This window comes from Neotamlana sargassicola (assembly GCF_020523965.1).
In the GTDB taxonomy this organism is placed as follows: domain Bacteria; phylum Bacteroidota; class Bacteroidia; order Flavobacteriales; family Flavobacteriaceae; genus Neotamlana; species Neotamlana sargassicola.
This window is the reverse complement of sequence record NZ_JAJAPX010000007.1, coordinates 1-57,671: the sequence shown is the minus strand read 5'-3', so window position 1 is coordinate 57,671 and position 57,671 is coordinate 1. Positions and strand designations below refer to the sequence as shown.

The 57,671-nt window shown below is 33.8% G+C and carries 46 protein-coding genes (1 of these 46 running past the window's edge); 19 read left to right on the top strand and 27 right to left on the bottom strand.

What is annotated here, in order from left to right; all coding sequences use genetic code 11:
• A protein-coding gene (locus tag LG651_RS15225) for an outer membrane beta-barrel family protein (protein ID WP_226696967.1) crosses the window boundary here: on the top strand, window positions 1-1,911 show its 3' portion. The gene continues 462 nt to the left of window position 1, outside the view; the window shows 1,911 of its 2,373 coding nt (coding positions 463-2,373); its start codon lies beyond the left edge, outside the window; the stop codon is at window positions 1,909-1,911.
• 182 nt (window positions 1,912-2,093) lie between these two features.
• Here LG651_RS15225 and hemL read toward each other — a convergent pair whose 3' ends face one another.
• Genes hemL through LG651_RS15205 form a run of 4 tightly spaced genes read right to left on the bottom strand, consistent with a single transcriptional unit; the run spans window position 2,094 to window position 5,452 of the window.
• The gene (hemL, locus tag LG651_RS15220) at window positions 2,094-3,380 is read right to left on the bottom strand and encodes a glutamate-1-semialdehyde 2,1-aminomutase (protein ID WP_226696966.1); all 1,287 of its coding nucleotides are present in this window, start codon (window positions 3,378-3,380) and stop codon (window positions 2,094-2,096) included.
• 23 nt (window positions 3,381-3,403) lie between these two features.
• Window positions 3,404-4,204, bottom strand: coding sequence for a glucosaminidase domain-containing protein (locus LG651_RS15215; protein ID WP_226696965.1), 801 nt, complete (start codon window positions 4,202-4,204; stop codon window positions 3,404-3,406).
• 8 nt (window positions 4,205-4,212) lie between these two features.
• Window positions 4,213-5,124 (bottom strand): 1-aminocyclopropane-1-carboxylate deaminase/D-cysteine desulfhydrase, encoded by a 912-nt coding sequence (locus LG651_RS15210; protein WP_226696964.1) that lies wholly within the window; start codon window positions 5,122-5,124, stop codon window positions 4,213-4,215.
• Window positions 5,114-5,452, bottom strand: coding sequence for a hypothetical protein (locus tag LG651_RS15205; RefSeq protein WP_226696963.1), 339 nt, complete (start codon window positions 5,450-5,452; stop codon window positions 5,114-5,116). Before LG651_RS15205 ends, LG651_RS15210 begins: the two co-directional genes overlap by 11 nt.
• Window positions 5,453-5,502: 50 nt before the next feature.
• On the opposite strand from LG651_RS15205, the gene LG651_RS15200 reads away from it, so the two are divergent.
• The 3 genes from LG651_RS15200 to LG651_RS15190 all read left to right on the top strand — a co-directional run bounded on the left by LG651_RS15200 (window position 5,503) and on the right by LG651_RS15190 (window position 8,273).
• Entirely contained in the window at window positions 5,503-5,661 is a 159-nt protein-coding gene (locus tag LG651_RS15200; RefSeq protein WP_165586785.1) for a DUF5522 domain-containing protein, read from the top strand.
• Window positions 5,662-5,749: 88 nt separating this feature from the next.
• A complete protein-coding gene (locus LG651_RS15195) occupies window positions 5,750-6,301 on the top strand; it encodes a DUF4136 domain-containing protein (RefSeq protein WP_226696962.1) in 552 nt (183 codons plus the stop codon).
• Window positions 6,302-6,506: 205 nt separating this feature from the next.
• A complete protein-coding gene (locus LG651_RS15190; RefSeq protein WP_226696961.1) occupies window positions 6,507-8,273 on the top strand; it encodes an aromatic amino acid hydroxylase in 1,767 nt (588 codons plus the stop codon).
• Window positions 8,274-8,334: 61 nt separating this feature from the next.
• Here the strand turns inward: LG651_RS15190 and LG651_RS15185 are convergent, their stop codons facing one another.
• The 8 genes from LG651_RS15185 to alaS all read right to left on the bottom strand — a co-directional run bounded on the left by LG651_RS15185 (window position 8,335) and on the right by alaS (window position 19,291).
• Complete coding sequence (locus LG651_RS15185; protein WP_226696960.1) at window positions 8,335-9,084, bottom strand: enoyl-CoA hydratase/isomerase family protein; 750 nt, start codon at window positions 9,082-9,084, stop codon at window positions 8,335-8,337.
• A gap of 30 nt (window positions 9,085-9,114) precedes the next feature.
• On the bottom strand, window positions 9,115-9,729 hold the full coding sequence (locus tag LG651_RS15180; protein WP_226696959.1) for a DUF4230 domain-containing protein: 615 nt from the start codon (window positions 9,727-9,729) through the stop codon (window positions 9,115-9,117).
• 214 nt (window positions 9,730-9,943) lie between these two features.
• The gene (locus LG651_RS15175) at window positions 9,944-10,594 is read right to left on the bottom strand and encodes a response regulator (RefSeq protein ID WP_226696958.1); all 651 of its coding nucleotides are present in this window, start codon (window positions 10,592-10,594) and stop codon (window positions 9,944-9,946) included.
• A 7-nt stretch (window positions 10,595-10,601) separates the two neighbouring features.
• Entirely contained in the window at window positions 10,602-12,476 is a 1,875-nt protein-coding gene (locus LG651_RS15170; RefSeq protein WP_226696957.1) for a tetratricopeptide repeat-containing sensor histidine kinase, read from the bottom strand.
• Window positions 12,477-12,995: 519 nt separating this feature from the next.
• Window positions 12,996-14,888, bottom strand: coding sequence for an outer membrane protein assembly factor BamB family protein (locus LG651_RS15165; RefSeq protein ID WP_226696956.1), 1,893 nt, complete (start codon window positions 14,886-14,888; stop codon window positions 12,996-12,998).
• A gap of 62 nt (window positions 14,889-14,950) precedes the next feature.
• Window positions 14,951-15,487 (bottom strand): DUF6252 family protein, encoded by a 537-nt coding sequence (locus LG651_RS15160; RefSeq protein ID WP_226696955.1) that lies wholly within the window; start codon window positions 15,485-15,487, stop codon window positions 14,951-14,953.
• Window positions 15,488-15,620: 133 nt separating this feature from the next.
• Window positions 15,621-16,586: a GSCFA domain-containing protein gene (locus tag LG651_RS15155; RefSeq protein WP_226696954.1), complete on the bottom strand. Its 966-nt coding sequence runs from the start codon at window positions 16,584-16,586 to the stop codon at window positions 15,621-15,623.
• An 80-nt stretch (window positions 16,587-16,666) separates the two neighbouring features.
• Complete coding sequence (gene alaS, locus LG651_RS15150) at window positions 16,667-19,291, bottom strand: alanine--tRNA ligase (RefSeq protein ID WP_226696953.1); 2,625 nt, start codon at window positions 19,289-19,291, stop codon at window positions 16,667-16,669.
• A gap of 151 nt (window positions 19,292-19,442) precedes the next feature.
• On the opposite strand from alaS, the gene LG651_RS15145 reads away from it, so the two are divergent.
• The 6 genes from LG651_RS15145 to LG651_RS15120 all read left to right on the top strand — a co-directional run bounded on the left by LG651_RS15145 (window position 19,443) and on the right by LG651_RS15120 (window position 23,669).
• Entirely contained in the window at window positions 19,443-20,414 is a 972-nt protein-coding gene (locus LG651_RS15145) for a M23 family metallopeptidase (protein ID WP_226696952.1), read from the top strand.
• Window positions 20,414-20,743: a MerR family transcriptional regulator gene (locus tag LG651_RS15140; RefSeq protein ID WP_226696951.1), complete on the top strand. Its 330-nt coding sequence runs from the start codon at window positions 20,414-20,416 to the stop codon at window positions 20,741-20,743. Before LG651_RS15145 ends, LG651_RS15140 begins: the two co-directional genes overlap by 1 nt.
• 69 nt (window positions 20,744-20,812) lie before the next feature.
• On the top strand, window positions 20,813-21,400 hold the full coding sequence (locus LG651_RS15135; RefSeq protein ID WP_044626642.1) for a LemA family protein: 588 nt from the start codon (window positions 20,813-20,815) through the stop codon (window positions 21,398-21,400).
• Complete coding sequence (locus LG651_RS15130; RefSeq protein WP_226696950.1) at window positions 21,400-21,837, top strand: TPM domain-containing protein; 438 nt, start codon at window positions 21,400-21,402, stop codon at window positions 21,835-21,837. The genes LG651_RS15135 and LG651_RS15130 overlap by 1 nt, the downstream gene beginning before the upstream one ends.
• Window positions 21,838-21,883: 46 nt before the next feature.
• Window positions 21,884-22,708 carry a TPM domain-containing protein gene (locus LG651_RS15125; RefSeq protein ID WP_226696980.1) on the top strand — a complete coding sequence of 275 codons (825 nt, stop codon included), beginning with the start codon at window positions 21,884-21,886 and terminating at the stop codon, window positions 22,706-22,708.
• A 49-nt stretch (window positions 22,709-22,757) separates the two neighbouring features.
• Window positions 22,758-23,669, top strand: a complete 912-nt coding sequence (locus LG651_RS15120; protein ID WP_226696949.1) for a hypothetical protein — start codon at window positions 22,758-22,760, stop codon at window positions 23,667-23,669.
• Window positions 23,670-23,676: 7 nt separating this feature from the next.
• Here LG651_RS15120 and LG651_RS15115 read toward each other — a convergent pair whose 3' ends face one another.
• From LG651_RS15115 to LG651_RS15100, 4 genes are all read right to left on the bottom strand, one after another.
• A complete protein-coding gene (locus LG651_RS15115; RefSeq protein WP_226696948.1) occupies window positions 23,677-26,457 on the bottom strand; it encodes an outer membrane beta-barrel protein in 2,781 nt (926 codons plus the stop codon).
• A gap of 89 nt (window positions 26,458-26,546) precedes the next feature.
• On the bottom strand, window positions 26,547-27,854 hold the full coding sequence (der, locus tag LG651_RS15110) for a ribosome biogenesis GTPase Der (protein WP_226696947.1): 1,308 nt from the start codon (window positions 27,852-27,854) through the stop codon (window positions 26,547-26,549).
• 213 nt (window positions 27,855-28,067) lie between these two features.
• Window positions 28,068-28,826 (bottom strand): helix-turn-helix domain-containing protein, encoded by a 759-nt coding sequence (locus tag LG651_RS15105; RefSeq protein WP_226696946.1) that lies wholly within the window; start codon window positions 28,824-28,826, stop codon window positions 28,068-28,070.
• 49 nt (window positions 28,827-28,875) lie between these two features.
• A complete protein-coding gene (locus tag LG651_RS15100; protein ID WP_226696945.1) occupies window positions 28,876-30,018 on the bottom strand; it encodes an MFS transporter in 1,143 nt (380 codons plus the stop codon).
• Between the two features lie 186 nt (window positions 30,019-30,204).
• On the opposite strand from LG651_RS15100, the gene LG651_RS15095 reads away from it, so the two are divergent.
• Window positions 30,205-32,667 (top strand): outer membrane beta-barrel family protein, encoded by a 2,463-nt coding sequence (locus LG651_RS15095; protein WP_226696944.1) that lies wholly within the window; start codon window positions 30,205-30,207, stop codon window positions 32,665-32,667.
• Window positions 32,668-32,736: 69 nt separating this feature from the next.
• On the opposite strand, the gene LG651_RS15090 is transcribed toward LG651_RS15095, so the two are convergent.
• The 10 genes from LG651_RS15090 to LG651_RS15045 all read right to left on the bottom strand — a co-directional run bounded on the left by LG651_RS15090 (window position 32,737) and on the right by LG651_RS15045 (window position 45,675).
• Complete coding sequence (locus tag LG651_RS15090; protein ID WP_226696943.1) at window positions 32,737-33,822, bottom strand: protein bicaudal D homolog; 1,086 nt, start codon at window positions 33,820-33,822, stop codon at window positions 32,737-32,739.
• Between the two features lie 106 nt (window positions 33,823-33,928).
• Complete coding sequence (locus LG651_RS15085) at window positions 33,929-34,678, bottom strand: hypothetical protein (RefSeq protein ID WP_226696942.1); 750 nt, start codon at window positions 34,676-34,678, stop codon at window positions 33,929-33,931.
• Window positions 34,665-35,243 (bottom strand): RNA polymerase sigma factor, encoded by a 579-nt coding sequence (locus LG651_RS15080; RefSeq protein ID WP_226696941.1) that lies wholly within the window; start codon window positions 35,241-35,243, stop codon window positions 34,665-34,667. The genes LG651_RS15085 and LG651_RS15080 overlap by 14 nt, the downstream gene beginning before the upstream one ends.
• Window positions 35,244-35,581: 338 nt before the next feature.
• Complete coding sequence (gene secDF / locus LG651_RS15075) at window positions 35,582-38,578, bottom strand: protein translocase subunit SecDF (protein ID WP_226696940.1); 2,997 nt, start codon at window positions 38,576-38,578, stop codon at window positions 35,582-35,584.
• Between the two features lie 113 nt (window positions 38,579-38,691).
• Window positions 38,692-39,306, bottom strand: coding sequence for a hypothetical protein (locus LG651_RS15070; RefSeq protein WP_226696939.1), 615 nt, complete (start codon window positions 39,304-39,306; stop codon window positions 38,692-38,694).
• Window positions 39,307-39,381: 75 nt separating this feature from the next.
• Window positions 39,382-40,308 (bottom strand): malate dehydrogenase, encoded by a 927-nt coding sequence (gene mdh / locus LG651_RS15065; protein ID WP_226696938.1) that lies wholly within the window; start codon window positions 40,306-40,308, stop codon window positions 39,382-39,384.
• 177 nt (window positions 40,309-40,485) lie between these two features.
• The gene (locus tag LG651_RS15060) at window positions 40,486-41,520 is read right to left on the bottom strand and encodes a DUF6588 family protein (RefSeq protein WP_226696937.1); all 1,035 of its coding nucleotides are present in this window, start codon (window positions 41,518-41,520) and stop codon (window positions 40,486-40,488) included.
• A gap of 114 nt (window positions 41,521-41,634) precedes the next feature.
• The gene (locus LG651_RS15055; RefSeq protein ID WP_226696936.1) at window positions 41,635-44,184 is read right to left on the bottom strand and encodes a TonB-dependent receptor; all 2,550 of its coding nucleotides are present in this window, start codon (window positions 44,182-44,184) and stop codon (window positions 41,635-41,637) included.
• Window positions 44,171-45,085 (bottom strand): FecR family protein, encoded by a 915-nt coding sequence (locus LG651_RS15050; protein ID WP_226696935.1) that lies wholly within the window; start codon window positions 45,083-45,085, stop codon window positions 44,171-44,173. The genes LG651_RS15055 and LG651_RS15050 overlap by 14 nt, the downstream gene beginning before the upstream one ends.
• Before the next feature lie 68 nt (window positions 45,086-45,153).
• Window positions 45,154-45,675, bottom strand: coding sequence for an RNA polymerase sigma factor (locus tag LG651_RS15045; protein ID WP_044633926.1), 522 nt, complete (start codon window positions 45,673-45,675; stop codon window positions 45,154-45,156).
• Between the two features lie 202 nt (window positions 45,676-45,877).
• Here LG651_RS15045 and LG651_RS15040 point away from each other — a divergent pair, with 202 nt between their 5' ends.
• The 4 genes from LG651_RS15040 (at window position 45,878) to LG651_RS15025 (ending at window position 48,962) form a co-directional block, all read left to right on the top strand.
• Window positions 45,878-46,936 carry a hypothetical protein gene (locus tag LG651_RS15040; RefSeq protein ID WP_226696934.1) on the top strand — a complete coding sequence of 353 codons (1,059 nt, stop codon included), beginning with the start codon at window positions 45,878-45,880 and terminating at the stop codon, window positions 46,934-46,936.
• Window positions 46,937-47,002: 66 nt separating this feature from the next.
• A complete protein-coding gene (locus LG651_RS15035) occupies window positions 47,003-47,788 on the top strand; it encodes a zinc metalloprotease (RefSeq protein ID WP_226696933.1) in 786 nt (261 codons plus the stop codon).
• Between the two features lie 33 nt (window positions 47,789-47,821).
• Entirely contained in the window at window positions 47,822-48,412 is a 591-nt protein-coding gene (locus LG651_RS15030) for a porin family protein (protein ID WP_226696932.1), read from the top strand.
• Window positions 48,413-48,509: 97 nt separating this feature from the next.
• A complete protein-coding gene (locus LG651_RS15025; protein ID WP_226696931.1) occupies window positions 48,510-48,962 on the top strand; it encodes a hypothetical protein in 453 nt (150 codons plus the stop codon).
• A gap of 123 nt (window positions 48,963-49,085) precedes the next feature.
• Here LG651_RS15025 and gyrB read toward each other — a convergent pair whose 3' ends face one another.
• Window positions 49,086-51,038, bottom strand: coding sequence for a DNA topoisomerase (ATP-hydrolyzing) subunit B (gyrB, locus tag LG651_RS15020; protein ID WP_226696930.1), 1,953 nt, complete (start codon window positions 51,036-51,038; stop codon window positions 49,086-49,088).
• 610 nt (window positions 51,039-51,648) lie between these two features.
• On the opposite strand from gyrB, the gene LG651_RS15015 reads away from it, so the two are divergent.
• From LG651_RS15015 to LG651_RS15000, 4 genes are all read left to right on the top strand, one after another.
• The gene (locus LG651_RS15015) at window positions 51,649-51,915 is read left to right on the top strand and encodes an Asp-tRNA(Asn)/Glu-tRNA(Gln) amidotransferase subunit GatC (protein ID WP_226696929.1); all 267 of its coding nucleotides are present in this window, start codon (window positions 51,649-51,651) and stop codon (window positions 51,913-51,915) included.
• A gap of 2 nt (window positions 51,916-51,917) precedes the next feature.
• A complete protein-coding gene (locus LG651_RS15010; RefSeq protein WP_226696928.1) occupies window positions 51,918-53,318 on the top strand; it encodes an amidase family protein in 1,401 nt (466 codons plus the stop codon).
• On the top strand, window positions 53,318-56,656 hold the full coding sequence (gatB/aspS, locus tag LG651_RS15005) for a bifunctional amidotransferase subunit GatB/aspartate--tRNA ligase AspS (RefSeq protein WP_226696927.1): 3,339 nt from the start codon (window positions 53,318-53,320) through the stop codon (window positions 56,654-56,656). The genes LG651_RS15010 and gatB/aspS overlap by 1 nt, the downstream gene beginning before the upstream one ends.
• A gap of 179 nt (window positions 56,657-56,835) precedes the next feature.
• Window positions 56,836-57,399, top strand: a complete 564-nt coding sequence (locus LG651_RS15000; RefSeq protein WP_226696926.1) for a hypothetical protein — start codon at window positions 56,836-56,838, stop codon at window positions 57,397-57,399.
• Window positions 57,400-57,671 lie beyond the last annotated feature (272 nt).

The following is a 57,671-nucleotide window of genomic DNA, read 5'->3' as shown; positions in this document are numbered from 1 at the left end:
AATGTGCCCAGTGTTAATGTAGATATTGAAGGTGCCATTAGCTTACGGGGAAATTCTGGAGTACAAGTTTTAATAAACGGAAAACCTTCTATTTTAACCGACGATGGCGGTGCTTTAGGAAGCATTACTGCCGATATGATTGAAAGTATTGAGGTAATTACAAATCCATCGGCAAAATACGATGCCGAAGGAACTTCAGGAATTATAAACATAATCATTAAAAAAGAAGAACGTAAAGGCGTAAATGGTTCGGTAAGTTTAAATACAGGAATTCCAGATAACCACAGTATTGGTGTGAGTTTAAATAGGCGTTCAGAAAAATTTAACTTATTCACGCAGTTTGGTTTAGGGCGCAGAAGTTACCCAAGAGATAGCGAAGGAATTAACATCGATTTAGATGATAACACAACCCTCATTAATACCGGAACCGAATACAGAAACGAGAAATTTTACAATATTACTTTAGGAACAGATTATTACATAACTCCAAACGATGTATTAACCCTTTCGGGGAATTTTGCCTACGAAATTGAAGATCAGCCTTCAAACTACAACTTTCAACTTTTTGATGAAAACGATGCTTTAGAATCGGAATGGAACAGAAACGAAACCACCGAAGCTACAAACCCGAAATGGCAATACGAACTAGTTTATAAAAAAGATTTTAAAGACCATGAAGATCACGATTTATTGTTTAGTGTAACTGGAAACTCTTTTTCAAAAGATCAAAACTCATTGTTTAACGATGTTACCGTTGCTGGTGAAGATTATAATGCGACACAAAAAATTAGAACCGATTTTGCCGAAGATAATTTTACATTTAAGCTAGATTACACCAAGCCATTTAACGAACAATGGAGTATGGAAGCTGGTAGCCAATATGTATTAAACGATGTAAACAACGATTATGAAGTACAAGATTTAGAAGATGATGTTTTTGTAACAGATACCGGATTAACCAATATTTTTAACTTTAACCAAAACGTTTTGGGTGTTTATGCTTCTGGCGCTTATCAAGGTAAAAAATGGGGATTAAAAGCAGGTGTACGTTTAGAGCATACCGATTTAGAGACTCTGTTAGAAACCACCAACGAATCTAATAATCAAAATTATTCAAATTGGTTTCCTAGTTTGCATTCTTCTTATAAGTTTTCAGATGTGGTTTCACTGCAAGCTGGATATTCAAAACGTATTTACCGACCAAGATTAAGGGATTTAAATCCGTTTTTTAATATTAGAAACAGTTATAGCATCCGCCAAGGAAATCCAGAATTACAACCCGAATTTACCGATTCGTATGAGGTTACAACCATTTTTGACATTGGTAAAACGGCGTTGAATTTTGGCGTGTATCATCGTTTTACAACCGATGTTATTGAAAGTATTACCACCGCAGAAGATAATGTAAGCACCTCAAGACCAGAAAATATTGGTACGAACAGCACTGTTGGCTTCGAATTCAATACCAAATATTCTCCTATAAACTGGCTTACTTTTAATGTCGATTTTAATTTTAATTATTTTAATAGAGTCGGGACTTTCGAAGATCAGGTTTTCGATTTTAACGGAGACCAATGGACCTCTAAATTAATGGCAAAATTTAAATTTCCAGCAGACATCGATTTTGAAGCTACAGGTAATTATCAGTCAGATTACGAAACTGTGCAAGGTAGCACGGAAGCTATTGCGTTTTTAGATCTGGGTCTTCGTAAAAAAATACTTAAAGGTAAAGGCGTTTTTAGTTTAGGTGTTCGCGATGCCTTTGCTTCTCGATACTTCGAAACTTTCACCAACCAAGATACGTTTACAAATTTCTCTAAAACCACACGCGGCCGATTTTTTACTTTAGGTTTTAGTTACGGCTTTGGAAAAGGTGAAGCTATGGAATACAGCGGAGGTAAAAGGAGATAACCCATTTTAAAATTAAGAACAATTATATAAATTAAAACAAGATAATTTTTGTTCAAAAATTATCTTGTTTAGTAGCTTATACCAAATAAGACCACTTTATCTTTTCTGAATCAATAAGTTTTATTGCCTAATTTAGTTAAAACAAGTAACGTATTGTACACAATACGCTACTTGTTTTTAACCTATAAACTCTTAGCTACCTTATTTACGGCATTAATTGTAAAATCTATATCTTCAAAAGTTAAAGCGTCTGTAATAAACCAAGTTTCGAAAGCACTTGGTGCTATGTAAACTCCTTCGTTTAACATGCCATGAAAGAATTTTTTAAAGGTATCGTTATTACCTTTTGCAGCTGTATTAAAATCGTAAACCTCAGCTTCATCAAAATGTACAGATATCATAGAACCTACACGGTTTATGGTATGCACCACTTTATTATCGTTCAATACTTTTGTAATACCTCTGTGTAAATATTCTGTTTTTTCGTTAATGCTATCAAAAATACTTCCGTTGTTATTTAACTCGGTTAACATCGCTAAACCTGCTGCCATAGCTAATGGGTTTCCACTTAAAGTTCCTGCTTGATAAACAGGACCAACTGGAGCTAAATAATCCATAATTTCATGACTAGCTGCAAAAGCACCAACAGGTAAACCACCACCAATAACTTTTCCAAAACAAACTATATCTGCTTTTATATCAAATAGTTCTTGTGCACCTCCTTTTGCTAAACGAAAGCCTGTCATAACCTCATCAAAAATCAGCAAAATATTATTTTGGTCGCAAACGGATCTTAACGCTTGTAAAAAACCTTCTTTTGGTGGTATGCAGCCCATATTTCCTGCAACTGGTTCAATAATTATACAAGCTATTTCGTTTTTATTAGCTTCAATTATTGCTTTTACGTTTTCAATATCATTGTAATTTGCTAACAAAGTATCCTTCGCTGTTCCTTGCGTAACACCTGGTGAGTTTGGTGTTCCAAAGGTACTGGCACCACTCCCCGCTTGAATTAAAAACGAATCGGAATGCCCATGATAGCAACCAGCAAATTTTATAATTTTGTCTTTTCCTGTAAAACCACGTGCTAACCTTACGGCACTCATACAAGCTTCGGTTCCTGAGTTTACAAAACGAATTTTATCTATATTAGGCACCATTGAAACTGCTAATTCTGCTATTTTAGTTTCAATTTCGGTTGGCATTCCAAACGATGTCCCTTTTTGTGCTTTTTCCACTACTGCATCTACCACAGGTTTAAAAGCATGACCTAAAATCATAGGTCCCCAAGAATTTATATAATCAATTAATCTATTATCATCTTCATCAAACAAATAGGCGCCCTTTGCTTCTTTTACAAAAATTGGAGTTCCTCCAACACCTTTAAATGCTCTTACTGGTGAGTTTACACCTCCTGGAATTACTTTTTCGGCTTCAGCAAATAAAGCACTACTTCTTTTATAAATCATTTATAATTTTTATGTTTTTAAAATTAAGGTTTTACAATTAAAACTTGGCCTATACTTAAGTTTGTACTACGTAAACCATTTAGTTTTTGCAATTCTGCAACCGTTAAATTATACTTTCTGGATATAGAATATAGCGTATCACCTTTCGATACGGTATAGGTTTCTTTATAAGTTGGCGCCTTGTAAGGCGTATAATTTTTACCAAGTACTTGCTTATCAAACTCATCTAAATTATAGCGTTCTATTAGGCTAATTAATTTATCTGGGTATTTTCTATCGGTAGCGTAACCAGCAGCTCGCAAGCCTTTTGCCCAACCTTTATAGTCTTCTTGTTTTAAATCGAAAAGCCCTGCGTAACGTTTTCGTTCCTTTAAAAACAAGGAATGATCTCGAAACGAATATTTTGCATCTTTATATTTCCTAAAGCATTCTTGCAATGCATCATCATCATGATAAATTCTGGCGCCTGTCCATTCATGGCATTTAATCCCGAAGTGATTATTAGCTTCAACCGATAATCTGCCATAACCCGAAGCCGATTCTAAAATACCTTGAGCCAAAGTTATACTTGCAGGAATGCCGTATAATTGCATTTCTTGCTGAGCAACTTCCTTGTATAAATCAATATATTCTTCGGTTTTACTTGCGTAAACTTTAGGACTGCTTGTAGTTGTTTTAGGAGTAGACTCTTCAGTTTTATTGTTGGTTGAAGTCTGTTTGGTTGTTTGTGTAGTTCGCGTTGGTCGTTTTGTTGTAGCTGTCTTTTTTGTTTTACAACTAAATACAATTAAACTTAAACAACAAATCAATAATATTTTTTTCATTTAAAAAGTTACTTTATTAAGGGTAAATTTTTCTTTTTTAACAATGTATTCATCCCGGAAATTCCTTGCAAACCACCTGTATGAATTGCTAGTATTTTTGAGCCTTTTGGGAAATAGCCGTTTTCAATTAAATTAAAAATTCCGAACATCATTTTTCCAGTATAAACCGGATCGAGCGGCACATTACTATCCGCTTTAAATCTATTTATAAAACCAATTAAATCTTCATTTATTTTAGCATAACCGCCAAAATGATAATCTGTAATTAATTTCCAATTGCTTTGAGTTGCAAATTTAATAATATCTTCTTTTAAAAAGTCACCTTTAAGCGCCGGAAAACCTAAAATTTGCTGATTTTGGTTCGATGCATTTATTAAACCAGAAATAGTTCCGCCTGTACCAACTGCAGTGCAGATAAAATTAAAATCTTTATCTGTTTTATTTAAAATTTCTTCACAGCCTTTTACTGCTAGGTCATTAGTGCCACCTTCAGGAATAACAAAAAAACTTCCAAATTGGTTTTCTAAATGATTTAAAAAAGATTCACTTGTTTTATTTCTGTAGGCTTCTCGGGTAACAAATTCAAACTGCATCCCTTCATTTTCAGCGAAACTTAACGTAGAATTTTGACTGATTTTATTTTGAAGCTCTTCACCTCTTACTACACCAATAGTTTTAAAATTAAAAGCCTGACCTGCAGCCGCAACAGCAGCAATATGATTGGAATAAGCGCCACCAAAAGTCAATAAAGTTTTAAAACCTAAATGTTGTGCTTGTTGAAGATTGTATTTTAATTTACGGTATTTATTCCCAGAAATAAACGAATGAATTCTATCCTCTCGCTTAATATAAAGTTCAACACCATATGTTTCTGGTAAATTTATGCGCTGGTTTATGCTATGTTCTAGCTTAAAAATCATGCCTGCGAAGATACTTTAAAAAAGCCCAAAACGGTCTATTTTTAAGATATTCTAGTTTTTTTTCTTGCAGATAAGCCTCGCGCTCGAAAGATATATTTCGGTAAGCTAAATGCCATTTTTTGTATTGAAATAAACGAAACACAAACTCAACAACATACCAAAAATAAAACGGTATAACCAACAACTCTAATTGTTGTTTTAAATGAATACGCTCATGATTAATAAAAACAGCATCTTGTTTTAACGCCTTCTTTTTTAAAAATACAAAAGGAAAAAAGGTTAAACCTAAATAACCTTTGGGCACTAAATATTTTGAAACAAAAATCATTAACAAAAGCTTTTCAAAAATCAATCCAAATTACATTATCTTTGATTAAGATGAAAAAAATAATTCCAGTTGAAGAAGGCGATTACTATTTAACGCCCGAAGGCTATCGTTGTTTTACCGAGCAATACCATTTAAAACGTGGTTATTGTTGCGAAAGTGGTTGCAGGCATTGCCCTTACGGTTATAATAAAAAAACCAACAGCTATTAGTTAAAATTTTATAATTAAATAGCTTGGTATAATTATTGATACCTAAATAAAATAGATTTTTCTTAAAAATTAACTAAAAAATATCGCTATGAATACGTTTTTAAAAACAGTACCACTTTTAGCTTTTTTTGTGGTTTTATCGTCTTGCTCCTCTGTTAAAGTTGCTGCCGATTATGATAAAAAAGCCGATTTTAATAATTACAAAACTTTCGCCTTTTTTAAAACAGGTATAGATAAAGCAGAAATAAGCGACTTAGATAAACGTCGTATTTTACGAGCCATTGAAGCGGAACTTTTAGCTAAAGGATTTACAAAATCTGAAAATCCAGATTTACTAGTTAGCCTATTTACAAAATCGAACCAACGTGTCGACGTATACAACAATGCTTGGGGCAACGGCGCTTGGGGTCCTTGGGGTGGTTTTGGTCCTGGTTGGGGCTGGGGTTGGAATCAGCCAACCACATCGGTTAGTACAGAAGGCACTTTGTTTATTGACCTTATTGATGCTAACAAAAAAGAACTTATATGGCAAGGCATGGGAACCGGTTACTTAAGCCGAAACGTCGAGAAAAAAGAAGAACGTATTAAAGAATTTGTTTCTGAAATTATGCAGAAATACCCGCCCGAAGCGTTACAATAATAATATCACATAAATTAGCTTAGAGCTGTTTAGAAGGTGTTGATTAGAATTGTCAACCTGAACTTGTTTCAGGTTCTCATAGGTTAAAGATTCTGAAACAAGTTCAGAATGACAAAATCAAACACCTACTAAACAGCTCTATCGTTTCCTTAAAACTAATTGATAAAAATATTTGTATTTTTAGTAACACTATTTTTACTAAACTATGCAAAGCAACATCGAAGAAAACGACGTTTTAAAACGCTTACCAGAACATTTAAAACAGTTTATAAAGCCTCAAAACTATCAAGATTATTCGGCAATAGATCAAGCGGTGTGGCGCTACGTAATGCGTAAAAATGTCGATTTTTTAAAAACCGTTGCTCATAAATCCTATTTAAACGGACTCACACAAACAGGCATTTCCATAAACAGCATCCCGAACATGTACGGCATGAATCGAATTTTAAAAGATATTGGTTGGGCCGCTGTGGCTGTTGATGGATTTATTCCTCCAAATGCCTTCATGGAATTTCAAGCGTACAATGTGCTAGTAATAGCGAGCGACATTAGGCAACTCGAACATATTGAATACACACCTGCACCCGATATTATTCATGAAGGTGCAGGACATGCACCCATTATTGCAAACCCTGAATACGCCGAATATCTGCGACGTTTTGGTGAAATTGGGTGTAAAGCTATTTCCTCGGCTAAAGATTACGAACTTTACGAAGCTGTGAGGCATTTATCTATTATTAAAGAAGCGCCAAACACCAATGAAGCCGATATCGCTTCTGCGGAAGAAACCGTTAATCACCTTCAAAAAAATATGGGTGAACCAAGTGAAATGGCGTTGATAAGAAATTTACATTGGTGGACTGTAGAATACGGCTTAATAGGAACCCCAGAAAACCCCAAAATTTATGGCGCTGGTTTATTGTCTTCTATTGGAGAAAGCGCTTGGTGTATGACCGATCGTGTTAAAAAGTTACCATACAACATACAAGCTATCTATCAAGATTTCGATATTACCAAACCTCAACCCCAACTTTTTGTAACACCCAATTTTGCTCACTTAAGCTTGGTGTTAGAAGAATTTGCCAACACCATGGCCTTACGAAAAGGCGGGCTTTCAGGAATAAAAAAACTAATTAACTCCAAGGCCTTAGGCAGTATCGAGTTAAGTACAGGTATTCAAATCTCTGGTGTTTTTAGTACTGTTATCGAACATGATGGGCGCCCTATTTATTTTCAAACCACAGGAAAAACAGCACTTGCCTATCGTGAAAAACAATTAGTGGGTCACGGCACAAAAACACACCAACATGGTTTTGGCTCACCAATTGGCAAATTAAAGGGCATCAACATTGCCATTGAAGATATGAGCCCTAGAGACTTGATCGCTTACAATATTTTTGAAGAAAAAGCGGTTACCCTCGATTTTGAAGGTGGTATTTCTATTTCTGGTGAAATTATAACCGGAAAACGTAATTTACAAGGTAAAATTATATTGATTAGTTTTAAAAATTGTACTATAACATACAACAATACTAAATTATTTAAGCCAGAACATGGTATTTACCATATGGCAGTTGGTAAAGCGATTATCTCTGCTTTTTCTGGGCCAGCAGATTTAAATAGCTTCGATTTAATAACCCATAAAATAAGCTCTAAAACTATAAAAATTGAAAAATCTAATTCGCAACTACAACTTGAAGGCTTGTACCAACAAGTGAGAGATTATCGTAATGGTAAAAACACAACTATTTCACGAACTAAGGTTTTACAAGTTTTAATTACCGAACACCCTAACGATTGGCTTTTACCAATTGAACTTTACGAATTAGCTTTTAAAGGCAACGAAAAAACTCTGTGTAAACGCATTTTACAACACCTTGAAACTATTAAACAAAACCGACCGCTAGTTGGTAAATTAATTGATGATGGATTAAAAATTATAAACAATACTGTAGTTACAAGAGCACATTGAAATATTTTTTCCCTTAGTTGTAAAGACTCTGAAACTAGTTAAAAATGACAAATAAAACCGCCTATTTAAACCGTTTTAATGTTTCTTTTGTAAAGTCACTCAACACTAATTTTCCACTAATTTCGGCACGTTCGCTAAGCAAAACATCCCAATCTTCGGTATTTTTCCAAATTACTTTTTTCATTTCTTGTAAAGCTTCTGGGTTGTAGCTTGCTAATTTTTCGGCTAAAGTTGTCACCGATTCATCTAACGCTTCAGCAGTTTCAAAAACCTCGGCGAATAAACCTTTGTTTTTTGCCCATTCGGCGGTATAAAATGTTTCAGCATTAAGCGTTAATTGAGACATATTGGAAACACCTATTTTACGCGTTACGGCAGGCTCGATTACAAACGGGCCAATTCCTATACTTAATTCGCTTAACTTAATTGAAGCGTATTTTGTAGCCAAACAATAATCGGTTGCTGCGGCTAAACCAACACCACCTCCAACAGCTTTTCCCTGCACGCGACCAATAATAAGTTTACCCGATTTTCGCATGGCATTAATAACATTGGCAAAACCAGAGAAAAAAGCTTTTCCGGTTGCTTCATTATCAATAGCAATTAATTCATTAAAACTAGCACCAGCGCAAAACGTTCTTTCTCCTCCACTTTTTAAAACTAGCACTTTAGCTTCGGTATTTTCGGCATCAACAATAATTTGTTCCAATTTTTGCAATACATCACTTGGCATTGCGTTGTGGTTAGGGTGAAAAAACTCGATGTACCCAACTTTATTTTTTATATCGAATGAAACGTATGGATCTTTCATTATGTAGTAGCGCGTTTTTTAATCTTAAAATTACAACTTTATTTGCTGTAATTCTTCATTTTTAAGAATTGGTGTTTCGTTGTATTTAAGTGTCCAACCCAGAGAATTGGTTAAAATATAAAATTTAGAAAGCTCGCTAATTAATCGGTTTTTGGCATTCTTTTTTAAATCGGATGCTTCAATTTTTTTACTTAACGATTTTTTTACGATTTTCTTAATCTCATTATAATCTTTAGCTTCAAAAGGGTTTAAAAAATCGGCTTGAATATCGTAGTACTCAAAATCTGGATTTATTTTAATTTCTTCTTCTGGAATATTTAAAATAGTGAGCGTTTTTGTAGTTTCATCTACCTCAAATTCAATTTTACTTAAATCGTAAGCTACCGTTACATCGGCGTTAACAACAACTAGTGCTTTTTTTTCAACCGACACTAAATCACCAAAAATATCTTTAGAATTTTTATAATTAAAAACCTCGCTAAAATGTCCTTCGGTAACCACTAGCTTGCCTACATTATTTATTTGTTCTTGTATAAGCGCCGAACTTTCTTGAAGCATTATTTTGTCTTCACGTTTATCGCCGCAAAATTTAAAGGTGAATAGTACAGCCAAGGTAATTATTACACCAAAAAGAGTGTTTCGCATACGCTAAGTTAAAGAAATATTTTTTTGGTTCTTATTTTTTTATGACTGAGGACTTGCTACATTAAAAAGAAAAGACCGACTTACTTAATTATAACTCAAAAAAAAAACATTAGTTTCCTTCGACATAAGAAGTCTAACTAATGTAAGGTTGTTACTTTCTAACACTACAAATATAAACCTATAAAACCCAATATTTGTTAGCAAATGGTTAATACTAGATTAAATTATTTTTTTGTGCTTTCTGTACCGCTTCTAGCTTATTATGCACTTGTAATTTTTTATATATATTTTCGATGTGCTTGCGCACCGTACCGCGAGATAAAAACAAGTTTTCGGCTATTAAATTATAGCTTAAACCTTTGCTTAACTGCTCTAAAACCTCAACTTCGCGCTTGGTAAGCTTGATATCTTCGGTCTGATTTTGGTTTTCAATTTCTAATGGATTTCTTAACAGTTTTAGGGTTTTCATGGCAATTGACGGATTCATGGCTGCGCCTCCATTTAGTGTTTCTAAAATACCGTCATGTAAATCTTTGGCATTTACTTCTTTAAGCAAATAACCATCTGCCCCAGCTTTAATGGCGTTAAAAATATGCTCGTCATTATCGAAAACTGTAAGCATAATTATTTTTATGTGCGGATATTTTTTCTTGACTGCTTCGGTAGCTTCAATACCGTTTAAAACTGGCATTTCTATATCCATTAAAATTAAATCGATGTTGCGATTTTCGTCTAATTTCTCTAATAAATCGGCACCATGTTTTGCCGAAAATTTAAATTCTAAATCATCAAAAAAAGAGAGTTTTTCTTTTATGGCAGCTATTAAAAAACTGTTATCGTCGGTAATGGCAATTTTAATTTTCATAGTAATATTACACATTTAAAATTATGGTTGTGCCTTTGTTTTCTTCGGAAATAATTTTAAAATCGGCTTTAATTTCGTCGGCGCGTTTTTTCATATTATTTAATCCATTTCCTTGTTCTACCTCGCTAATATTAAATCCTTTTCCGTTATCTTCAACTTTAATATTCACTAAATTATTCTCCTTATTTATAGCTACTAATACCTCTGAAGCTTCAGCATATTTTATGGCATTGTTAATAGCTTCTTGAATAATTCTGTAAATATTCATGCCCTTTACGGATGTAAATTTAAGTTCCTTCTCTAAGGTATCTTCTATTACAAACTTAAACTTGATGGCATGAGCCGAACTATCTGCTTTATCAATAAAGTTGGATATGCGCACTTGCAAATCTTCCCACAAAATTTCACTTTTATTCATAGCCCAAATGGTATCGCGTAGCTCGTAAATTGTTTCTTTGGTAAAGCCGCTAATGCTACTTAATTTATTGGTTAACTTTTCGTTTTTAAGATTAAAGCCGTACTGCAAATTATCGATGGAAGAAATAATAAAAGTGAGTTGTGCCCCAATATTATCGTGTAAATCTCTTGAAATACGCAAACGTTGATCTTGCAGTTTGTTTTGGGTTTCAATTTTAACCAAAGCTTCACGCAATTCGCCTTCCTTTTTAAGCTGAGTGTTTTTTAACTTTTGTTGATTATAAAGTAAGTACCCCAAAGCAGAAAGCACCAAAGCTAAAATAACCAAACCTATTATTTGCGTATTTTTTTGATTGATATTTAATTCCTTTTCAGCTAAATCGGCACGTTGCGCTAATATTTCTTTTTCTTTTTTTTCGGTTTCGTATTCTATTTCTAATTCGGCTATTTTACTTGTGGTTTCAACATTTAATATACTATCCTTAAATTTAGAATGCTCCTTAAAGTATTTTAGTGAATTTCCCAAGTCATTTTTCACTTCATAAAACTCAGAATAATTAAGTAATGCCGTTTCAATATCAACCGAGGTTTTCGATTTGGTAGCATAATAATAAGCGCTATCAATATACATTTTAGTACTTGCGACTTTTTTATTTTCTATTAAAACTTGAGCAATATTATTATAACTAGCTCCTAAGCCAGATTCATTACCAATTAATTTTTCAAATTTTAAAGATTTTCTAAAATATGCCAAAGCAGAATCTATTTCTTCCATGTAATAAAAAACCGCCCCAACGTTATTTAGCGATTCCGCTACACCTTTTTTACTTTTTAATTCCTCTTCGATATTTAAAGAATATTTAAAATAGCTTAAGGCCTTTTTTAAATCACCATCATTAGCGTATATAATGGCAATATTATTATACACGTTTGCAATTCCTTTTTTATTGTTTAATTTTTCAAAAACATTTTTAGCTTTTGTATGAAACTCTACTGCCTTATTATTAACCCCCAAATAACTATAAACCATTCCGATATTATTGTTTACCGTGGCTTGGTCTTCCAAATAGTTTTTTGCTTCATAAATTTTTAAGGCTTTTAAGTAATTATCTAGTGCAGCTTCATACATACCCAAACTTCTATTACAAGCTCCAATATTATTAAAGGCTGATGCCTGAATTATTGAATCGTGTACTTTAATGGCTTGTTCCGATAAGGCTTTAGCTTCCTCAAATTTCCCTAAATCTCTATAAATTATTCCTAAATTATTATTAGTTCGTGCCGTTTCTACAATATCATTTTTAGTTTGCAAAATCGTTAAAGCTTCTTCCAATAATTCTATGGCTTTATTAGGACTTTCCTTGTAGATTATCATTGCAGAATCGTTTAATTTTCGTGTAGTCACTTGCGAAAATGACATAGCATAAAACAAAACGAAAAGGATAAAAATAAGTTTATACTTCATTAGGAATACAAGGTTTAGTCTTTAAATTGAAATTAACATATTTAAAATTCTAAAATAACGATTAAATAAATGTTCATTATAAGAATCAACCATTAAAACTTTTTGGTTGTTTAACTTAAGTCTTTTCTTTTCTAAACTTATTTTATTTAGAAACTCTAAAATTTTTATGCTATTATTTTTGGCCATTTTATAGTTAAACACCAATACTTTAGCTATCAAAATCAAGAAAATTAAAATTAATGCGTACACTACTATTATAAAAATCAAATTAAATTCCATAATTCTAAATAATAATTTGAAAATCAACCAAAAGAACGCGCATAAAAAAACACCAACTACCCCTCATTCTTTTGAATTTGGCAATTGGTGCTTTAAATATGAACTGATTAATAGCATTCTAAAAATAAATTAAACTTGGTAACCACTCTTAATTTTTCGATTAAGTGTTATAAAAAAAGATTAAGCGCAATAATCTGATTATCACGCCTAACCAAATAAACCTCTCAACAACAAGATTTATTATTTTAAACTATAAGCGTATATAGTTTTATCGGTTGCTTTGTAAAACAAATAACCGCCAATATCATCAACTTGGTATTCTGGTTTTTTATTTTTTAAAAGTATTTCTTTCTCTACCTTACCTGAATCTTTATTAACCTTAACTAACCCTACACCACTTTCTAAATTTGTAAGTATAAATTGTGCATTTTCGGTAGCTGCAGTTGCTTTAAAACGTTGCGACATCATTTTAAACGAGGCATCTGCGATTGAGGCAAACATATCGGACGCTCGTTTAGCCTCTTTACCGTAATCGTTATAATTTCTTAGATTGTTAGAACTCCCAAACCCCGTTTTATTGGCCCCAGCCGCTAATGCCGTTGATGCTGTTGCTGCCAATGAGGCTGCCGCCAATACCCCTCCTGCTACTTTCATAAAAGTACTTTTACTTGGCGATTTGTAATATTCGTGATATACCTCTTTTCCATTAGCATCAAGCAACATCATGTTTTGCGAAGCACTTAAAAAGATGTTTCCGTTACGCATTTCCATAGCGTTTGCAAATTCTTTTTCATCAAATTTTGTATTTGCTAATTCAACTACATCGCCAGAACTAGCATCAATTGCATAAATAGTTCCATCGGCAGCAATTAAATATCTATTGTTATCAACATCAAAAGTAGAAGCAACCGCAGCAGAATTTTTATATTTTAATGGTTTTTTCCAAACTTGCTCGCCAGTTTTTAAATCTACTATATTTGCATCGCTTCCTGTAATATAAATTAGTCCTTGTGGCGATTGTGCCATAACCATAATGTTTTCGCCTGTTTTTAAAGGCTTTTTGAAAAGTGTTTGCCCGTCGAACGAAATTTTATTAATACCTCCTTGCTGAATACCGAACAAAATACCATCGTCTTGTACATAAAAATGCTGTACGTAACCCTTTGTTTTTGGTGCTTTCTCCCATAAATCTTCACCAGTTGATGCACTTAAAAATGCAATTTCCGATTCGTTTTTAGTAGCCAATACACTTGTGCTACCACCAGAACTTTTATCGCTAACCACTGCTAAACCTTGAGGCAAAATTTGAAAATTAGAAACATTACCTTGTACTTTTCTATCATCTTTCCATAATTCGGCTCCATTGCTGCCAATTTTATGAATTCTGGTGTTTTTACCGTTTGTAGTAGTTTCGAAACCATAAATTTCTTTTTCAGTTTCATCGGCTACCATCCAATTAACACCTTTTATTTTTGTGCTCCATAAATCTTGACCTGTATGCGATTTTGCCAATAAACCTTGTGCAGTTGGAATAATTAAAAAATCTTTTAAAAGTAATGGCACTCCTGTAACGCTAAAGTCTTTTGCTACACCAACTCGACCTGGTTTATCTAGAAAAAAGCTATAATCGAGCTTTTGTTTACCTAAATCGTAAACCGCTACTTTTGGCGTCATTTTTTCATGCTTGCTTCCTATTTTTTGAATACCACTAACAATAAGTTTATTTTGTGGCAAAACAATATTACAAGTGTAAATCTGGTTCCAACTATCATCTTCAGAATTAAAAATAACATCGCCTGTTATATAATTTAAAACGGCGCGTTTAGTTTTTGTTATACCCGCCAATTTCGAACCTGCACCTTGCGAAACTACAATGTATGGCGAATTTGGAACAAACTCCGTCTCTTCGGGTTTTAACTGACCAAAGTTGTTAAAAGTAAATATAGGATTAGCTTTATTAGGGTCTATCCCTACCAAACCGTTGTTGGTAGCCGCAATTAATACACCACCAACAGTTAAGCTCATTTCATTAATTTTCGCACCTAAATCGTAGCTATTTTGTGGGGTTTCGGCCTTTTGCGCGTGTAACAGTGTGGAGCACGTTAACAGACAAATAATTAGTTTAAATCTCATTGTTATATGTTTTAAAATGACTTAAGCACTATGCAAATTAGCGCTGCACTTGTTAATATTTTTTAGGAAGTTTGTTTATTTAAATTAAAAGAACCTTCGGTAACTGTAATCACAGAATCGTCGTCTGTATTTTTCGCAGTAAAAGAAAACGTTCCTTTAACATGTGTATCTGTTTCTTCGGATATTGAAACGGTGCCTGCCACCGCATCCTCGTAAGGCGCGCTCCAAATTTTAGTAGTTGAAGCCGTAGGGTTGCTTAAATTTACATCGGTTTGCGTGTAAGACACCGTGTTAAATGGCCCTAATGTTGTACCATCAAACTCATAGGTTTTACCAGCACCTTCGTAGCCAAAAATGCTAATAGAAAAGGCATTACCATCGCTATTTGTCGCAATAATAATAAGGTTATTACCGTTGTTTGCCACCGTTGCCGATGATGAAATTTCCCAAGACTTGTAACTCGTACCATCAACTTTTGCAACTAATATACCTTGTGGTGCATTACCGCCATCGCCACCATCGTCGCTGGTTGAACACGAATTAAACATTAATGATGCACTCACCATTACTAAAGCCATAAATTGTTTTAATTGTCTCATTGTTGAATTTTTAATTGTTAATAACAGGTCAAAATTGCAACTTTAGGTAAGTGAAATCAATACGACAAATTGCGTATTTTTAATAAATAAACTTGAGATTAAAAGAAAAAAATTAGAAGTTTTACACGGTAAACTAAAAGCTTACATGGGTAAATTGACTTTCAAGCATTTCTATTTTTTTTTGAAGATTTTTTAGAAATTTTTTATGCGCTTCCGCTTTAGGATTAAACGGTTTATGTAACAATCCTTTTTGAATACCATCAACTAAATCCATGGTTTTGTAAGACGACTCATCAATCCAAACCAACATAAATTTCTCCCAAATATAATTGATAGCAAGTTGGTTAGGGTGCAACATATCGTCGTTGTAAAATCGGTAATCACGAAGTTCGTCCATCATAATCTCAAAAGAAGGAAAATAGTTAGTTGATCCTATTTTATTTGCAGATTGCGCGTTAATAACTTGATGAATAGCTGAAATTAAATGCGACTTACTTCGAGTGTTTTCCATAAATCCATCTTTTAAATGACGCACCGGAGACACCGTAAATATAATTGAAGCATCTTTGTTTACCGTACGGATTTGATTTATTATGTTTTGAAGTGATTCTGAAACATTTTGAACAGACAAGAGTTCCTTTTTAAAATTTTTTTGCGGAATTTTATGGCAATTAGCTACTATTGAATTGTTTTCTATTAAACGATAAACCCAAGCTGTTCCCAAGGTAATAACAATATGAGATGCTGTTTGTAATTGGTTTTTTGTTTGTTGAAGCTTATGATTTAAATATCGAATTAATTCTTCTTTTGAAGTATTACTTAACTTAGAATGTACGTTAAAACAATGCCATTGCTCATTATGGAAAAACACATCATTATCGGTATATAGTTTATTGTTTAAAGCATCCGTAATTAAGACTTCAATCGCTTTAGGATGAAATAAAATACCAAATGGGTTTTGGAGGTTTTTAAATTTAAAATACTCTAGCTTATCTCCAACATTTTCTGAAAAACAAGATCCTAGCAACAAAATATTAGAATTATAGTCTATGAGGTTATTAGACTGTTTTTTAAATTGTATTTTGGTTTGTAGATTCATAATTAAAATGAAATCCCGAAACGCGTTCGGGATGACATTAATTCTTATTTAAAAACTCAGCTATTCTAAAAACATTGGTTTTAGCTAATATACTCCTTCGCCTTTTCAAGAGCTTCAACAATACCATCTGGTTTTCTTCCTCCTGCTGTTGCAAAAAACGGCTGGCCGCCGCCACCGCCTTGAATTAATTTACCTAATTCACGAACTACTTGACCTGCGTTTAAATCTTTTTCAGCAACAAGCTCTTTTGAGATATAACAAGTTAAAAATGCTTTTCCTTCTTTTTCGCTACCAAATAATAAAAATAAATTATTGGTTTCTCCACCCAACTCGAAAGCAACGTCTTTTAAACCTGCTGTATCTAAATCTAATTTTTTGGCTAAAAAGTTTACTCCATTAACTTGGGTAATTTCGCTTTTTAATTCGCCTTTTATGTTTTTAGCTTTATCTTTTAATAAACTTTCTATTTGCTTTTTTAAACTGGCGTTTTCTTCTTGTAATGTTTCAAGAGCTTTTACAGGTTCTTTGGTGTTATTCAACAAAGCTTTCATTTCTGAATACACCTTGCTATTTTCAATAAAATAAGTTTGAGCAGCTTCATTAGTAATGGCTTCTATACGACGAATACCAGATGCAACCGCACCTTCTGATACGATTTTAAAATGCCAAATATCGCTCGTGTTTTTTACGTGAGTTCCGCCACAAAGCTCAATAGATTGCCCAAAACGAATTGAACGAACGGTATCACCATATTTTTCGCCAAACAAACTCATAGCGCCATCGGCAATAGCTTCTTCCTTTGGCACATTTCGTTTTTCATCCAAACTTAATTTCTCCGAAATTCTTGCATTTACAAAGGCTTCAACATCGGTTAATTCTTCTTCGGTTAATTTAGAAAAATGTGAAAAATCGAATCGTAATTGTTTAGCATTTACAGCACTTCCTTTTTGCTCGACATGTGTTCCTAAAATTTCACGTAAAGCTTGGTGTAATAAGTGTGTTGCGGTATGGTTACATTCGGTTTTATAACGTTCGCTCTCGTTAACCACGGCCTTAAAACTTTCGTTTAAATGCTTTGGTAAATTCTTTGTGAAATGAACAATAACGTTGTTTTCTTTTTTAGTATTTAAAATATAAACCACATCGCCATGTGCATCTTCTAAATACCCTTTATCGCCTACTTGTCCGCCACCTTCTGCGTAAAAAGGTGTTAAATTAAATACCAATTGATACATATCACCATCTTTTTTAGATGTTGTTTTACGGTATTTAGTTATTTTAACATTAGCTTCGAGTGCATCGTAACCAATAAATTCTTCAGTAGTATCATCAATTAAAATTGTCCAATCGTCTGCACTAGTTTCGCTCGCTGCACGCGATCTATCTTTTTGTTTTTGTAATTCTGCTTCAAAACCTTTTTCATCTAGTTTTAAATCTTTTTCAGATAAAATTAGCGCGGTTAAATCGATTGGAAACCCGTAAGTATCATACAATTCGAAAGCTTTTTCACCAGAAACCGTACTTCCTTTAGTGTCTTCAACTATTTTGTTTAACAGTACTAAACCTTGATCTAAAGTTCGTAAAAATGATTGTTCTTCTTCTTTAATTACGTTTTCAACTAATTGTTTTTGAGCCACCATTTCTGGGAAAGCATCTCCCATTTTTTCACTTAAAACACTTACTAATTTGTAGATAAACGGTTCTTGTTTATTTAAAAATGTAAAACCGTAACGCACAGCACGACGTAAAATTCTACGAATTACGTAACCCGCTCCAGTATTACTTGGCAATTGACCATCGGCTATGGAAAATGCTACGGCGCGAACGTGATCTGAAATTACACGAATAGCAACATCAACCTCATTATTTTCAGTTTTTGTAGCGCCATATTTTGTATTTGTTATGGTTTCAATCTCTCTAATTAAAGGTATAAAAACATCGGTATCGTAGTTAGATTGTACGCCTTGTAACACCATACACAAACGCTCGAAGCCCATACCGGTATCAATATGTTTATTCGGCAACTCAACAAGCGTTCCGTTAGCTTTTCGGTTGTATTGCATGAAAACTAGGTTCCAAATTTCAACCACTTGCGGATGATCTTCGTTTACCAATTCTTTACCTGAGATTTTTGCTTTTTCTTCAGCAGAACGAATATCAACATGTATTTCGCTACACGGGCCACAAGGTCCTTGATCGCCCATTTCCCAGAAATTATCTTTTTTATTTCCTTTTAAAATGCGGTCTTCGGCAATATATTTTTTCCAAATATCGTATGCTTCAGTATCCATTTCTGTTCCATCTGCTTCATCACCTTCAAAAACCGTAACATATAAAATATCTTTATCTATTTTATAAACTTCGGTAAGTAATTCCCAAGCCCAAGCTATGGCTTCTTCTTTAAAATAATCGCCAAAGCTCCAGTTACCCAACATTTCAAATAATGTGTGATGATACGTATCGTAACCAACTTCTTCTAAATCGTTATGTTTTCCAGATACTCGCAAACATTTTTGCGTATCGGTTACTCTATTATTTTTGGCTTTAGTGTTTCCTAAAAAATATTCTTTAAACGGTACCATACCGGCATTTACAAACATTAAGGTTGGATCGTTTTTAACAACCATAGGTGCCGATGGTACAATGGCATGCTTTTTATCTTCAAAAAAACTTAAAAATTTGGCTCGAACGTCTTGAGATTTCATCAACTTAAAATAGTTACTGTTTTGTTAAATTATATTTATTAGAAAACAATTTTTATATTTACTCGTTTGTTACGACTAAACTAAGCGTAAATTTAATTTAGGCTTTTTAATTTCCAAATAAATAAAGTGCAAAAATAGCATAAATTGCGACATGAGTAAGGTAAAATATTATTACGATTCCGAATCACTTTCCTATAAAAAAATTGAACGCAAAAAAGCCACTGCTTTTAAATATACCTTTATATTTTTATTGGCATCGGCCTTTTTTGCCTTTATTATGGTTTTTATATCGAGCCAGTATGTAGAGTCGCCTAAAGAACGTGCCTTAAAACGCGAGTTGCAAAACATGCAATTACAGTATGGCTTACTTAACAAAAAAATGCAACAAGCTGAGGCCGTTTTAAATAATATTGCCGACAGAGACAACAACATTTACCGGGTTTATTTTGAGGCCAACCCAATACCAGACGAGCAACGAAAAGCGGGCTTTGGCGGTATTAACCGTTATAGTAATTTAGAAGGTTTTGACAACTCGAAACTTATCATAGAAAGCAACAAACGCTTAGATATTTTACAAAAACAAATAGTTGTACAATCGAGATCGCTTGATGAAATTGCTAAACTAGCCGAAGAAAAAGAAAAACTTTTGGCTGCAATTCCTGCCATACAACCTGTAAGTAATGAGGATTTAACACGAATGGCTTCGGGATACGGCATGCGATCGGACCCATTTACCAAGGTTAGAAAAATGCATTGGGGAATGGATTTTACCGCTCCTCGTGGCACGCCAATTTACGCTTCTGGCGATGGCGTTGTGGCTCGTGCCGATAGTAACTCGTCGGGGTATGGTAACCACATAAGAATAGATCATGGGTATGGCTACATAAGTTTGTATGCACATTTATATAAATACAACGTGCGTAAAAACCAAAAAGTAAAACGTGGCGATTTAATAGGTTTTGTGGGAAGTACAGGACGTTCGGAAGCACCGCATTTGCATTACGAAGTCTTTAAAGACGGACAACGTATTAACCCTATTAATTTTTATTACGGTAGTTTAACAGCCGAAGAATTTAATAAAATGCTTGAACACGCCTCATTAGAAAACCAATCGTTAGACTAATGCAAATTAATTTACCCGACAAACGTTATTACAGCATTGGTGAAGTTGCCAAAGCTTTTGGAGTAAACACCTCTTTAATTCGATTTTGGGAAAAAGAATTTGATGTTTTAAAACCTAAAAAAAACGCAAAAGGTAACCGTAAATTCACACCAGACGACATAAAAAACCTTAAGTTTATTTATCATTTGGTAAAAGAACGTGGCTTTACACTTGAAGGTGCAAAAACACATTTAAAAGAAGAAAAAAAGCAAGCGTTAAACACGTTCGAAATTGTTAGTAAATTAGAAAACATAAAAAGCCAGTTACTTAAGTTAAAAGAAAATTTGTAGAGATACATGTAACTTTTTTAAAACTTTTGTATCTAACTATTAAACACGCATAAAAACAACTATAACATTATGAAAAAATTTTTACCGTTAATTATTATTGCCATTGTTGTATTAGGTATTTACTCTTGGGCTAAAGGTTTTAACAATACTGCTGTAGAATATGAAGCTGATGCCAAAACAGCATGGTCTAACGTGGAGAGTGCTTACCAACGTCGTGCTGATTTAATTCCTAACCTAGTATCGACCGTAAAAGGATATGCTGCACACGAAAAAGAAACGTTAGAAGGTGTAATAAAAGCAAGAAGTGAAGCTACGAAAACAACTATTGATGCTAATAATTTAACACCAGAAACGGTAGCTCAATTTCAGCAAGCACAACAAGGCTTAACGGGCGCACTATCAAAATTATTATTAACCGTAGAGCGTTACCCAGAGTTAAAAGCCGATAAAAGCTTTTTAGAATTACAATCGCAATTAGAAGGCACAGAAAACCGCATTAATGTGGAGCGTAACCGTTACAATGCTGCTGTAAACGAATACGATAAATTCACTACAAAATTCCCTGGAAAGTTACTTGCCGGATTATTTGGTTTTGAAGAAATGGCGCGATTTAAAAGTGCTCCAGGAAGCGAAAACGCACCAAAAGTTGAATTTTAATGTCGAAAATTGAAGCTTTCCTTTCTGCTGATGAAGAACAAGACATTGTTGATGCCATTAGAACTGCCGAATTAAACACGTCGGGTGAAATTCGCGTACACATTGAAAAAACCGCAAATGGTGATGCTACCGAACGTGCTTTAACTGTTTTCCATGATTTAAAAATGGATAACACCAAACTGCAAAATGCGGTGCTAATTTATGTAGCTGTAAACGATAAAAACTTTGTTATTTACGGAGATAAAGGGATTAACGATGTGGTTGAAGCTAATTTTTGGGATAGCACGAAAAATGTAATCCAGTCGCATTTTAAACAAGGTCGATTTAAACAAGGTTTGATAGATGGTATATTAAAATCTGGCGAACAACTAAAAAAACATTTTCCTTATTCTGATGATGATATTAACGAACTTACTAACGAAATCTCTAAAGGATAGGTTTAGTATGCAGTATCCAAAAAGTAATAAGCAGTCGCAGTCTACAATGGTCACATGGTTTTCTAAATCGGTTTTAACTATAATTCTATTTTTAGCGAGCTTAAATTTTAGCTTTGCTCAATTTGATATTCCTGAAAAACCAAGTTTTCAAACCAGCGTTTACGATTACGAAAACCTGCTATCATCATCTCAAAAAAGCAGTTTAGAACAAAAGCTTATAAAATATTCCGACACGACTTCTACACAAATTGTAATTGCTATTATAAACTCAACCAATGGCGAAAACATTAATTTTCTTGGAGCTAATTGGTTAACAAAATGGGGTATTGGGCAAAAAGGAAAAGACAATGGCGTTTTAATAATTTTAGCAAATGCCGATAGACGCATTGCCATAAACACGGGTTACGGTGTAGAACATTTACTTACCGATGCCATGAGTAAACGCATTATTGAGCGCGACATAATCCCCTATTTTAAGCAAAATGATTTTTATGGTGGATTAAACCGTGGTGCCGATGCTATTTTTGAAGTGTTAAGTGGCGAATATCAAGGTACGCGACAAAGCAACTCTTCGGGTGGCATTCCTATTGGTGTTATTTTTATTCTCTTTTTCATCTTTATCATCATCATCATTTCCATTTCCAAAAATAAACGCGGAGGCGGTAATAACCGTGGCAACAGAAGCGCAGGAACCGATTTGCTTGAAGCCATAATTTTAAGCAATATGGGACGTGGTAATTACCGTCGTGGTTCTTCTGGCTGGGGTGGCTCAGGCGGAGGTTTTGGTGGCGGCGGCTTTGGTGGAGGCGGTTTTGGCGGCGGCTTCGGTGGCGGCATGGGCGGCGGTGGCGGTGCCTCTGGCGGATGGTAATTTAAATAGTACATATTTTAATATCTTTTCTGATAATTAAACCCAAATTATGAATCGCTATCTAACTTTATTTTTGTGTTTTGTTATTTATCAAATAAATGCTCAAACAGTAACTACATCAGAAAAGTGCATTTTAACCCAAGCTATTGAAGAAACGTCCGGCTTACTTTTTTACAACAATAAAGTTATTACCCATAACGATAGTGGTAATAATCCTGCCTTATATGAAATTGACACCTCCAATGGTAACATTGCCAGAACTGTAGTAATTAATAATGCCACAAATACCGACTGGGAAGATTTATCGCAAGACGAGAAATATATTTACATTGGCGATATAGGCAACAATTTTGGTAACAGAAGAAACTTAAAATTTTACCGAATACTCAAAACCGATTTTAATACAAACACGAGTGTTAACGCCGAAACCATAAACTACTCTTACGTAAACCAAACCGATTTCACTTCAAAATTAAATAACAATAACTGGGATGCTGAAGCTTTTGTAGTTTATAATGACTACTTATTAATTTTTACAAAAAACTGGGAAAATAATGAGGTAGACGTTTATGCGCTGCCTAAAACTATTGGCACTCACCAGGCACAAAAAGTAAGTAATTTCAAAGCGCAAGGGCTCATTACAGGCGCCGATTTAGTAAACTCGAATAAGCTATATTTATCGGGCTATAACAAAGACCAAATTATTCCTTTTTTATTAGAAATAACTAATCTAAATATTACAGCACCCACTAACCTCGATATTTTTAAAAATAGTACGGTTTCAAAAATTGAAAATTTTATTCCGTTTGGGAATCAAGTTGAAGGCATTTGTTTTGTAGAAAGCAACGGAAACAGCGACACACTTTATTTATCGAATGAAAAACTGGCTTACAATATTTTTACTTTCCCCTCAAAATTAAGAGTAATTACTATCGATAATACAACTTTAAAAATTGATTAAAACTTTATTAATCTATAAAATACGGCCCGTTACCACCCGTTTCTCCTTTTGAACCAAGACTATTAAATTTCCAACTAAAACTTAGCATAAAATACTGCCGCAATACCGTACTTTGGGCATCTTCAATATAATCTTGTGTTGCCGTTCGCACAGCATTCGTATTCTGATTAAGCAAATCGTACACTTTTAAACTTATTAAACCTTTATCTTTTAATACAGAATAACTCACGGTAGAATTAAAAAACCAAGCACTTTTTTGAAATTCATCGGACACATTAGGGTTATACGTATAAGTAACATCATTACGCCATTCGAGACCCTTTGGAAGAAAAAAGCCAGTGCGTAATAATAAATTGTGCGACGTAAATTTAACATCCTCGAAATCATCTAGATCATATTTTGTATTTGTTAAACCAATTCTATATCGTGGTTTAAACTCAAACACATCTTTAATGATAAAATCGATTCCTAAATTTGGTGTTAACGTTAAACTGTTGCTAGCATATTTTACGTCGTTATTAAAATTTATGTTTTTTCTTAAATTAGACCATGCTCCTAATTTAAATCGAACAGAACGTATGGAGTCTAGCTTTACGCTTTTGCTATAATCTAAACCAAAATACCCGTTTGTGTTACCATTAACATTTTCGTAAGTTGTGGTTCTGGTAAGTGTTTCAGCATCTATAGTAGATTTAGACACCACGGCATTGTTAAACGAGGTAACACTAGCATACAAATAAAACCCCGTACGTTCTTGCCAATTATAAGCATTGAAATTTATATAAAATCTATTTTCGTTAGTAGGTTTTAAATTTGGGTTACCCATTATGATATTTAACGGATTTGAAATATCGGTAAACGCCTGTAAAAAACGTATCGCAGGCGGCCTATTAGTTAAACGATAACTGGAGTACACTGAAGCTTTTTCGCTAAATTTATAGTTAAAATTTGTATTTAACTCTAAGGCTTTAAATTCGCGTTCAACATTAAACTGTGGTCTTAATTCGTCGAAATTTTTTAGGGTTCTAAACACATAATTCACACCCATTCGGGTAGATAATTTATCGGCTCTATAACTTAATTCCGCGCCTGGTGCACTTTTTATATCGGTATATTTAAAATTGGTACTTTGGTCTTCGTTAAAGCTTGTATAACCATTGGTTTCATCATCAAAATCGAAAGTACTTTTTAGGTTTTCATCCTTATTATATTGGTATTCGTAATCGAAATTTACAAATAGCTTTTTGGCTATTATTGGCCAACGGTAACGTACTTTACTCGAAAAATCGTTAGACTTATTATTATTGTTTGCCAATTGTTTTCTTTCAATAGTTTCTGGATTACTTCCAATTACTTCAGATAAAGAATTAATATAATCGTCGCCTTCAGTTTTAGATATTTTATTGTTAAAATTAAATCTTAAAAAGGCTCCTTTGCTTCCAAACTTTTTGGTTGCACTAATAGCATTTGAGAAGCTATTAAGATTGTTTTCTACAAAAGAACCAACATTAGATTGGTTTGTTAGATTTAAATCTTCGTCTAACGTTTTATCATTACTTGTATATTCGGTTTTAGTTTTTGTAAACGAAAAAGATGGTTTTATATTAATCATGAAAGTACTATCTATTTTAACCTCCAAATCGCTATTAAACGAATGGCTATCGGTTTCGCTTAACGAACTAGAATTGGAATTAACATAATACCGAGAATCGGATAAAATAACTTCTCGCTCTGATAATTTATCGTTCTCTGAACTACTTCCAGAGTAAAAATAATCGGAAGAAAACTCGGTTTTATCTCCAAATGAATCGGCGTAATTTGCACCGCCTAACCTTGAGGTTGTTAAACCTTCGCCACCGCCAAATTGCCTACCATTAATACTAAAACCTCCGTCACCATTAAACCATGAATTGCCACCGCCAAACATTTTTTCGATTTCGCCAAAACTAAATCCCGGAGAGTTTATATTATTGCCACCAACCAAAACACTTAATCGCTGGTCGTTGTCAAAATGATTAAACATGCCAGCAAACTCATAGCGTTTATCGGTACCAGCTCCTGCCGAAACTCGACCGAAAACACCTTTATTATTTTCTTCTTTTATGGTTAAATTAATGGTTTTATTTTCGGAGTCGCCTTCCTCTCCTGTAAAAGCTTCACTTTTAGTTTTAGTATCTACAACTTGAATTTTCTCAATGATATCTTTAGTTAAGTTTTTGGTGGTAATGGAAGGATCACTACCAAAAAAGGGCTTACCATTAACCAAAATTTCATTAACTTCTTTGCCATTTACTTTTATTTTGCCTTCGTCATCTATTTCTACACCAGGCAATTGTTTTAATAAATCTTCAACGGTAGCATCTTTTTTTGTTTTAAAGGAACTTACATTAAACTCCAAAGTGTCTTTTTTTATAGTAACCGGCGCCGATGTTTTTATAAGCACCTCATCTAAAGCATTCGAGCTTACAGCTAAATTAATTGTACCTAAATTTATTTCGGACTTATTTATAAGAATTTCTTTTTTATAAGTTTGATAACCTACATAAGACACAAACAAGTTTAACGATTTTTGATAGGTTTCGTCTTTTAAAATAAAGCTGCCATTATTATTGGAAATGGTATAGGTTACTAAACTACTGTCTTTAATCGTTTCTAAATGAACGGTTGCTGCCTCAAGAGGTACTTTTTCTTCTTCTGAAATTATTTTTCCTGAAATTTGAAAATGTCTAGATTGACTAAAAGATAAAAAGCAACACCAAAATGCTACTACAAATAATAATTTGTGCATAATTGTTTTTTGATTGATTGATTTAGAGTTGTAAGATACTCAAAACAAGCAACCTAAAAATGTTAGCAAACTGTTAAAAAGTAGGAAAATTACTTTTTGCGCATATAAACCGAAATTGGCACCCCGTTAAAATCGAAATGTTCGCGTAATTTATTTTCTAAAAATCGTCTGTAAGGATCTTTTACATACTGTGGTAAATTACAGAAAAATGCAAATTGCGGTTGTGGTGTTGGCAACTGCATAATGTACTTAATTTTAACAAATTTACCTTTGTACGCAGGTGGCGGATAATGCTCTATTATTGGCAGTAAAATTTCGTTTAATTTACTCGTTTTAATTTTTTTACTTCGGTTTTTATAAACCTCAACAGCCGTTTCTATCGCTTTAAAAATACGTTGTTTAGTAAGTGCTGAAATAAAAATAATTGGTACGTCGGTAAATGGTTCTATTTGCTTTCGAATGGCTTTTTCGTAATCTTTAACCGACTTATGATCTTTTTCTACTAAATCCCATTTATTAACCAGAATAACAATACCTTTTCGGTTACGCTCGGCTAACCAAAAAATGTTTTGCACTTGCCCGTCGAAACCTCTATTGGCATCTAAAACTACCAAACACACATCGGCATGTTCTATAGCACGAACACTGCGCATTACAGAGTAAAACTCTAAATCTTCTTTAACTTTAGCTTTACGGCGAATTCCGGCGGTATCCACTAAGTTAAACTCGAACCCGAAACGGTTGTATTTTGTATCTATGGAGTCTCTTGTAGTTCCAGCAATATCTGTAACAATATATCGATCTTCACCAATTAAAGCGTTTATAAATGACGATTTTCCAGCATTTGGGCGACCAACCACAGCAAAACGTGGCAATTCGTTTTCAATAACCTCTTCTTCTTTTTCTGGTAAAGCTTCAACTAAAGCATCTAATAAATCCCCTGTTCCGCTTCCATTTATACTGGCAATAGTGTAATAATCGCCTAAACCTAAAGCGTAAAATTCTACAGCATCTTCGGCGCGTTTACCGTTATCTACTTTATTTACAACTAAAAATACGGGCTTTTTTACCTTTCGAAGTAAGTTTGCTACATCTTCGTCCATTCCGGTAACACCATCTTCAACATCGACCATAAAAATAATCGCATCGGCTTCATCGATAGCTAATTCTACTTGCTTATCAATTTCAGCTTCAAAAATATCGTCGCTTCCAACAACATAACCACCTGTATCGATTAACGAAAACTCTTTTCCATTCCAATCACTTTTCCCGTAATGTCTGTCGCGCGTTACACCACTAACAGCATCAACAATAGCTTCTCGACGTTGTATTAAACGATTAAAAAACGTTGATTTCCCTACATTTGGTCTTCCTACAATGGCTACTATGTTACTCATATCTTTGTTATATAAAACAGCTTAATACTGATTAAGATACATTTCTTTATCTGAAATATTTTGCAAAAATAGAAAAAGTTAACGACGCATCGCTTATTTTATTAATTAATGAATACAATTATATTTACAGATGACTAATTATTTCCTATTACCAGCTTCATTTAAAAAATATAAAACCGAATAAGTGTATTTTAAAGTGTAATTGATAAATTATTAAGAACTACTTTTAAAACTTGAAGGACTTACACCCACATTTTGTTTAAAAAAACGAGAAAAGCTACTTAAAGAATCGAAACCTAGTTTAAAGGCCAACTCTTTAGTTGTAATATTGCTTTTTACCAACATACGTTTGGCTTCGGTAACCTGTCGTTGTTTTATGATTTGTACGGCGGTAAGATTTAATTTTTCTTTTAAAATTTGATTTAAACGCTTTACACTTACTCCTATTTGGTTGGCATAAAATTCGGCATTGGTTTCTTGTAAAAAATGCGTTTCCATAAGTTCAAGAAAAGTAAATACTCGATTCTGATTTAAATCTTGCTCTAAAAAATTGTTGTTTTGGTAACGTATTAAATGTAAAAGCAACACCTTTAACAATGTTTTTAGCATAACGTATGATGCTGTTTCGCTATAAAACTCCTGCTTCAAAAGAAAAACAACTTTATTTATTTGCTCAATTTTATCAGCTTCATTTATAATAAATTCTGGATATTTATTAAAAAGCGACATCACATCTAAAGCATATTCAATATCATCTTCATCAATTAAATCACGCTCAAAATTCAGTAAAAAACCTTTGTTAGCTTGAAATACTTCAGCTTTAAAAACTTCATTTAATGGCTTAAAATGAATAATTAATTGGCGGTCTTTAAACTCAAAATAAATACCCATAGAGTTTCCTGAGAGTAAATCGTTATTACTTTCAAAATTATCGGATAACAGAATTTTATTTTCCCAACCAGGTAATGGCATTTACTTTTAAGGCTTTAAAACCTCAAAAGTAAAAAGAATTTAATCAAGTTTATTTTTTGGTAACATTTATAAACATAAAGAGCATAGCACTTGCAATAATTAAAGCCAAACCAACGGCAACTGCATAAATGGCTTTATAATCGTGCGAAACATACTCGATAAACGTAGATAAAAATTGCCCACCAAAAACGCCCATTGAAAACAAACCTAAATTTTTGCCTTGTGTTTTCGCTGTGCTTGCCTCAACCATCATGTGGTTTAACAACGGAATGGTAAAACCGAAGCCAACACCTATAAAAATAACGGTTAAAACCAAAAACGGAATACTAGCAGTTGTTGCTAATACCAAGTAGCCTAGCATAAAAAATAGGAATCCAAAAACTAGTGTTTTTCCATCCCCTAAAAGTTTTACCATTCGCGGCATCTGGCTAGCTGTTATAATTGCAACTAGCGAAATTGAAGCCATAAAATAACCTGTTACAGACTCTGTAAACTCAAAGGTTTGTGGTAAATACAGTGGCAAGGTTACAAAACCAACAAAAAACAACATCATGGCTAAAAGCGATGCTATAAAAATTAGTTTAACTCTGTTTTTATTAGTTTTGGGTGTTTCAGTAGTGATTTTTTCTGTACTACTGGTTATTTCTGGCTTTGGTAAAGTCTTCAATACAAATACCAAACACAATAGCGCAATTAAGTATATATAAAATGGAAATTGCCAGTTTATTTCTCCTAAAATTCCGCCAATAGCTAAAAAAACGACGCCGCCTAATTCTATGGCCATACCTTGCCATGCAATCATTTTCATTCTGGTTTCTCCTGTAAAACAATCGGCTATATAACCGGTTATCGAAACTTGAACTGCCACTGTTGCGCCACCCAGTAAAATTCTATCTAAAATTAAAATATAATCGTTGCTAATAAACGCACCTATTACACCTAAAATAGCGTAAGGCACCAAACCTAAACTTAATAATTTTAAGCTGCCTAATTTGGGTAATAATCTACCAATTAAAGGTGCAAACAAAACCACACCTAACGATGGCAACGTAATTAACCAACTAGGTGAAAACCCTAAATTTCTATGTTCTACAATACCCGATAATGCTGGCGCAATTACTGTGCCTACCATTATGGTTAAACTACTTACTAATAGTATTGTAAATATTCCGAAGTTTGTTATCTTTTTCATACTGCAAAATTGCCATATTAAATACAGAAGCACTTTTCAAATTTTCTAAAATGCTTGACTAAAATGGAAATAATTTAAAATGCTTTTATTTATTCCACTATTCATTAAACAAAAAACAATTATTTACTAATCGTTAAGCATATGTAAATTGATGATTGTAAATTGCACCAATAACAATCACAACCAATGAAATTAAAACTAAACTTATTATTCGCAAGTCTATTATTTTATACTTATGCATTTTCCCAAATTACAGGCAAAATAGTAGACGAAAACAATGCGCCGTTAGAATACGCTACGGTAGCCCTTTACAACCATAACAATCAAGAATTAATAACTGGTGTTATTACCAATTTAAATGGTGCTTTTAAAATTGAAAACATAAAAAAAGGCAGCTATTACCTGGAAGCTTCATTTATTGGTTACCAAGTAAGAACCATAAAAAATATTGAAATTTCAAATGCAACTAAAAACTTAGGAACTATAAAACTAAGTTTAGGAAACAACCTTAACGAAGTTGTAGTTGAAGCCGAACGTGCTGCAGTTGTTAATAAAATAGACCGACAAGTTTTTGATGCTCAAAAGTTTAAAAACGCTCAAGGCGGAAGTGGTATCGATGTTATTAAAAACTTACCATCGGTTAGCATAGATGGACAAGGTGATATTAGCGTACGCGGAAGCTCTGGATTTGTGGTTTTACTAAACGGCAAACCCGTTCAAGGGAATGCCAGTTCGCTAATTGCTCAATTACCTGCAAATGCCATAGAACGTGTTGAAGTGATTACAGCACCATCAGCAAAATACGATCCTGAAGGTAAAGCAGGTATTTTAAATATAATTACTAAAAAAGGCGCAACAAATGGCGCTTATGGACAAATAAACCTTAAAGGTGGTTTTCCTTCTATTGAGACCTACGATAACGACAAATACCACCAACGCTATGGGTTAGACGCTACTTATAACATTCAAAATGAAAAATGGAACATTTCCTTAGGCGCTAGTTACCAGCGTAACGACCTTGGCGGAAGACGTGAAGGCGATGTTTTTACCATTATTGATAACATTAAAACGCAATTTCCATCGACTGGCGAGCGTAGTTTTGATGAAGAAAATTATAGCGGACGTTTTACGGTTGATTTTACTCCAGACAGCACAAACGTATTTTCATTAGGCTTTTTTGCCGGTAAACGCAACAAAGCACGTTTGGCAGATATTGTATATTTTGATAATCATGCCGTTGATTTAGATGATGAAACTAACCGACTGTACACCTTCCAATACTTTAATCACAACCTTCGAGAACGCAACAGCGATTTTGCTTTAGGAAGTTTCGATTACACGCATACGTTTAAAAACAGCGCCCAATTATCTACTTCATTTTTATATGAATACACCCTTTTAGGCGGACCAACTGTAAATCAGAATTTAGGGTTTCCAGATAATTCTATACTATATCAAGATGAATACAACACTAACGACAACCCGCTTAACGGTATGCGTTTTCAAGTTGATTACAGCTTTAAACCTTTTAAACTAGGTATTTTAGAAACAGGTTACCAATACCGAAATTTAGACCATACTGGCGATTTTGTTTACGAAAGAAGAACCGATTTTAATGATGATTTCATTTTAGTTCCTGAATTTTCGAGCGAAGTAAACTTACAACGTTCTATACATTCGGTTTATACTCAATTTACTGGACAACAAAACAAATGGAGTTATAGCGCTGGCGCCCGAGTTGAAGTTATGGACAGAACTTTAGAGCTAAAAGATAAAGCAGGAACCATTGATGAAACCTACAACTACGATTTCACAAAACTATATCCTTCGGCATCGTTGCAATACGAAATTAACGACAAAACCAATATTAAAGCAGCATATAGCAAGCGTGTAGAACGTACAACAACCTTTAAAATGAATCCGTTTCCTGAACGTGAACACTCTGAAACTTTAGAACAAGGTGACCCAGAACTTAAACCTGAATTTATAGATTTAGTAGAACTTGGTATTACTAAAAAAATAAAAGGTGGTAACTCTATTTTCGCGACAGGTTATTATCGCTCGGTAAAAAACTTGGTAAATCGTGTAAATACGGTTTATAACGATACCATTTTAAATAGAATTTATTCCAATGTTGGTAATGCAAAAGCCGTAGGCCTTGAAATTGGTGCACAATTAAAGCCCACAAAAAACTTTAACGCTTTTATAGGCGCAAACGTTTATAATTACAACATTGATGGTGAGTTTGATGCCATGCCTGTAGATAGCGATGCCACCATGTATTCTGTTAACTTGAATGCTAATTACAAATTCTGGCAGAACGCTTCGTTGCAATTTACTTTTAATTATTTATCTGAAAGAATAACAGCTCAAGGTGAAGATTCGCGTTATTATTCACCAAACTTAACATTTCAAAAATCATTTTTAAACGATAGATTAACCGCTACTTTACAATGGCAAAATATAGATATGGGCTTGCTCGACACAAACGAACAACGTATAACCACCTACAGAACGGGTGAATTTTACACCACCACAAATTACATTTACGAAGTCGATATGGTTTTACTAAACCTGTCGTACACCTTTAAAAATGGTAAAAACAAATCGAAATTTATAGATAGTGAATTTGGTAAACGCGAGTTTTAAATTCAATTAACATTAAAAAAGCTGTCTTAGCAAGTGCTGATTAAACACTTACAAGACAGCTTTTTTATTTTAATTAATATCGAACCTAACACCTAACGAAATGTTGTTTTGACTAATAACTTGATCGTTAAAAATTGGAGACAAATCGTATTTTGCATAAAACGCTAAATCATCAAAACCAATATAAGCGCTTAAACCGTAAACTAATTTGGTAGTATTAAAATTACCTTTTTGTTTCTCTTTTTTGTTGTCACCGTCAAGGTCGTACTTCAGTTTTTGTCGAGCACCTATATTAAATCCGCCATAACCACCAATTCCAAATTTTAATTTCTTGGTAGTAGAATATCTAAAATAATCGTCTTTTTCTATTTTTTTTGAAGGCCCAAATTCAAAATGTATTGGAGCAACAAAATTATAAACTGTTAGTTTAGATTTGTCAAGTTCATACGGAAATTCCTCTAGTACAATGTTATCGTTTTGATTTACAAAATATCGATTTCCTTCAGGTTTTAAGCCATTCATTTGTACAGAAAGCCCATATTTTAATCGTAAAAAATTAGTGTTTTTAAACACACGTGTTTTCCACGCCCAACCAATTTCGAAAAATCGTGAACCTCCTATTTTGTATGGTGAATCGTTAAGGCTTTCACCATCAATAAGTGCATTATTTTGCCCAAAAGCAATAACGAAATCGTTAGATGTTCGTTTGTCATAAATTCTAGGCTTATCATTACTTGGCTTTCCAACATAAACCAAATCGTCGCTAGTGTTTTCATCGGTGCCAATTCTAAGAATATTAATTTCATCGTCATGTATTTTTACGCCATAATCGTTGTCGTTTCTTGCCAGTAAATCTATTTTACTATCTACAATAGCCATTCTGCTTTCTATATTTAAAGCATGTTTTTTTGCAGCCTCTTTTTTTAAGGTTTCGGCCTCTGTACTTGTAATTTCTCCTTTTTCTAGTTTAGTATTTATAGCTTCAACTTTAGCTTTTAACAATGCTCGTTCTTGTTCTTGAACTTTCTTTTTCTCTAGTTTTAAAGCTTCAATTTTAATTTGATTTGACGACACCTGAGTACTGTCTTGCGCATTAATTAATTGCGTACTTAACCATAGCGCTAAAAACGCTAAACATTTTGTAATAGTTTGCATAACTGTTCGTTTTTTGAAAATACTGAAGTCATTTCAGTATCTAATTATTGATTTAATTTGATTGAATTTAACTTGTAATAATTATAATTTTCGCTTTCGCTGAAATTTATTCGTTACGTTGGGCAACTGCAGTTTTTACCGTAACGTAACTATCTTTTATAGCCTCAAAAACACGCATTCTAAACGTTTGATCTAATTCTGCTTCAACGTCTTGAAGCAAACTATTAGCATCTACAACTCCGGTTTCGCTATTTATTAATTTACTTAATTGTATATCTCGTTGTGCTTGTTTTAAAAGCGCATCAATATCGGCTTCTGTAACTTCCTGCGTCTCATTTAATATTTTTATTTGAGCAACAACAGTTTGTATTTTTTGTTCTTCAAAACTTAATAATGCCTTGGGTTGTATTGGCGTTATTGTTTTTATTTCATCAATAGAATCTACTTTCGCGATAGCTGTTTTTGGCACTTCAACTAAAATAGCCGGCTTTAGTTTTTTAATTTTAGGCGTATTAATTGAAGGTTTTACATTTACCGGTTCATCATTGTTTTCAACAGCTTCAGGAATTGTTGCATCATCTATTTTTTCGAGCTGTAATTCTTCTTGCTGTGTTACAATTTCTATTGTTTCATCATCAATTTTAACTCCTGTTTCGGTATTAAAAAACTGAGTTGCTATTAAAGCTACACCAACCAAACTAGCGGCAACACCCAACCACCAATACAGTTTTTTACTGGTTTGTTTTTCTTCTTTATCCAAACGATTTGAAAGCTTTTCCCAAGCATTTACCGATGGCTGTAAACTGCGCTTTTCAAGCTTGCTTTTAAACTCCTCTTCATATTTATATGGCGCCATAACTTGTAGTATTATTAATTTTTAAAATTTTGTCTTGAAGCATTTTTCGTGCTTTAAATAATTGTGATTTTGAAGTGCCCAACGAAATATTTAATAACTCTGCTATTTCTTGATGCTTATACCCTTCAATGGCATACATTACAAATACTATTTTGTAACCTTCTGGCAATTCGTCAATTAATTCTTGAATTTGACTGACTTCTATATTTGTATTTATATTATTTTCGGAATTATCATGAATTCCCATATCATCAACCGAAAATTCTAACTTTTTTTGCTGCCTTAAAAAGGAAATGGCTTGCCTAATCATTATTTTACGAATCCAACCTTCAAAACTACCTTGGTTTTTAAAGTTTGATAAATTGGTGAACACTTTAAAAAATCCGTCGAGCATAACACTTTCGGCATGCTGTAAATCTTTTACATAATAACGACAAACGCTTAACATTTTTGGCGCATACAATTCAAACAAAACATGCTGTGCCTCACGATTATTTTTAATCGCTCGCTTAATAAGCTGATTTTCGTTTTTATGTAATTGTATAACTTTCAAAAAAGGTTTCATTTCGCTTTCTATTTATACAGACGCTATTTTTTTTAAAAAGGTTGCTTAGTACTTAATTTTTTTTTGAATTTAATCATTATTTATTTTAAATGAGGAAATAAGAACTTGAAGATTGATTGGTTCTCGATACAATTCCTCGTACCTCGGAATCACTCGAACTGACGCTTTTACTTAAATCGAAGCTGACGTCACTTCAAGTGGATTTGCGCAAAGTAACGAAGCGAATTTGTAACGATAAGAAATTTATAATGCCTCAAAATCACTCCAAAAAACAAATATAACTCAATAAAAAAGCCCATCATTTTCATGACGGGCTTAGTCTTATAAAGAAAAATAAATTATTCTTTTTTCTTCTTTTTATCTTCTAGTTTTTGAACCGTATCGTACATTATTGGAGTTGCAATAAATAATGATGAATATGTACCAACAATAACACCTACTATTAATGCAAACATAAATCCTCTAATAGAATCTCCACCAAAAATAAAGATTGCCAATAACACCACTAAAGTTGTAAGCGATGTATTTAAAGTTCTGCTTAATGTACTGCTTAACGATGTGTTTACAACTTTTTCGAACTTCCAGTTTGTATGCTCGTTAAAGAATTCACGAATTCTATCGAACACAACCACGGTATCGTTTAACGAATAACCAATTACCGTTAATATAGCGGCAATAAAAGCTTGATCGATTTCCATACTAAATGGCATAAACTTATATGTTAACGAGAATACACCAAGTACAATTAATACATCGTGGAATACAGCAACTACCGCTCCTAATGAATATTGCCACTTTTTAAAACGGAATAAAATATATAAGAATACTACAATTAAAGACCCTAAAATAGCCCAGAATGATGCTTGTTTAATATCATCGGCAATGGTAGGACTAACTTTGTAGTACTTCATTAAACCAACGGTTTTTTCGCTCGCTTCGTTAATAAAATCTTCGTAAGTTACGCCTTCTAAATAAGGCTGTAATGCATTGTAAAGTGTTTGACGAATAGCTTCATCGGCCTCAGCACCAGTTTCGTTAACCTTAAATTTAGTTGTAATTTTTAACTGATTAGATTCACCAAATGTTTTGGCATCGGCACTGTTAAACACATCTGGTTGCGATAATAAATCGGTAATTTCTGAAGCGCTAACATCTTGAGCAAAACGCACTTGGTATGTTCTACCACCAACAAAGTCAACACCTTGATCTAAGCTATTAGTAAATAAAGAAATTAAACTTACCAAAATAAATGCAGCAGAAATGATGTAAGCGACTTTACGCTTCTTTAAGAATTCAATATTAATGTTTCTGAAAAGATTTTTAGTAACACCCGTTGCAAACAATAATTTACCACCTTTATTAGAGTACCAATCGATAGATAATCTGGTAATAAAAATAGCAGTAAATAACGATGTTCCGATACCAATTAATAAGGTTGTTGCGAAACCTTTAATTGGGCCTGTACCAAAAATAAACAGAATTAATGCAGTAAGACCAGTAGTAATGTTAGCATCTAAAATTGAAGATAAAGCATTACTAAATCCATCATCGACAGCTTCTTTTTGCCCTTTCCCTTTAGTTAATTCTTCACGAATACGCTCGAAAATAAGTACGTTCGCATCAACCGACATACCAATTGTTAATACGATACCTGCAATACCAGGAAGCGTTAAAACTGCTCCTAAACCAGATAAAATTCCGAAGATTAATAAAATGTTTAACAACATTGCAATATCGGCAAAACCACCGGCTTTTCCGTAGTATAAAATCATCCAAACTAACACTAAAACAAGGGCTATCATAAATGAAGTTGTTCCACTCTCGATAGCTTCTTTACCTAATGATGGCCCAACAACTTCACTTTGAATAATATCGGCCGATGCAGGTAATTTACCAGCACGTAAAACATTTGCTAAATCTATCGCTTCGTTTAGTGTAAAACTACCAGAAATTGAAGAATTTCCACCAGCAATTGGCCCAGTAGTAACACCAGGAGCAGAATACACCACGTTATCTAAAACAATGGCAATTTGGCTTTGGTTAGCATAAGCATTACCCGTCATTTCTTCCCAGATTTTAGCACCCTTTGCATTCATTTGCATAGATACTTCTGGTTTACCTGTTGGTCCAAACTCATTACGAGCATCAACCACAACAGCCCCACTTAATTGTGGCGTATTTTCGCGGTTACCCGCTAAAGCATAAAGCCCAACAACTTCGCTACCTTTTTCTGGTTTCCCAAAGGCAAACTTAGTATAACGACGCTCTGCAGGAAGTAACGCACGTACCTCTGGCATGTTTAAATATTCAAGTACTTTATCTTTATCTTGAATAGAAAATTGTGCTAATATTGGTCCGCCAGGATATCCTAAACCTTTAATTAAGTTTCCTAAAGGATTATTTTGTGTTGCCACAGCCGTAGAATCGGTTTCGGCATCACCTAATAAATCGTCAATTTGAGCATCGGTAGCGTCTTCTTCATCTTGTGGCTCAACTTCTGCAACAGCAGTTTCATCTTCAACAAGATCTTTTAAAACATTGTTTGCTTGATCGATAAATTGGTAAAATGACTCACCTTTATAAGCATCCCAAAACTCTAATTGCGCTGTACTTTGTAAAAGAGATGTTGCTCTTTCTACATCTTTTACACCAGGTAATTCTACAAGAATTCTCCCTGAAGTTCCTAAACGTTGAATATTTGGAGAGGTTACTCCAAACTCATCAATACGTTTACGTAATACTTCGAATGCAGAAACAATAGACTCATCGATTTTAGTTTCGATAATGCTTTTTACCTCATCGTCACTCATACTTCCATCGATTTCACCATCTAATTGTTTGGTGTAAAAAATATCTGGAGAGGCTAATTTTGTATCGCCTTTAATGGCATCAAAAGCTACAAAGAAATCTTCTAAATAGGTGTTCTGACTATTTTTTTGAAGTTCGGTTGCATCTTCTAAAGCTTTATTAAAAACAGGGTCGTTAGTATTGTTAGACAATCCTTTTAAGATGTCTTTTACACTAACTTGAAGAATCACGTTAATACCACCTTTTAGGTCTAAACCTAAATTCATGGCCTTCGATTTTACTTCGTTATAAGTAAACTTGGCAACGCCTAAGTTAAATACGGTATCGGTAGCAATTTCTTGTAAATAATTTGCTTCTTCTTGACTACGTTTTGCACGGTAATCATCTTCGGTATCCGAAATTTTATTAATGGCTATTTCTTCGGCTTCATTTTCTATTTGGTTGGCTTTAAATGTGAAAGACAACTGATAAATACTTACCAAACCAAATAAAATAGCAAACAACCTTACTAGTCCTTTATTTTGCATGTTTTATAATTTTTGGGTGTTAATTATCCACTTAAAATGGATATGATTGTAATAATTTAATTTAGATTTTTAGCTTTTTAATTGATGAAAGCTTTGTGTTTTTTTAGGAAGATTTACACACAAAAAGGGCCTGCTCTAACTTCGGGAATTTTATGTGAAATATGTTGTACAGCGAGTGCTATATATTGACTTGCCTTTATGCGTTTTTGAGCAATCGGGTTTTCGTTTTTTAGAGTAAAAACAATGGCAAAACCATTGGTATTTGTATAAATATCGCTTTTTGTATCGAAAGCTGAAATATTTACAGCATTAAAATCCCAACCTGAATGCTTTGATTTTTGAATTTCGTAAACATCAAAATCGTACGCTAAATCATAAGTTTTTAAAGGACCTTTATCTGGATTTGATTTTGAAGTGCTGTTGAAATTTATTTCTAAATCTCCATTGGTTTGTAAACTAGCCTTTATTTGAGAAACGGCAGCTTTACTAAAATAAGAAATACGTAAAGCCCCTGAAGCTTCTTTTTTTACCTCAACCTCTTGAACTCCTAAAGTAATTAACTGTTGTTTAATAGCCGAAACAACCTGATCGACAGCAACACTTTCTAAAGTATGGTTAGAAAATTGCACCAATATCTCTTGGTTTGGCTGTAGGTTTTGCTTTTGCGAAACCATACCCAAAACAGACAGAACAACAACTAATATACTTATGTAGTGTTTTTTAAACATCGGGCAAATATAAAAAAATAAAGACTGTATTTCTACAGTCTTTATTAAATATATAAAAATGTGTTAAATTAAAGGTTACACATCTAATAAACCATTGGTTTTCTTAACACCTTCTGCACTAGCTTGCATATGTGCTTTTTCGGCATCACTTAACGGAACGTCAACTATTTTTTCAATTCCGTTTTTACCTAAAATTACCGGCACACCAATACAAATATCGCTTAATCCGTATTCTCCTTCTAAGTAAGTAGAACATGGGAACATTTTCTTTTGGTCGCAAGCAATGGCTTGAACTAAACCACTTACTGCAGCACCTGGAGCATACCAAGCCGAAGTTCCTAATAAACCAGTTAAAGTTGCACCACCTACTTTAGTATCGGCAGCAACTTGCTCTAAACGCTCTTCGCTTAAGAACTCAGAAACTTTAATACTGTTTCTTGTAGCATGACTTGTTAATGGCACCATACCTTTATCGCTATGTCCACCGATTACCATACCATCAACATCGCTAATTGGCGATTCTAATGCTTCGGCTAATCTGTATTTAAAACGTGCAGAATCTAAAGCGCCTCCCATACCAATAATTTTATGCTTTGGCATGTTTAAAGATTTATGAGCTAAATATGTCATGGTATCCATTGGGTTACTAACCACAATAAGAATCATGTTTGGAGAATGCTCTAATAAACTTGTAGATACGGCTTTTACTATACCTGCATTAATACCAATTAACTCTTCACGAGTCATCCCTGGTTTACGAGGAATACCAGAAGTAATTACACAAATATCACTATTTGCAGTTTTAGAATAATCGTTAGTTACACCTGTAATTTTGGTATCGAATCCATTTAAAGAAGCCGTTTGCATTAAATCCATAGCTTTACCTTCGGCAAAACCTTCTTTAATGTCTAATAATACAACTTCTGAGGCAAAATCTTTAATTGCGATATACTCTGCACAACTTGCACCTACTGCTCCAGCACCAACAACTGTTACTTTCATTTTTTAGTTTGTTTAAATTTATTATTAATTAGTTTATTACTTAAAACAAGCGAGGCAATTTACGAATTAAAACCCTGTTTATAAAAAAAGTGCAAGATTAAATCTCGCACTTTCTGGAAAACTAAATAAAACTAACTAAAAAATAAATAATCATTTCACAATGAAAAAAACTATATCTTATCTAAAGCCAAAGTTAACACCTAAGGCAAAAGCGTTGTATTCTGATAGGTGATACTCACCGTTTAATCTAAAAAAACCTAATTTCAATTTAAACCCTAAGGTTCCACGAACCGCTGCCACGTCGCTACTTACCGAGAACGGATCGGTTTCTGTTCTTGAAATTAACGGACCACTAGTTACTGTATATGTTCCTAAAACATCAGACTGGGAATTTCCTTTTATATACCCTAAACCACCGTAAAAATTTATTACTGGCAATTTGGTTGATCCTATTAATTGAAACAGCCATGTACTAGTACTATTTTCAATTTTTTGATTTTCTCCATCTATTCCAGACGATTCTGTAATATCGTAAGAACCATTCATGTGTGTATAGGCTACCAACCCAGACAAAGCAACTGGTAATATTTTATTTCCTGGTAACCATTTGGTAAACTCCATTTGTAAACCAGCACCGTATAAACTTAACTCTAACTCGTCTGTTTCTATTTTTGGTACAAACCTAGCTTTTACTTCTATGCCTTTACTTAAACCTAGAGCCGCTTGTAAAAAAGCTGTTGGCAACAAGTTTTTTGTGGACTCACCAATACCTGAAGGCAATGTAATCGTCTCAGGATTTACATTAGGAAACTGTTTTGACCGTACTATTAATTGTACATCTGGGTCGTTTTCCCCTAAGGCTGTCGCTACATCTTTAGATGCTAGCGTTTCATCATCGGCAAAAGCCACTGTAAAATCGTAATCGTCGCTGTTATAATCGGCAATATTTAAAGTAAATGATTTATGCTCGTCATTAATTACAACTGCATTGGTAACAATCGAAATTTCAAATCCTCCTAAAGGTTTTGCATCTGCAGTATTAAACCAGTTACCGTTCATGCTATGCATTAAGCCGTTAGTTCCTGGCATTAAATAATCGTTAGTGAATTGTTCTGCATTTTCTACACCCGCAGCAAATAAAGCGTCAACATCTTGCGCTTGAGAAGCCACTGATAATAAACTAATTAGAATTAAAAACCTTAAATTTTTCATTTATAATAGATCTGATAGATTGGTGGTACAAACATAAATCAAAAAAACTTACAAAACAACATTTTGTCGAAAAAAAATGCTTTTTAACGATTTTTTAATATTGGATTTTGATAATTAAAAATTAATCCTAATGCTCACATTAGGCGTTATTCCTAGAGACTGATTATCAACACGTAATACTTCATCGCTATTTTCTGAGCTTAATTCAAAATAGCGATTTATAGTATTTTTCTTATTCAAAAGATTTAAAACGCCCAATCTCAATTGCCCTTTTACCTTTTTTGAAAGCGTAAATTTCGAATTCAGCGAAGCATCAACTCGCATAAAGTCTTCCACATTTTCATGATTTGGCTCATCGTAATTTACAACTGTAGCATTTCCATCTTGAACAGTTTCATTTCCTTCAACAGGCTGAGTGTAAGGTTGACCAGAACGCCAGATGCCTCCAACAGATGCTTCTAAGTTTTTTAAAATATTATAATTGAAGGCCAAAGACACAGAATGCCTGATATCTAAATTATTAGGAAATACCGATGGCGTTATCGTTTCAAATTCATAATCATTCTTACTAAATGTATAACTAAGCCATGTGCTATATTTTGTTGCTGTTTTATTAACTAAAAACTCCAAACCTCTGGCATTATAATTTCCGTTTGCATTTACATATTGAAAATTATTGTAAAATCCTTGGTTGGATGCCGTAATACCATCTACTATTTTGTAAAAACTTTCAACATCGAACAACCAGTTATTTTTATTAAACTCGAAACCAAAGGAAACCTGTTTACTTGTAGATATTTTTATAAGTTGTTCGTTGGCAAGTGTCCAGCGCCTGTTTTCAACTCCTAAAAAATCATCTTGAAAATCTATTTTTTGTTTTGTTGTTTGATTTTTAAACTCGCCTTGAAGCTTTAATGCAAACTGGTTTGATATTTTTTGCCTTAGGTTTAATCTTGGCTCTACTAGAAAGCTATTAAATTTCTGAAAATAATTACCACGAACCCCTAACCGTAGGTAGGTATTGTTTTTATTATACTCTATTTCGGTAAAGGCCGCATGATTCAATAATACATCTTTGGTAATTCTATCGTAAGATGGTGCACTAACAGTAGTTTTATACAACACACCTATTTCGTTAAACGCATAACCCGCCAAAACATTTAAGCTCTCATTTATTTTAAGCCTGCTTTTTAATTTAATTCCTGTTTCTAAAACTTCGTTGGCTTGTGTTAAACTTTGGTCGGTTTCTACACGATAATTTAAGGCATCTACGTTGTATTTTGAATAAAACCCTGAAATTTCGGTTGAAAAACGATTCGTCCAATCGGCATTCCAGCTCCCACCAAAACCTAAATTTTCTTGTTTTAAATTACTTGTTTTCGATTCGGTTTCTCCTTCCGAATTTTCGAAACTTTCGGTATAGTCCAGATTATTATAAATACCAATAACATTAGCTCTAAACTTATGTTGTTCATTTAAATTGAATAATAATTTCCCCGAATAATCATAAAAGAAAAAGTCTGAAGATTGCTGAGCATCATTTACATTTTCACTATTAGTAGTTAACTCGCTATCTTGAAAACTTTTTTCGAAATACTGACTATAAGTTGGCGAACTAAAAGCATCGGTAAACGCACGTCGACCAGATACATGAACGGCTAATTTTTTGTTTAACGGAATTTGTAAATATCCATCGGCATGCAACAAATTTGCACCAAAACCTCCAGAAACAGTTTCATCTATATTATTTTTGGTAAACATATTTATGGTGCTCGACACACCATCGCTAAACTCGCTCGACGTTCCGTTTTTTGTAACCTCAACTTTCTCGGTTAAATAAGGATTGTAAGCCGAAATTAATCCAAAAAAATGTCCCGAATGGTACATTTTAATACCATCCCAAATCATAAGGTTTTGGTCGTTGGTTCCGCCACGAACATTTATATTCGCAATACTTTCGTTAACACTTTCAACTCCTGGAAGCGCTTGTATAGACTGCAAAACATCTGGTTCTGTTAAACCTGGAAGTGTACCAAATTTTTCGGTGTTTAACACCGTGCTACCATCTACTCGTTTTTGCAAACCTGTGGTTAAAAATTTCGAGATTAATATTTTATTGAGTGTTTCTAATCTTTCAGCTAATAAAACATTGGAGCAAATTGATTGATTTGTTTTACGTAAATCGATGGCATTAATTTGAACCGTTTCAAAACCTAAATATGAAATTTTAACTGTTGAATTTACAGGCACATCATCTAACTTAAAATCTCCATTAGAATTTGTTATCACTCCTTTTTGAGTATTTGCAACCTGAACCGTTGCTCCCATTAATGGAAAACTATCCGTTTCAGAAAGTACAATACCGCAGATGTTTATGGTTTTATTTATTGAAGAAATTGTAATGTAACGTTCATCAAGAATTTGAAAATTTAGCAGTGTTTCATCATTTAAACCATCAATAACATGTTGCAATGAAGCTTCAAGATTTGGTGTTTCAACAAAAACAGCATCAATATCGTTTTCAGAATACGAAAACTTAACACTAAACTTTTCTTCAAGTTGATTTAACACCTTTATAAGCGGCAGCCTTTCTTGTGCAAAAGCACTAAAAGAAAGTAAACTCGCAATAAGAACAATATTAAAACACTGTTTATTTAGCTTCATAATTATAAAACTCCACGTTATTATCGTTTATTTTATAACTAAGCTTTAACGGAATAGTTACCGACTGCAATGCAATATTTAAGTTGTTATGTGTAAAACTTCCCGAAAACAACGCGTTTGCATTTATTGTTTTTGTAGAAACACTAATATTATATTGATTCTCTAGCTCGTTAACAACTTGCCAAAGCGGTACATTTTTAAAACTAGATTCTTGCTGCAACCACGACGGCGCATTTTCATTTGCATTAGCCACAGCAACTACTTTGTTATCAACAATTCTAAACGTTTCTCCAGGTTTTAAAACTACTTTATTTTGGTTTGACGTTACACTTACAGAACCTTCGTAACAAGTAACCTCAAAATAATTAGCACGTTGTTTTACATTAAATTGCGTACCTAAAACCTGCACATTTCCTGCTGCAGTTTTTACCGTAAATTTTTGCCCCTTGGTTACTTTAAAATAGGCCTCGCCACTTAAATTTAAATTGCGTTCGGTTTTCCAAGTTTTTTTATTGTAATCGAGTGTTGATTTTGCATTTAAAACCACCTCACTTTCATCGGGTAAATTAAATGTTTTTGTTTCGGCAATTTCGGTGTTAACACTTTTGGTATTGTTAAAAAACAAGAAATAAGACGATGTTAAAAGCACCACTAAAATAGCAGCAACTCTTAAAAATTGTTTTATTTGTAATGGTATTACTTTAGGGGCATCCTTTTTAAAACTTCTCGTTTTAAAATCGGCTAAAGCAGCTTGGGCATCAACTTTTGGCGCTTCAATTTGTTTTGCATAAAACCCTGCTTTTTCTAAAACCGAAAAATCTTCATTTGGATATCGTTTTTTTATATCGGCCGTAGATATTTCACCTTCAAACCATTTTAATATGTCTTGTTCTTTATTCATCTTTTTAAGGCTTTCATCTTTTAGACACTCTAATAATTGTTTACCCTACCCTTTTTTGTAATTAATTTTTAAAAAGAAGCTCCATCCAAGTTCTGCCTTAACACTTTTAATGCTGCAGACATTCGTTTTTCAACCGTTTTTTGCGAAATATTTAATAATTCTGCTATTTCTCGGTACTTTTTTTCTTCAATTCTATTCAGTAAAAAAACTTCGCGCTGCTCGGGTGTTAAATTGGATATAACCCGTTCTAGTTTTGTTTTAAACTCTTCTTCTTCCAATAAATACTCCGGATTTTGATTTGTGATATCCTGATATGGTGCCGCTTTCGCGTAATTAAACACCACTTTTTGATGCCTAATAGTGTTTAAAAACAAATTATTAACGGTTGTAAACAGGTATGTTTTGGCTTTAGTAAATTCAATTTTAGAACAGTTTTCCCATATTTTAGAAAATGCATCTTGTACATAATCTAACGCAGCTGCCTTATCTCCACATTTATAAAAAGCAAAATTATTCACCGATTGTATGTGTTCTATATAAAAGGTATTAAATTGCGCCTCCTCGCATAAATTAGACTTAGGGTTGCTCATAAATTTTTAATAAATTAACGACCTCGCAAAAATATGACAAAAAACTTTATTAGCTAAATACTTAAAAATCAACACCAAAACAAAATTTTTACTTTTTTTTTCAAAAAAATGGTAGGGTAATTTTAAATGTAATTGTCTTAAATACAGAAACAGCAAAATTGCTATGAAAAAGATAATTTTAAAAACCCAAAAAAAGACAATCATGAAAAATTTAAAATTTTTAACTTTAATTATTTTAACCTCAATTTTTACCCTTACATCATGTCAAGATGAAATTGATGTTGAAAACGGAGATAACCCAAACACAAACTCATCAACATCTCCAACTGCTAGTAACCTAGAACGCTCATCGATGTACGATGGTAGTTTTGATGATTTTATTGATGGCGTATCATGTTCTTCAATATTATTCCCATTCACCGCAACTATAAACGACACTCAAGTTACTTTAGTTAGCGAGTCCGATTACAGTTTAGTACTAAATATTTTAGGTGAATTTATTGCAGACGACGACAGCATCGAGCTTCAATTTCCATTATCAGTAAAATTAAGTAACTATACCGAGGTTGTTGTAACAAACCAAACGGAATATGATGCTATAATTGACGCTTGCGAAACAGCCGAAGAAAACGCAGAAGACGCTATTTCTTGTATAAACATCGATTTTCCTGTTACGCTTTTAACTTACAACGTAAATATTGAGCAAACCGGAAGTGTAGTTCTAGAATCTGAACAAGAACTTTATACTTACATGAGTAACATTAATGATGACGAATTCTTTGCTGTAAACTACCCAATTACTGCAACTTTAAACGGCGATAGCGATACTGTTATTGAAATTTCTAGCGATGCCGATTTACAATCTAGTATTTCAGATTGTTTAGAAAATGAAGACATTGAAGATGAAGCTGAAGAAAACGCTGAAACCTTAGAAAATATTTTAGTAGATACTACGTTTAAAGTTGAATCGTTTATAGAAACAGGTATCGATAAAGCAAACGATTATATTGAATACACAATAGATTTTAGTAACGATTTATCTTGTACTGCAGAAAACACAGTTAACACATTAATTGCTGATATTGAAGGAACTTACGAAGTTACATCAAGCACAGAAGTATATTTAAACTTAACATTTTCGGCAAACGCTTCTTTCGAGTTGTTAAACCATACTTGGGAAGTAACAAGTTTTTCAGAAAGTTCAATTGCATTACAAAGCACAACTAATGCAGCTATAACGTTAGTTTTAGAAAAAATTTAAGACTTAAACTAAATATAATTCATGCAGCTACTTTAACTAAGTAGCTGCATTTTAAATAAAATAAAAATGAAACATAACATAATTTTTGCATTAGCCGTGTTAGCTGTATTGTTTTCTTGCCAAAACGATAATTCTTCAAATATTAACGAAGAAGAAACCGTAATAAACGTGGCTACAAACAGGCAAGCAACAGGAAGTTCTGCTAACGATTTACTATCAGACAACACCTTTAAAAGCTTAATTGTAGAAATTGTTTACGTTGATGGCTTCGAGCCAACCGATAATGGTATTAACAACTTTGTTTCATTTTTAGAAAGTAGAATTAACAAACCCGATGGCATAACTGTAGAAAAACGATCGATATCCTCTCCAGGACAAGATGTTTATAGCATTGATGATATTGCCGACATAGAACGCGAAAATCGCAAATATTATAACACAGACGACGAAATAGCCGTTTGGGCTTATTTTTCTGACGGAAGCTCTGATGCCGACTCAGAAGAAGACAATACTGTGGTTCTTGGTTCTGCCTATTGGAACACATCTTTTGTTATTTTTGAAGAAACTGTACAAGATTTAAGCGGTGGTGCTTTTCAACCAGACACTTGGTTTTTAGAAGCTACTGTAATTAATCATGAGTTTGGGCATATTTTTGGATTAACCGATTTAGGTTCGCCTTTACAAAGCGATCATGAAGACAAAGACCACCCGAACCATTGCGATGTAGAAAGCTGTTTAATGTACTGGTCTACAGAATCATCAGTTAGAGTTTCAAGCATGACAAATATGAATTCTGTACCAGAGTTAGATTCGCAATGTATTGCCGATTTACAAGCTAATGGCGGTAAATAATTTTATAATATCAACCCTAAATTTATATAAAAAATGAAAACAATTCTATTAAGTATTTTACTAACCGTTTCTCTTATATTTCATGTTAACGCTCAAGATAACGATATACCTGAAAGTAATTTTGGCTTAAAAGGTGGTTACAATCTTGCCGCCGTAAGTTTTGATGGCGATTCCGAAACCGGACAACGTCACGGATTTAATGCTGGTATTTACGCAGAATCATTTATTGCTCAAGGTGCTGCTTTACAAATAGAAGTTCAATATTCGCAACAAGGTTACGAAATTAAAGATAGTAGTGGCACTTTTACTCAAAAACTAGATTATATAAATGTACCGTTAATGCTTAAAATTTATCCAGACAACAACTTTTTCTTAGAGGTTGGCCCGCAAGCAGGTTATGCTGTTTCTCATAAAGAAGAATTTGATAGCAGTTTTAATGTTTTTGATACATCACAAGAATTTGAACCAGAAAGCTTCGACTGGGGATTTAATTTTGGTGGTGGTTTTAAAACCAACAGTGGTGTAAGCTTAGGCGTTCGTTACCATTTAGGTATGGGAAGTATTTATGAAGAAAACAACCCAAAAAATAGAGGTTGGCAATTTACATTAGCTTTCGATTTATAATTTTTTTTAAAAAAAGCGTAGGGTAAAAAAACTTTAAGGTGTCTTACTAATGAAGGCCGCTAAAAACGGCAATTTTTAAACTTTAAAATTACAAATCATGAAAGTTATAAAATCATTAGTAAGCATTTTAACCCTTGTTATAACCACAAGTTTAACTGCACAAGAAACAGAAGCTGCAAGCGAAACTACAATTTCTAAACAAGATTATTACACACAGCGCGCAGCCCAAGATGCCAAATTCGAACAAGAATTTAAGGCATCAAACCATGATGAAGAAGAAACATTTTGGGAAGAACAAGAAGCTTACGAAAAGGACTTAAAAAAACGAGATAAAAAAGCGTATCGCGCTTACATGAAAGGTAAAAAAGCGGCTTATGCAGAACACTACGAAAACTGCAATAACCATTGCCACCATAGTGAAAATTATTACCACCACGCATCATTTTACTACTACAGATACGATAGTTATTATTACAACCAACCACGTAGAAGCACCGTTGGCATTAGCACAAGAGTTTCTACACCACGTATAAGCGTTGGTTTATTTTAAAATATTAAACATTTTGTCCCAAATTTTCATTTTAAAACTGGTTAATAGCAAAAGAGACTACCTTATAATAAGATAGTCTCTTTTTAATTTAAAAACACTCAAATAAACTTAAGAAAATGATATTTACGCGTCAATATTAGCGTAAACAGCATTTTTCTCAATAAATTCTCTACGAGGTGGAACCTCGTCGCCCATAAGCATAGAGAATATTCTGTCGGCTTCTGTACCGTTATCTATATTCACTTGGCGAAGCGTTCTAAACTCAGGATCCATAGTAGTATCCCATAATTGTCCCGCATTCATTTCACCAAGACCTTTGTATCGTTGTATGTTAACACTACCTCCAAATTCTTCAGATATCGCATCACGCTCTTCATCATTCCAAGCATAACGCTTTTTAGCTCCTTTTTTAACTAAGTAAAGTGGTGGCGTTGCAATGTAAACGTGTCCTGCTTCAATTAATTCTTTCATATAACGGAAGAAGAACGTTAATATTAAAGTTGCAATATGCGAACCATCAATATCGGCATCACACATAATTACAATTTTATGATAACGTAATTTTGAAAGGTTAAGCGCTTTACTATCTTCTTCGGTTCCAATAGTTACACCAAGTGCTGTAAAAATGTTTTTTATTTCTTCATTTTCAAACACTTTATGTTGCATTGCTTTTTCAACATTAAGAATTTTACCTCTTAATGGTAAAATAGCCTGAAAGTTTCTATCTCTACCTTGCTTCGCTGTTCCACCTGCCGAATCTCCCTCTACAAGGAATACTTCACACTTCGCAGGATCTTGTTCTGAACAGTCACTTAATTTACCAGGTAAACCACCAATACTCATTACCGTTTTACGCTGTACCATTTCGCGAGCCTTTTGAGCTGCATGACGCGCTTGTGCGGCAAGAATTACTTTTTGCACTATGGTTTTAGCATCATCTGGATGCTCCTCTAAATAATCGGTAAGCATCTCTGATACCGCTTGACTTACAGAAGCAGATACTTCACGGTTACCTAATTTTGTTTTAGTTTGTCCCTCAAATTGTGGTTCGGCAACTTTTACCGATACAATTGCTGTTAAACCTTCACGAAAATCGTCACCTGCAATATCGAACTTTAACTTATCTAACATGCCAGATTCATCGGCATACTTTTTTAAAGTGTGCGTTAAACCACGACGGAAACCAGATAAGTGCGTTCCTCCTTCATGTGTGTTAATATTATTTACATACGAGTGTAAATTTTCAGCATACGATGTATTGTAAACCATAGCAACCTCAACAGGCACGCCATTTTTTTCACCTTCAAAAGCAATTACATCCTTCATTAAAGGTTCACGGTTCCCATCTAAATACTTGACAAACTCTGTTAAACCTTCTTCAGAATGAAACGTTTCTGTTAATACATTACCCTCTTCATCTTTCTCGCGCATATCAGTCATTACAATAGTAATTCCTTTATTTAAATATGCTAATTCACGCATTCTGCTAGAAAGCGTTTCGTAATTATAAATTAACGTTTGTTGAAATATTTGTGGGTCTGGTTTAAAGGTTACAATAGTTCCTGTTTTATCGGACTCACCTACAGTTTTTACAGGATATAGTGTTTTACCTCGCTCGTATTCTTGTTCCCAAATTTTACCTTCGCGGTAAACAGTTGCTTTTAAACTCTCTGAAAGCGCGTTAACACAACTTACACCAACACCATGTAAACCACCAGAAACTTTATAAGAATCTTTGTCAAACTTACCTCCTGCTCCAATTTTAGTCATTACAACTTCTAGGGCAGAAACACCTTCTTTTTTATGTAACCCGACAGGGATACCACGACCGTTATCTTCGGTAGTAATCGAGTTATCTTCGTTTATAGTTACACTAATTGTATCACAATGTCCAGCTAAAGCTTCGTCAATAGAGTTATCTACAACCTCGTAAACTAAATGATGTAAACCGCGTACACCAACATCTCCAATATACATCGACGGACGCATGCGCACATGCTCCATTCCTTCTAACGCCTGAATACTATCGGCAGAATATTGTCCTTTGTTCTGCTCGTCTTTTGCTTCTTCGCTCATTTTGTTATTTTATCTTAATTCGTTTGGGTTAAATTTATTCTTAGACAAAAAAAGATGCAATTTTAGCATCTTTGTAAGGCAACCAAATATACAAAATAAAAGCCCTTTTAAAAAGCTTTTTATCGACTCAGCAATAAATTTATCAACAATTGTTAATTACAACAAAAACCTCTTAAAACAACTAAAAACAAGCTTAAATAAAGTTTTAACCAAATTTCTTTGTTTCTCAAAACAAAAAACCAGCTAAAATGAGCTTAAAAAGCTTATTTTAAAATCAATCATTTATATATTATTCTTACAAGAAAAATTAAAAAGTTTCAATTTCGCATCAAAAACCCAAGCACTGTTAATCAATAACACAAATCACTAAAAAACTAACAAAGAATAAAACCTATTTTTAATAAATTATTAATATCTGTTAGTATATTTATAAACATGATGCTTAATCGTTTATTTCTCCATATCTTTGAAGCGATTTAAAGACCATGAAAAACAACAATAACAATAATAATTTCAATAATTCTAAGTTTTAGGATTCGGAAGGTTATTGTTTAAAAATATAGAAAGCCTTCCGGTTACGGAAGGCTTTTTTTAATACCAAAAGAATACCATGAGCAAATTAATGACGGTCGATATATTATCGAGCATTAAAGGTGCAAAACCAAGTGAAGCTGTTAACAAATTGTTTGATGACATTAAAAGCGCTGACATAAACGGCGAAGCATCCATCAACCTAAACAAAAACAGTGTTTCGCTTCAAGATTTACGCGACGATGTTGTTATAGAAAGTTCTGCTTTAGAAAAGCAAATCATCATTGAAAATTTCCCAAAAGAAAAAAACGGCTATTTAGTAGTTTCTAAAGTTATAGAAGAATAAAAATGAGCTCACAAATACTAAAAATACACCAACAACTGGTAAACAAAGAAATAACTTGCACCGCTTTGGTTCAAGAAAAATTGGAGCTTTTAAGCCAAAACACCAACAATACTGTAAACAGTTTACTAAGCGATACCGCTTTAAATTTGGCTGCAAAAGTAGACGAAAAAATTGCCAACGGCGAAAACATTGGCCTTTTAGAAGGCATCCCATTTGGTATTAAAGATGTTTACATGGTACAAGGTACAACCACAACAGCGAGTTCTAATTTGCTTAAAAATTACAAATCGGCTTACACGGCAACAGCCATTCAAAAACTGTTAGATGCCGGCGCCATTCCTCTAGTTAAAGAAAACTGCGATAGTTTTGGCCATGGTTCGTCTAGCGAAAACACCATTTTTGGTTCTGTAAAAAATGCCGTAAACCCAGAACTTGTTGGCGGTGGTTCTAGTGGTGGTTCTGCCGTAAATGTTGCTAAAAATTACACTGTATTTTCTATTGGTGGCGATACTGGCGGTTCAATTCGTCAACCCGCTGGTTACAACAATATTTATGGACTAAAACCAACTTATGGACGCATTTCGCGTTACGGCATTATGGCGTACGCATCGTCTACAGATTGCGTTGGACCTATTGCTAAATCGGTTGAAGATATCCGCATTGTGCTTAACGCCATGAGCGGTAAAGATGTTAAAGACCAAACCACTTACGCTTCCGCGGAAATTGATGCAGACGCTATAAAAACTTCCGAAGGCATAAAAACAGTAGGATATTTTAAAAACTTTATTGAGAGTGATGCCATTTCACCTGAAATTAAAGCCGATTTTCTTTCAGCTATAGAAAAAATAAAAGCCAAAGGCATCGAGGTAAAACCTTTAGATTTCTTCGAATCGAATACTTTGGTTTCAACATATTACACCTTAGCCATGGCCGAAACTGCCTCTAACCTATCGCGTTTAGATGGCACCAACTACGGCAACCGTATTGAAGCCGAAAATTTAAAAGAAACTTACGCTGTAACACGATCAGAAAATTTTTCCGAAGAAACAAAACGAAGAATTGTTGGTGGTAACCAAGTACTTTCTCAAGGGTTTTCGGATGCTATTTATTTAAAAGGTTTAGCGCTTCGCGATGCCATTGCTAACAATTTTGAAGATGATTTTAAGAAAGTAGACATTATACTTTCTCCTGTTACACCAAATACACCGCCTAAAATTGGCGATAGTTTAAAAGATCCGCACGCCATGTATTTAAGCGATGCTTACACGGTTGGTTTTAGCCTTGGGCAATTACCAACTTTAACCGTGCCACAAGGCACAGAAACTGGCTTACAAATTACAGCCGCCAAACAAAACGACGAACTTGTTTTGAAGTTTGCTAACTTCTTAAAAGACACGATATAATGGAGCTAGAACAATTAAACCAACTTTTAGATAAACACGAGCTAGAACTTGTTATAGGTTTAGAAACTCACGTACGTTTAAATACAAAAACAAAGTTATTTTGTTCTTGTCCGAACCAAGAAATTGAAACACCAAACCAAAATATTTGTTCGGTTTGTACAGGGCAAATGGGTGTTTTACCAGCCATAAACAAAGACGCTGTTACTAAGGCTATTTATTTTGGAAAAGCTGTAGAATCGTCGTTTAAAAACGAAGTTATTTCTTGGGACAGAAAACATTACGAATACCCAGACAACCCAAAAAACATACAAATTACGCAGTATCACAACCCGGTAATTCCAGACGGAAAAGTATCGTGTTTTCGTAACGACGGTAGCCAATTTACCGTAAGTTTAACGCAAGTACATATCGAGGAAGATGCGGCGAAATTAATGCATGAAAAAAAGGTTTCGTTAGTCGATTTTAATAAAGCTGGCGTACCGTTAATTGAAATTGTTACCGACCCATGTATTCGTCATATCGAAGATGCTTCAACTTACGCGCAATACATTCAACGTATTGTTCAAAATTTAAAAATTTCTGAAGCTAACTTAGAAAAAGGTGAATTTAAATCGGATGTTTCTGTTTCACTTCGTAAAAAAAACAGCAACGATTTAAACCCAAGAACCGAAATAAAAAACTTAAACTCGTTTAAGTTTATGGTTGATGCTTTAAAGGAAGAAGTTGAAAAACAACTTAATTATTTTATTGAGAACAATGCGTTTAGGCCAGACCAAACCACCGTGCTTTTTGATGCCGATTTAAAGCAAACTAAAACCATGCGTAAAAAGGAATACGAGGCCGATTACCGATTTATTTCGGAGCCCGATTTACCTTTTGTAAACATAAAATCGGTTATCGAAAGTATTGATGTCGATTTAAGCGCTTTACCTTTTGCTGTTGAATCTATTTTAATTGGCGGCGGCGTTTTACCACAAGATGCTAAGTTTTTTACAGCCGATAGTTTACGCTCTGAAACTTTTGTAGCTATAAATAACACATTACAAGATCCTTCGTTTGTTGCAAAAACCTTAACCAATAATGTAAAGGCCGAAGATTATATTAAAATTGAAAATGTTGAAGATTTCATCACTATTTTCAGTTTGTTTAAAGCCGAAAAAGTAACTCCGGTTTTAGCTCAAAACGCGATACAATCGTTGTTAAGTGATGCTAAATTCGATTACAAATCTTATTTTGAAGCGAATACCATTTCCGAAGAAAAAATACAAGATGCTATTGCAAAAGTTATAAGCGAAAACGAAGCTATTGCAACCGATATTAAAGCCGGAAACCAAGGAAAAGCGGGTATTTTAGTTGGTAAAGTTATTGGTATAATTGGTAAAGGCGCTTCGGGTAAAGTAATTCGCGAAGGCATTTTAAAGCAGCTGCAAAGTTCAAAGTTAAAAGTTGAAAGTTCAACAAAGACAGGAACTGAACAACCAACAACAAACAACCAACAACAGACAGCCAAAGAAGAAATTCTTCCAGAAATACCGCTTGTTATAAAAGATGAATATCGCACACATTTAATCACCGATATTAACGAAGACAACATTAACGCAGAAGTTACTTTTGCAGGTTGGGTATCTAGTGTGCGCGATCATGGTGAGTTAATGTTTATCGACTTACGCGATTCGAGCACCGAAATTTTTCAAGTGCGTTTAAGTCGTGAGTCCTTTGTAAACTTAGACGAGCTTGTTAAATTAAAACCTGAATCTGTAATTACAGTTTCTGGCAAAATAGTGCAACGTAAGGAAGACGATTACAACCCAAGCTTACGCACTGGAAAAATTGAATTAGAAGCCAGCGATTTAGATATTTTAAACCTATCTAGAACCTTGCCTTTCGAAATAAAACGCGCTACAAAAACTAACGAAAATGTACGTTTTCAATACAAATATTTAGATCACAGAAATAACGATGTACGTCGCACAATTGTTAATCGACACAAGGTTATTAAATTAATGCGCGATATTTTAGACGATGAAGATTTCTTAGAAATTGAAACGCCAATTTTAAGTGCCGGAACCGATGAAGGCGCCCGCGAATTTATTGTACCATCGCGCAAACAAGCCGGTGCATTTTATACTTTACCACAAGCGCCACAGCAATTTAAGCAAATGCTAATGGTGAGTGGTTACGAAAAGTATTTTCAGTTAGCCCGTTGTTTTAGAGACGAAGATTCTCGTGGCGATCGCCAACCAGAATTCACGCAATTGGATATTGAAATGGCCTACGCCAGCATGCAACAAATTATAGATTTAAACACTAAAATGTTTAACACTATTGTTAGCAAAATTTATGGCAAAAAATGGATTTTACGTCCGTTTGAAGTGTTAACCTATAAAGAAGCTATGGATTTTTACGGTTGCGACCGTCCAGATTTACGCTTTGGCTTAAAACTGCAAGACATTACCAATATTGTAAAAGACACGACTTTCCAGGTATTTAGCAAACCTATTGAAGATGGCGGTATTGTTAAATGCATAAAAGTATCGGCAGAAGAGCAAGGTAAAAAACGCTTGTCTAAAGGACAAATAGAAAAACTTACCACACTTGCCCAACAACATGGCTTAGGTGGTTTAGCTTATATAATTGTAAACGAAAACGACTTGCAATCGCCTATTATTAAATTTTTAGGTGAAGACATTGCTAGCAAAATTATTGAAACTACAAAAGCACAAGTTGGCGATATAGTATTTTTCTCTGCCGCCGATTATGCCACAGCAAACAAGGCTTTAGACGCGGTTCGCCAGGAATTAGGAAGCATGTTAAAATTAATTAACCCTAAAGAATTACGACCTGCTTGGGTAATTGATTTCCCAATGTTTGAAAAAACCGATGAAGGCCGTTGGACGTTTACCCACAACCCATTCTCGATGCCAGCTGTTTACGACATAGAAAAACACATGAATGGCAAGGAAGAAGAGATAGGAAGCATTATCGCACAGCAATACGATTTAATACTTAACGGTTACGAAATTGGTGGCGGCTCGGTACGTGCGCATAAACCTGAAATTCTAGAAGCTACTTACAAAAACATGGGTTACAACAAAGAAGAAATGCTTAAAAGCGTTGGCACCATGTACAAAGCATTCCATTACGGTGCACCACCACATGGTGGTATTGCTTGGGGTGTGGATAGATTGATGATGATTTTAGAAAAGAAAACCTCAATTCGCGAGGTTATGGCTTTCCCTAAAACAGGTACTAGCGACGATTTATTATTTGGAGCACCATCGTTACTTTCTGATAAAAAAGTAGAAGAAATGAATGTTAAAGTGATGCGAAATAAATAACAACTTACTTTATTTATTAAGAAAATCCTGATAGAAATATCAGGATTTTTTTTTGTTTTTTATTTGATTATATTTACAATACAACTAGAAATACATTTTAATATAATCCCTTGACTTTAACGAGATATTGGTATTAAAAGTTATTTTATGACATGTTAGCAAACATTAGAACCAAATCTATGAAAGGAATCTACATAACAATAATACTTTCTCTTTTTTTAAGTTGTTCTTCATCTCAAAAAGCAATTAGGGAAACGAGATGCTCAAAAATTTACAAAAATAAGTATACGGAAATTTTAAATGAACAATACGTTGCTGTAAATGGTAAAGACACTACAAAAATTAATGAAATTAGATACGAATGCGTATATTCTGCTTTTTACACTCATAAAGTGATGTATGATAAATATGGGAAATGGGATAAAGAAATTTTTCCGAGTAACAGCAATCACCCAATACTAATGTGGAATAATATAGACCTCTTGTTAAACGGAAAAAAATATATTGTTCTAACAAACGGACTTGAGGAATGGAAACATATTTACGCATCTGTTATGATATTAGATGAAAAAGAGAGAGACGTTTTAACGGAACAAACCGAAGAAAAAATCGCTCTGACGAACTTTTTTGGTGAATTAATAAAAAAACACAATCCAGAAAAGAAAGATTTTTATGAAGTCTATTGGAAAATGGTTGATCCAAAACGTTGGGAACAAATTAAGCAATACCAAAAGAATAAATAACGTTTGCTAACAATATATAACCGCAATTATGGCGGATTCGACTACGTCCGAATCCATTCGGAATTGCTAACGTCTGTGCTAAACCGAAAAATTTACGTACTTTAACCCGTAACTGACGGTTATACGAAACCGTTGCCAAACATTCTGACCCGTCCTGAATAAAGGCTACATAATTTTAAACATTATGTATAAAAACGACAAAGTAATCAGACGGTATTCAGAACCTTTCAAACTGAAAATTTTAGAAGAACTTACAACCGGAAAATTAAACA

Coding starts and splice junctions, on each gene's coding strand:
- hemL (WP_226696966.1), bottom strand. CDS start 3,380: ATGATTTATAAAAGAAGTAGTGCTTTATTTGCTGAAGCCGAAAAAGTA.
- LG651_RS15215 (WP_226696965.1), bottom strand. CDS start 4,204: ATGAAAAAAATATTATTGATTTGTTGTTTAAGTTTAATTGTATTTAGT.
- LG651_RS15210 (WP_226696964.1), bottom strand. CDS start 5,124: ATGATTTTTAAGCTAGAACATAGCATAAACCAGCGCATAAATTTACCA.
- LG651_RS15205 (WP_226696963.1), bottom strand. CDS start 5,452: ATGATTTTTGTTTCAAAATATTTAGTGCCCAAAGGTTATTTAGGTTTA.
- LG651_RS15200 (WP_165586785.1), top strand. CDS start 5,503: ATGAAAAAAATAATTCCAGTTGAAGAAGGCGATTACTATTTAACGCCC.
- LG651_RS15195 (WP_226696962.1), top strand. CDS start 5,750: ATGAATACGTTTTTAAAAACAGTACCACTTTTAGCTTTTTTTGTGGTT.
- LG651_RS15190 (WP_226696961.1), top strand. CDS start 6,507: ATGCAAAGCAACATCGAAGAAAACGACGTTTTAAAACGCTTACCAGAA.
- LG651_RS15185 (WP_226696960.1), bottom strand. CDS start 9,084: ATGAAAGATCCATACGTTTCATTCGATATAAAAAATAAAGTTGGGTAC.
- LG651_RS15180 (WP_226696959.1), bottom strand. CDS start 9,729: ATGCGAAACACTCTTTTTGGTGTAATAATTACCTTGGCTGTACTATTC.
- LG651_RS15175 (WP_226696958.1), bottom strand. CDS start 10,594: ATGAAAATTAAAATTGCCATTACCGACGATAACAGTTTTTTAATAGCT.
- LG651_RS15170 (WP_226696957.1), bottom strand. CDS start 12,476: ATGAAGTATAAACTTATTTTTATCCTTTTCGTTTTGTTTTATGCTATG.
- LG651_RS15165 (WP_226696956.1), bottom strand. CDS start 14,888: ATGAGATTTAAACTAATTATTTGTCTGTTAACGTGCTCCACACTGTTA.
- LG651_RS15160 (WP_226696955.1), bottom strand. CDS start 15,487: ATGAGACAATTAAAACAATTTATGGCTTTAGTAATGGTGAGTGCATCA.
- LG651_RS15155 (WP_226696954.1), bottom strand. CDS start 16,586: ATGAATCTACAAACCAAAATACAATTTAAAAAACAGTCTAATAACCTC.
- alaS (WP_226696953.1), bottom strand. CDS start 19,291: ATGAAATCTCAAGACGTTCGAGCCAAATTTTTAAGTTTTTTTGAAGAT.
- LG651_RS15145 (WP_226696952.1), top strand. CDS start 19,443: ATGAGTAAGGTAAAATATTATTACGATTCCGAATCACTTTCCTATAAA.
- LG651_RS15140 (WP_226696951.1), top strand. CDS start 20,414: ATGCAAATTAATTTACCCGACAAACGTTATTACAGCATTGGTGAAGTT.
- LG651_RS15135 (WP_044626642.1), top strand. CDS start 20,813: ATGAAAAAATTTTTACCGTTAATTATTATTGCCATTGTTGTATTAGGT.
- LG651_RS15130 (WP_226696950.1), top strand. CDS start 21,400: ATGTCGAAAATTGAAGCTTTCCTTTCTGCTGATGAAGAACAAGACATT.
- LG651_RS15125 (WP_226696980.1), top strand. CDS start 21,884: ATGGTCACATGGTTTTCTAAATCGGTTTTAACTATAATTCTATTTTTA.
- LG651_RS15120 (WP_226696949.1), top strand. CDS start 22,758: ATGAATCGCTATCTAACTTTATTTTTGTGTTTTGTTATTTATCAAATA.
- LG651_RS15115 (WP_226696948.1), bottom strand. CDS start 26,457: ATGCACAAATTATTATTTGTAGTAGCATTTTGGTGTTGCTTTTTATCT.
- der (WP_226696947.1), bottom strand. CDS start 27,854: ATGAGTAACATAGTAGCCATTGTAGGAAGACCAAATGTAGGGAAATCA.
- LG651_RS15105 (WP_226696946.1), bottom strand. CDS start 28,826: ATGCCATTACCTGGTTGGGAAAATAAAATTCTGTTATCCGATAATTTT.
- LG651_RS15100 (WP_226696945.1), bottom strand. CDS start 30,018: ATGAAAAAGATAACAAACTTCGGAATATTTACAATACTATTAGTAAGT.
- LG651_RS15095 (WP_226696944.1), top strand. CDS start 30,205: ATGAAATTAAAACTAAACTTATTATTCGCAAGTCTATTATTTTATACT.
- LG651_RS15090 (WP_226696943.1), bottom strand. CDS start 33,822: ATGCAAACTATTACAAAATGTTTAGCGTTTTTAGCGCTATGGTTAAGT.
- LG651_RS15085 (WP_226696942.1), bottom strand. CDS start 34,678: ATGGCGCCATATAAATATGAAGAGGAGTTTAAAAGCAAGCTTGAAAAG.
- LG651_RS15080 (WP_226696941.1), bottom strand. CDS start 35,243: ATGAAACCTTTTTTGAAAGTTATACAATTACATAAAAACGAAAATCAG.
- secDF (WP_226696940.1), bottom strand. CDS start 38,578: ATGCAAAATAAAGGACTAGTAAGGTTGTTTGCTATTTTATTTGGTTTG.
- LG651_RS15070 (WP_226696939.1), bottom strand. CDS start 39,306: ATGTTTAAAAAACACTACATAAGTATATTAGTTGTTGTTCTGTCTGTT.
- mdh (WP_226696938.1), bottom strand. CDS start 40,308: ATGAAAGTAACAGTTGTTGGTGCTGGAGCAGTAGGTGCAAGTTGTGCA.
- LG651_RS15060 (WP_226696937.1), bottom strand. CDS start 41,520: ATGAAAAATTTAAGGTTTTTAATTCTAATTAGTTTATTATCAGTGGCT.
- LG651_RS15055 (WP_226696936.1), bottom strand. CDS start 44,184: ATGAAGCTAAATAAACAGTGTTTTAATATTGTTCTTATTGCGAGTTTA.
- LG651_RS15050 (WP_226696935.1), bottom strand. CDS start 45,085: ATGAATAAAGAACAAGACATATTAAAATGGTTTGAAGGTGAAATATCT.
- LG651_RS15045 (WP_044633926.1), bottom strand. CDS start 45,675: ATGAGCAACCCTAAGTCTAATTTATGCGAGGAGGCGCAATTTAATACC.
- LG651_RS15040 (WP_226696934.1), top strand. CDS start 45,878: ATGAAAAATTTAAAATTTTTAACTTTAATTATTTTAACCTCAATTTTT.
- LG651_RS15035 (WP_226696933.1), top strand. CDS start 47,003: ATGAAACATAACATAATTTTTGCATTAGCCGTGTTAGCTGTATTGTTT.
- LG651_RS15030 (WP_226696932.1), top strand. CDS start 47,822: ATGAAAACAATTCTATTAAGTATTTTACTAACCGTTTCTCTTATATTT.
- LG651_RS15025 (WP_226696931.1), top strand. CDS start 48,510: ATGAAAGTTATAAAATCATTAGTAAGCATTTTAACCCTTGTTATAACC.
- gyrB (WP_226696930.1), bottom strand. CDS start 51,038: ATGAGCGAAGAAGCAAAAGACGAGCAGAACAAAGGACAATATTCTGCC.
- LG651_RS15015 (WP_226696929.1), top strand. CDS start 51,649: ATGAGCAAATTAATGACGGTCGATATATTATCGAGCATTAAAGGTGCA.
- LG651_RS15010 (WP_226696928.1), top strand. CDS start 51,918: ATGAGCTCACAAATACTAAAAATACACCAACAACTGGTAAACAAAGAA.
- gatB/aspS (WP_226696927.1), top strand. CDS start 53,318: ATGGAGCTAGAACAATTAAACCAACTTTTAGATAAACACGAGCTAGAA.
- LG651_RS15000 (WP_226696926.1), top strand. CDS start 56,836: ATGAAAGGAATCTACATAACAATAATACTTTCTCTTTTTTTAAGTTGT.